Here is a 57,671-nt window from a genome sequence, read left to right as displayed (position 1 = left end):
ACTCATTTTATGATGAGTCAGGGGACTTGGTGATGCTTTATTCTGGAAGATGTGATGAAGAAACTGAAATTAAACTTGTCAGAGAGATAACCGAAGGTTCTAACTCTACTTTTAGTGAACCCCAATCTATTCACTTTTTGCCAGAAAGCCATGCCGAAATGTATCCCTCGCTTATGGGTGGGGATTTTCAAAAATCACTGAAAATTGAAGAGGGAAGAAGCCCCAAAAACATAGTCTTTTCTGCTGATATGGGAGACGGATATGATATTTATCAGATTGAGATTCCAGATGGGATTTCAATTCTTGAATTTTTAAGATCAGAGGAGTTTCCAGAAGCTTCGAAATTGAATCTTAATTCTGATTTCAATGATCACTTTCCGTTCGTATATAAAAATATCCTCCTATTCGCATCAGATCGTAGTGGTGGATTAGGAGGGTATGACCTCTATTACTCTATTTTTCAAAATGGAACTTGGACAGATCCGGTAAATCTAGGCGATCAAATTAATAGTGCTCAGGATGAATATAGGCCTATTCTAGAGTCTTTTGTAGATTACAAAAATGACATGTTAATATTTTCATCAAACAGGCCCGGAGGTAAAGGTGGATTTGACATTTATTATGTTGGCTATAGTTTCCCCTGAACCAGAAGAAAATGAAGTTAAACAATCTGATTTTCAAATGATATTGGGTTTCAGTAGCGCAGGGAAACTCTGTTTCTAAACTGGTCTGGGCGCTGATGATCGGAAGCCTATTTATCTTGCCGGCACTGTATTATTTACTGTATAGTTTTCAGAAGCCTAAATTGGTGGAGTAAATACCCTGATTTTCAGCTCTGCGTATCTCCTACTGTCCAAAAAGGAAGAGCCAAGAATCTAGAGTCAAGAACCAAGAATAGCATTTAGTAGCTGTTAGGGATTTTGCGTAGGCGATAGGTGACAGAATAGATTTATTCTTTCCGTCTTTCCATGAAACAGGGTGTACACATTATGAAAATTTTTTAATTCCTGCTTTTTCCTTTTTTCTAGCTGATCACTGTATTGACTTTTGCCCGAGAGCGGACGAAATCGTCCGAGCTGAAGATTTTTGAAATGCTAAAAATGCCTTATTGACTATTTCAAGGCCGTTTATAGTGGCATAAAAGTAGAGCTAAGTATCAAGAGGCAAGAACCAAGAGTCTAGAGCCAAGAGCCAAGAGTCAAGAACCAAGATTTAAGAAATAAGAACCAAGAGTATTTAAGTTTAGAATGAAGGATTAGGAGGCCCTAATTTTTCAACCCGCCTCGGCGGACAAGTACTATCAACTGATAAAAACATGCTGAAAAATTATTTAAAAATTGCCTGGAGAGTATTAAAGAAAAACAGACTATATACTGGACTGAATATCTTTGGTTTGACTTTGGGTATAAGCGGGTTTTTGATGATTATGCTTTTTATTCAGGATGAATTGAGATACGATAGCTATTTATCAGACTCCGATTCTATCTACAGGGTCAGTACGCATTGGGGTAATTTTAATGCGGCAAGTTATGCCACAGCCCCTCCAGCTTTGGGACCAAGAATGGAATCCGATATTCCGGAAGTTGATGCAGTTACACGGATTTTAAAATGGAATGATTTTACCATTCAGCCTGGCTCAGGAGTCAATAAAGAACAGGTCTTTCGGGAAGAAAAAGTGTATTATGCTGAGCCTAACTTTTTCCAGGTTTTTGATTTGCCTATCCTGGCTGGAAGTAAAGAAAAGGCTCTTTCTGAGCCCAACTTTATTGTAATTACAGAATCTCTTTCGAAAAAGTATTTTGGAGATATTTCACCGCAGGAAGTCCTTGGGAAGGTCTTATTGATCGGAAGTAATGATCCCACACCTAGGGAGATTGCTGCAGTGATCAAGGATATTCCAGCTCAATCCCACATGCATTTTGATATGCTGGTTTATGAGCCGGGGATGTATCAGGAGATTTTTTTAATGGATTCTTGGTCTTGGCCAATTCTCTATACTTATGCCAAAATAGCGGAAGGAAATCAACAGGCAGTTTCCTCCAAGCTCACTCAGATTGTGGAGAATTACGCGATGCCTTCGCTTAATTCTGAAGATGGAAGTACGGATTACAACCTTCAGTTGATGCCTATTCCGGACATTCATCTTAATTCGCATCTGCTCCGTGAATTCGAAGCAAATAGTTACGAAAGCTATGTTTATATTTTTTCATTGGTTGCCATTTTCGTCTTGCTTTTGGCATGTATCAATTTTATGAATCTGGCTACCGCCAAAGCTGGGCTTCGGTCTATGGAAGTTGGAGTAAGAAAAGTGATGGGCTCCAAAAAATCACAGCTCGTTTACCAATTCCTGACAGAAGCATTTATTATAGTTCTCATTTCCATTTTCCTTTCCCTTTTGGTAGTACAGTTATCAAATTCCCTATTCAACCAAATTTCGGGAAAGGACCTTCAGTTTAATCTGATTGGAAATCCGATGGTCTTAGTAGCAATTCCTTCTTTATTAATTGTACTGACCCTTTTATCAGGATTTTATCCAGCTTTCTATTTGAGTTCTTTCAAGCCTTTGCTGATTATGAAAAAGCAATTGTCGGTAGGGAAGAATTCACACACTTTCAGAAATGCCTTGGTTGTTTTTCAGTTTGCGACTTCTTTGACTTTGATCATTTGTACGCTGATGGTGCAGCGGCAGATGAGTTTTATCCAAAACACCAATCCCGGATTTGATAAGGATCAGTTGCTGATTATTCATAATGATGGGGAAATTCAAAATCATCAGCGGGAGGATTTCAAAGGAAGGTTTGCTTCAAGTTCCCAGATACAATCCCTGAGTTTTTCTACTGGAATTCCAATGGCAGGCCAGTTCCAGATGCGATCTTTTAATGTGCAGGATGCGGTAGAAGAGCAGGGAATGAATTGGTATGAAGCAGATGCAGAATATATCGACACCTATCAGATCAACTTACTAGCCGGGAGAAATTTCGCAAGGACAGCAAGAGCAGATTCGGGCAAAGTAGTCATCAATCAGCAGGCAGCTAAGTTCTTTGGGATCTTGGACGATCCTGTGGGGCAGATTTTGACCAAAAACAGAGGTGAAAATGATGAGGCAACTTTGGAAGTGATCGGCATGGTGGAAGATTTCAATTTTGAGTCGTTTCGGAATGAGATCAAGCCATTGGTCATTGAATACATGGACAATTATTTCTTAAGAGATTACATCACCGTTCGTGTTCAGGCTGGTTCGATGGAGTCGGGTTTGGCAGCTTTGGAAGAGGCCTGGAAAGCCTACGAACCTCGAGTTCCGATGAATTATTCCTTTTTGGATCAAGACTTTGCTTGGGTATATCAATCTGAAATGAAGATGGCAGATCTGCTGAAAGTTCTGACCCTACTTTCGATAATTATTGCCTGTCTGGGCTTGTTTGGACTGACAGCATATACCACTCATCTGCGAATGAAAGAAATTGGAATCAGAAAGGTTTTTGGAGCTTCCATGGTGGAGATTTTCATGATGCTTTCTGCTTCTTACCTGAAATTGATCTGTATTTCTATTCTATTCGCTATTCCACTTGCCATTTATTTTATGGATCAATGGCTTGAAGAATTTGCCTATAAAACAGGTTTGAATGTCTGGGTAATGGTTTTGGCTACGATATCCTGTTTGGCTTTAGCCTTGGCTACAATCTTTTTCCAGTCCTATAAAAGTATCCAAGCGGATCCAGTGAAGAGTTTGAAAGATGAATAACGAAGTACGATTGAAGAAGCGCGAAGTATCGAGTACGAAGTATTAAGTATCAAGTACAAAGTATCAAGTATCAAGATACCCTGCAGAAGGTAGGTATATAGTATCTAGTATTTTGAATTTAGGAACAAGTACAAAGTATTAAGTACCAAGTATCAAGTATCTAGAATCAAGAATTTGAAAATAACAGGAGAGTTGGTAGATAAAAAACCTTTCAACCTTTGAACCTTAAAACTTTAAAGCCCATGTGGAAAAACTATTTAAAAATCGCCTGGAGAAATATTCTGAAAGCCAAAGGTTTTTCCTTTATCAATATTGCTGGACTCAGCATTGGTATTTCTGCTTGTATCCTGATTGCTGTTTATATTCTACACGAAACCAGCTATGATAAATTCGTCCCGAATTCCGAAAATATCTATCGTGTAGTAAACAGCATCAATTTAGGTAATGGCACAGAAAGAGGAGTTCATTTTTCTGCCAATTTCGCCAGGACAGTTGATGCTGATTTTGATGAGGTGGAAAAGGCAGGAAGGATCATGGACAATGACCTTTTTTATGGAGCAGGAGCCAATGAAATTCAGATTAATGATCAGGATATGCAGCACCATGAAGAAGGTTTTGCTTATGCCGATCAGGAGGTTTTGAATATTTTCAGTATCCCAATGGTATTCGGGGATGCTAAAACTGCATTGACAGAACCAAAGTCTATTGTCATTTCTGAATCTGTTTCCAAGAAATTCTTTAAAGATCAAAATCCTGTAGGTAGTGTGATTTACCTCAATGGAAATCGGGAAGATCCCAGAAGAATTACTGCTGTGATGAGGGATTTCCCAACTAATTCGCACCTGAACTACAAGTACTTTTTGACCATGAAAGGAGTTGAATTTGGGAAGGGTGAGCAGGATAGATGGGTTCAGTCCAATTACAAAACTTACTTACAGCTTAGACCAGATACCAATGTAGAAGAATTTGACAAAACGCTTTCTTCCACTGTGATAATTCAATATCTCAAACCGGCCATGTTAGCAATGGGATTGACCATGGCGGAAGGATTGGAGGATAAAGCTGAGTTATATCTACAGCCAATGACGGATATCCATTTGTATTCCGCCAATATTGGAAGTGAGTCTGGTTTTAGGAATGATATCAAAATTGTCTGGATTTTCGGGACTGTTGCCTTGTTTATCCTGGTTTTGGCTTCGATTAATTTCGTGAACCTCTCCACTGCCAAATCTGCCAATCGGGCAAAAGAAGTTGGCCTGAGAAAGGTAGTTGGTTCAAGTAGAACCAACTTGATCTTTCAATTTTTAGCGGAATCCGTCCTATTGACATTAATGGCTTTTGTGGTAGGATTAATTCTGGCAGAGTCCATTATGCCTCTTTTCCAAGAGATGACAGGCATAGCACTGACGATACCTTGGTCAAACCCGTTATTCTTGCCAATTCTATTAGTTGCGGCTTTATTGGTTGGTGGTCTTGCAGGGTTTTATCCATCTATTTACTTATCAGCTTTTTCACCCATCCATGTGCTAAAGGGAAGATTAAGACTGGGCAGCAAATCAGGAGGCTTTCAAAGCAGTCTGGTGGTCTTTCAATTTAGTATCTCAATTATTCTGATTATTGGCACACTGGTAATCAATAAGCAGATGTCTCATATCCTCAACTCAAAAGTTGGGTTTGAGAAGGAGCAGGTGATTCAACTTTACGGTACCAATATGTTGGGGGATCAAGATCAAGTTTTCAAGGAGGAATTAACCCGTATATCCGGAATTGAATCAGTTTCAATCAGTGATTATTTGCCCTTGGCTGGGACTAAGCGAAATGGCAATCAATTTACCAAAGAGGGTAGGGATAATATTGATGAAAGTATCTCTGGCCAAGTTTGGCAGATAGATGAAGATTATTTAGAGACGCTTGGAATTGAATTAATAGCGGGAAGAAATTTTGATAAGAATATCGCTTCTGATAAGAAAGCAACCATCGTAAATGAAGAAATGGTCAAGGAACTTGCTTTGGAAGATCCGGTAGGAAAGAAAATATCGAGATACGGTGAAGTCAATGAAATTATTGGAGTAGTCAAAGATTTCCGCTTTGATAATATGAAACAGCGGGTCTTGCCTCTAGCTCTCTTTATGGGCCAAAGCAATACAATCATGTCGGTGAAGGCAAATACAGAAGATATGCAGGGGCTATTGAAATCAATAGAGGAAAAATGGAATGGATTTGCACCAAATCTTGCCTTCCGATATGCCTTTATGGATGATTCCTTTGCACAGATGTATAGCAATGTCCGTAGAGTTCGAATCATCCTGACCAGCTTTTCTGTGTTGGCCATTTTAGTTGCTTGTTTAGGCTTGTTTGCACTGTCTGCCTATATCATTGAGCAGAGAAGCAAGGAAATGAGTATCCGTAAAGTTTTGGGTGCTTCACTCCATGGGATCTTCAGAATGTTGACGCAGAAATTCATCTTGATGACCTTGATTTCCTTGGTTATTGCCGCTCCGATTTCTTATTACTTGATGGAAAACTGGCTGAAAGACTTTGATAGTAAAATTGAAATTGGCTGGCAAACCTTTGTGGTTTCCGGATTAGTAGCGACCACGATGGCTCTATTGACAGTAAGTTATCATGCTTTGAAATCTATAAGAATCAATCCTGCCTCCAATTTGAAAGGGGAATAATCAAGTACAAAGTATTAAGTACAAAGTATTAAGTACCATGTATCAAGGTAGCCTGCAGAAGGTAGGTATATAGTATTTTGAATTTAGAGGCAAGAACCAAGAGTCAAGAGACAAGAGACAAGAATCAAGAATTTAGAACAAAGAGTCAAGAACAAAGAGTCAAGTATCTAGAATCAGTAATTTGAAAACAACAGGTGAGTAGGTAGATAAAAAACCTTTCAACTTTTGAACCTTAAAACTTTAAAATGCATGTGGAAAAACTATTTTAAAATCGCTTATAGAAACCTGCTCAAGAAGAAGGTTTATTCTTTTATCAACATTGTTGGATTGGGGATTGGAATGGCCTGTTGTGTGCTCATTTTTATGTTTGTGCAGGATGAGCTTTCCTATGATCAATTCCATGAAAAAGGGGACAGGATTTTCAGAATTGTTCATGGGTATTTTGGAGAGGATGAGCAGGCCAGTAATGCCAGAGAAGATTACTGGGTTTGGGGCAATGCCCCGGTAGGGCCTGCATTGGAATTGGATTTTCCTGAAGTGGAAAAAGTGGTCCGGTTTTCTGGAAAAGCTGATATATTATTCACAAGAGGTGACCAGACCCAACAGGAGGATGGAATTGTTTTTATGGACTCCACCTTTTTTGATGTGTTTTCTTTTGAATTGCTCGAAGGGGATCCCAAAAAGGCTTTAGTAGCTCCATATAGCGTGGTGTTATCAGAAACTACCGCACGGAAATATTTTGGTGACCAGGAAGCATTAGGGAAAACCCTAAAAGGATCTGATGTAGCAGGAAGAGCCAATGCCGGGGATTATACCGTGACGGGAGTAATGAAAGACCTGCCTTCCAATTCACATCTTCAATTCAATACCCTTCTCTCTCTCAGTACCTTTCATCAATCCAGACCAGGTGTTTTTGATGCCTGGGGTTATGTGGATACGTACACCTATTTCTTGGTCAATGATCAATTTGACCAGCAGGCATTTGAAGCCAAAATCCCTGGATTTTTGGAAAGAAGAGCCAGCGAAGAAAATGGGCCAAATTATACCATTGGGATTGAGCCATTAAGTGATGTATACCTTAGATCGGAAGTGCAGCGCCAACCTGGAGATACTGCATCCTTATCCAATATTTATGTTTTCTCAGTGATAGGTCTATTTATTTTAGGAATAGCCATCATCAATTTTATGAACCTTTCTACAGCACGTTCCATGGAGCGGGCTAAGGAAGTGGGGATTCGAAAATCCATAGGTGCAGATAAACGTAGTTTGATCTTTCAGTTCTTGGGGGAATCTCTGATTATTGTATTACTTGCTGCTATTACGGCGGTGATCTTTGTTTCGATTGCCATGCCTATGATGAATTCACTTACCGGCAAAGAGCTTTATGTGCAACAAATTCTTAACTGGCAGACTATCCCTTTCTTTTTGGGGATAATCATTCTGGTGGGGCTTTTGGCAGGTTCCTATCCTGCCTTGGTATTATCCAGTTTCCGGCCTGTAATGATTCTGAAAGGGATTAACAAATCCGATGCCCGTGGAGTCAATCTCAGAAAAGGTTTGGTGATATTTCAGTTTAGCCTTTCCATAGCACTGATCGCCGGAACCATCATCGTATATTCTCAAATGAGTCACTTGCTGGACAAGGATATGGGCTTCGATAAGGAGCAGATGGTAATAGTGGATTACAATTATGATGAGCAGGTAAACAATGTTTCTTCTGCCTTGGAAAGCGAACTGGAAAATAATCCGAATATAGAATCTGTGGCGTTTTCCAGGTCTGTGCCAGGCAGCCACTTTCCAAATGCAGGGACTACGATTGAAAATCCTGAAGGTGAAATGGTCATGATTGGTCAGGCTATTTTTCAGGTAGGACTGGATTTTATTGATCATTTCGATCTGGAATTAATCGCTGGAAGATCTTACTCCAGAGATTACCCCTCAGACTCCACTTCTGCTTTGGTGATCAATGAAGCTGCTGCCAGACAGTATGGCTATGCAAATCCAGCAGATGCAGTAGGCAAAAAGTTTGATCAATGGGGTAGAGCAGGTGAGGTAATTGGAGTGGTCAAAGACTTTAATTACATCTCTTTACATAATACAGTTGAACCCTTGACTTTGCCTTTTGAAGCGTATGCCAGTCGGTATATGAGCCTAAAGGTAAAGGGAGAAAACTTACCAGAAACACTCACTCAGATCGAGGGAGTTTGGAAGGAATTGGCGCCCCATAGACCATTTATTTATAGTTTTCTGGATGCTGATTTCAATAAGCAGTACGAATCGGATTTCAGGTTCAGACAGATCTTTACCACCTTCTCTATTTTGGCTATTTTGATCGCTTGTTTGGGATTACTTGGCTTGGCGACTTATACCGCAGAGCAGCGAACCAAGGAAATCGGAATTCGAAAAGTACTGGGAGCCAATATTGGCAGCATAGTAGGCTTATTGTCTAAGGACTTTATCAAACTGGTTTTGGTGGCGATCCTGGTTGCTACTCCAGTGGCATGGTTTGCTATGAACAAATGGCTGGAAGGTTTTGCTTATCAGGTGCCAGTTCACTGGTGGGTATTCTTGATCTCAGGGATGTTGGCAGTTGTAGTTGCCTTGGTGACTATTAGTTTCCAGGCAGTAAAAGCGGCTATGTTGAATCCGGTTAAATCTCTAAAATCAGAGTGAGGAAGATGAAATCCCGAGAATTCGGGAGGAAAAGTCTGAAGAGCGAATAAAGTAGCAAGACATAATTTTCAAAATTTTAGAGTCCAGCCTGCTATCTCCTCGGTCTGTGTCTACCTCCTCGGTCTGTGTCTCACAGACCGAAATGAAGAAAGAGATAGGAGATCGTTAAATATAGTGGTCTGTGGGACACAGACCACGGTGGAAGAAGCTCTAGATGACACGATTACTAGCTTTCGACTTTGCTCAGGGCGAGCCTTTACAACTCTATAACCTCAGCACTTTCCAGTCTCAGCACTTTCCAGCCTAAAAACTATAAAGCAATCGACCGAAAGCGAACAAAATCGTCCGAAGATTAGGATTCACCCTGCGCTGAAATGCCCAAAATTGCCTGTATGGAGGCATTTGGGCTGGCATGGATCTGGAATACCCAAAATATCTCAGCACTTTAACTTCCTCTACTATGAGCCATATCGCTATACCTATCCCCAATTTGCCAGGCAAACAGAATATTGATATTCAGGTGATCATCAATAACGAGGTGAAAAAATTGCATTACAAAGTAGAGCTTTTCTATTGGGATGAATGCCAAAATCCTGCAAGCCACCGGGCGGATTGTATTTCTGAAATGCTGAGCCGGCATGACCCCAACTGGACGGTCTATTACATAGGTGCTCCTACAGACAAGTTTGTCCCGATCACATTTGTAGATCGAGAAAGTAAAAAGTGGATGCAGATCAGGTGAGGGGGGAAATATCTAGAGCCAAGAATCAAGAGTCAAGAGCCAAGAAATAAGAATCAAGTAGCTAGTATCAAGTATCAAGAAATAAGAGCAAAGCTTGCCTTCCGACGGTAAGAATTGAAAACCAGAGTCGTGATTACAAGAATTGAAAAAATTGGAGTCAATTTTCAGATTTTTCAATTTATCAATTTTCCAATTGGATAAACATGCTAAAAAACTACATCAAAATAGCCATCCGTAACCTGTCCAAAAACAAACTGCACACAGGTATTAACTTAATTGGCCTCAGCTTAGGAATAGGCGTGAGCATTCTGATTTTCTTCTTTGTCCAGTTTGAACTGAATTTTGATGATTTTCATCACGATAGTGATAGGATATTTAGATTGTCCAGACACCAAGTCGAGGAAGGAGAGGATTTAAGGTCTTATTCAACCCCCATCATAACTGCTCCTACTTTTGAAAATGAATTTCCTCAAATAGAAGCTACCACTAGGTACATTTCCAGTGTAGCACAGGCTTATTTGGACGAGTCCACCACCCAAAGTCAGCGCTTGATGATGGTCAGCCCCGAATTCCTGAATATTTTCAGTTTCAACTTGTTGGAAGGTGATAAGGATCAGGCTTTGGATGACAAATTTGGAATTGTGATCACGGAAGAGGTTGCGGAGAAGTATTTCGGCGATAGCCACCCCATTGGAAAGTCCATTCGCTTAAAGATGGGAGATGGTTTTGAAGCCTACACCGTGACAGGGCTTTTGGAAAATCTGCCTTCAAATTCCAGTCTGGATTTTGAGATCTTGATGAATGACATGAACCTGGATTATACCATAGGGGAGGAAAACCAAAACAGCTGGTTCAATGTCTTTGGTGACACTTATGTGAAAGTAACTGACCCCAGTGCCAAAGCTTCTATTGAGGCAGGAGTGGAGGCTATGATGAAGAAAGTACTGGGGGAAGAATATGAAGAAGGGGAATACTACTTTACCCTACAGCCCATTTCTGAAATCCACATTACAGATGATCCCATTACCGGGATGGCAGAAACCACCCGCCCTACCTTGCTATGGATTTTGGCAGGTATAGCTTTTTTAATTCTCCTGATTGCTTGTATCAATTTCACTACCATGGCTATAGGCAGATCTACAACTAGAGCCAAAGAAGTTGGGGTGAGAAAAACCATGGGTGCAGAATTCGGACAGTTGGTTTTTCAATTTCTGACCGAGGCATTTTTGACTACTTTGATGGCTTTGGTTTTTGGTTTGATCCTGGCAGAGTTACTGGTGCCTACTTTCAATAATCTGTTTGAAAAAGAATTGAGCTTGGTTTACGGACCTTTGCAAATCCTGATTTTAGTGGGGTTGGTACTAGTGATCACCGCCATGGCTGGAGCTTATCCTGCATTTTTCATGTCCAACCTCAGGCCTATCAAAGTGCTGAAGGGAAACCTTTCCATGCATTTTGGGAAGCAGGCTTTGAGAAAAGGTCTGGTAGCATTTCAATTCTTTATTTCCTTCCTGTTGATCGCCTCTACTTTGATTATGGTCAATCAAATGCAGGCCATCAGGAACTACGATCTTGGCTTTGATCAGGAGATGCTTGTCATTGTCAATGTCCCGGAGGTGAATAGCACAAGTTTCGTGAAGTCCATCGCAGCGGGATTCCAGCAGGCAGAGCTATATCGCCAGGCTTTGGTAGGCAGATCCGAAGTGCAATCCGCGGGAATCACCATTTCCACTTATGGAGATGATGCTTTTTGGGATGCAGGATTTCCTACCGAAGAGGAAGAGCAATTTAATTTCCGGGTGAATTTCGTTGGGGGTGATTACATCAAAACCATGGGGCTTGAACTACAAGAAGGCAGAGACTTTAACCCAAATCCGGGTGCAGATAGCAGTGCATTTATCATCAATGAAACCTTTGCCCAAGCGATTAAATGGGAGGATCCTTTGGGAGAAATGATGCCAAATACCCGATTCAAACCCCATCAGATCGTGGGAGTGGTGAAGGACTTTCATCATAACTCGCTTTACAAGGAAATCGAACCGGTATTATTTGCAAAAAGCCCGGAGACCTTCTTTAGCGGGATCAATATGCTTATGATCAACTCTGCGGCCAATCCAAAAGTAATTGCCAAAGGCACTGGAAATGATTTTGAGGCCTTTCGGGCAGTGTTAGAAAACGAGTGGAAAAAGGTCTTTCCGCTGGAAGCTTTCACATTCAGTTTTATGGACCAAACGGTGGAGGAGCAATACAAAGCCGATGAGCGATTGGGTAAAATGGTGTTCCTGGCTGCAGGAATTGCCATTCTGATTGCTGCGATGGGGTTATTTGCCATGGCAGCATTGAGTATTGCCGGTCGTACCAAAGAGATCGGGATCCGGAAAGTTCTGGGTGCTTCCAGTGCCAGTATTTCCTGGATGTTCAATAAGGAATTTTTGTTCATAACCGTAGCAGGTGTTTTGATCGCATTGCCCCTGAGTTTGTATTTGATGCAAAACTGGATCGCGCAATTTGCAGTGAAGGACTGGCCATCGTGGTTGAATTTCGCCTTGCTGGCCTTGGGAGGAGTTGCTTTTACGCTCTTGATCGTTTCTGCACAGGCTTTTAAAGCCACCCGGATGAATCCGGTAAAAACGCTGAAGGATGAGTAGGAGGGAAGTAGCTAGTGAGAAGAACCAAGAGTCAAGAACCAAGAAACAAGAACCTAGAACCAAGAGTCAAGAAACAAGAACTGAGAACCGTGAACCGACAACCGAGAACCGACAACCGAGAACCGAGAACTGAGAACCGAGAACCTAGAACCTAGAACTGAAAACCGACAACCGAGAACCGACAACCGACAACCGAGAACCGAGAATCAAGAAATAAGAACCAAGAGCCAAGAGCCAAGCCTGCCTTTCGTAGGTAGGAATTGAGTGCTGGAATCCTGATTACAAGAATTGAAATAATTGGAGTCAATTTTCAAATTTTCAATCCGTCACGGCGGACAAGTATTTAGAATTTTCAAATTAGATAAACATGCTAAAAAACTACTTTAAAATCGCCTGGAGAAATATCAGTAGAAGTAAAGGATATGCGGCTATCAATATTGGTGGGCTGGGCATAGGTATGGCTGCCTCTATTTTGATCCTGATCTGGGTACAATTTGAATTGTCAGTAGATCGCTTCTACGAGGATTCGGACCGGATCTATGCAGTTTGGAGAAATGACAACAACCAAGGGGAGATTTTCTCTTGGGATTATACTCCGGCTCCGTATGCCCCGACGATGAGGGAGCAGTTTCCGGAAGTGGAGCAAGTGAGCAGGATTACAGAATGGGACCCTCAGCTCCTCAGTGTGGGCGAAAATAGCTTTTATGAAAACACCTCCTTTGTGGATCCGGATTTCTTTAGAATATTTCCCTTTGAGGTATTGGCAGGAAATCCGGTACAGGCTTTGGACCAGCCCAATACCATTATCCTCACTCAATCCACCGCGCAAAAACTCTTTGGCGAGGAAGATGCCATGGGCAAAACGGTATCACTGGCTAAACAACTGGATTTGGAAGTGAGAGCTATAATCCAAGACCTTCCTGAGAATACCGACTTCAAATTCAAGGCTTTTTTCTCTTTCTCCAAGTTGGAGCAAATGGGATGGGTAGATGATTTCTGGGGCAATAATTCCTACAGAACTTTCGTAAAGCTCCATGAAGGCACTGACATCCGGCTTTTCAATGAAAAATTTGCCAGTTTCACATCTAAAAACTCCGATGCAGAATCCATCACTGATTTTCTATTTCCCATGGAAGACCTACACCTCAAATCGAAATTTGAGAACGGGGTTTCTGCAGGTGGCAGAATAGATCTAATCCGTATGTTTGGGATAGTGGCTGTGATCATCTTGCTCATCGCCTGTATCAATTTTATTAACCTGAGTACGGCCCAAAGTGAGAATCGGGCCAAGGAAGTAGGGGTCAGAAAAATATCCGGAGCAGGAAGGGGTATGTTGATTTCACAGTTTTTGGTGGAATCGGTTTTGATCGCATTTTTTTCCTTTATGCTAGCCTTGCTGATCGTTTCTCTGGTATTTCCTTGGTTTAGGGATCTCATGGGCAAAGACTTCACAAACCCTCTGGTTCAACCTTATTTTTGGATGATTTCGGGTGCATATATTCTGCTTACCGGGATTTTGGCGGGTAGTTATCCTGCATTTTTGCTGAGTTCTTTTCGCCCTGCCATCGTGTTTAAATCCAAGATTCAGGCCAGAAGGTATTGGGTTCACCCTAGAGAGGTGCTGGTGGTGTTTCAATTTGCAATCGTAGCTATTTTGATTTCTTCTGCCTGGATTATCCGAGATCAGATGAATTTCGTGCAAGAGCGAGACTTGGGATTGGATAAGGAAAATTTGATTTTCCACCCTGTGACGGAGGCGATGCGAAAGAATAAGCAAGCGCTTCGCAACGAGCTTTTGCAGCTGCCTGAGGTCAAGTCGGTCACTTATACCTTTTCACCCTTGACAGAGATATACAGCAATACCAACGCCATGAACTGGCAGGGCAAAGCTGAGGATTACAGACCGGAAATGTCCCGCATGGGTTCGGATGCAGGTCTCTTAGAGACTGCGGGCATGGAGCTGATTGCGGGTAGGGATATAGATGTGTACCAGTATCCCAGTGATAGTATGGCAGCTGTCCTGAATGAATCTGCGGTGGAGAAAATGGGTTTTTCCGATCCCATAGGACAGGTGATAGAGGATGATGACCTAAAGTTTACCGTGGTGGGAGTGGTGAAGGATTTTATCATGGAATCCCCCTTTGATGAGATCAAGCCCATCGTGGTCATGGGACCAAAGCGAAACCTGAACTTCATTCATCTGAGAGTTCATGAAGGTGTGGATTACCAAAGCACCATGGCAGGTTTGTCAGCAGTTTTCTCTAAGTTCAATCCAGGTGCTCCATTTGAATATGAATTTGTAGATCAGGCCCATGCCAAGAAATTTGTCTCCCAACAGCGTACTGCAAATCTGACCGAGATTTTCTCTGCCTTGGCCATTCTAATTTCCTGCATGGGTTTGTTTGGCTTGGCCACCTTTATTGCGCAGCAGAGAAGTAAGGAAATTTCTGTTCGGAAAGTTTTGGGAGCCTCTGTACTTGGGTTGGTGCGTATGATATCGGCTGATTTTGCAAAGCTGGTGCTTTTGGCAGTGATACTGGGAATCCCGCTGACCTGGTACATCATGGATGCATGGCTGGATTCATTTTCGTACCGAGTTACTATTGATTGGACTGTATTTCTGTTTACGGGTTTGGTAGCGCTGTTGATCGCCTTATTGACAGTGAGTTCCCAAGCCATAAAAGCTGCCCTTGTCAACCCTGCTAAAACATTGAAAAGTGAATGATGGAAGTATTTAGTAGCTAGTAGCAAGAAGTAAGAGCCAAGAGATAAGAATCAAGAGCCAAGAACCAAGAATCAAGAGTCAAGAATCAAGAGCCAAGAATCAAGAGTCAAGAATCAAGAACCAAGAACCAAGAGTCAAGAACCGAGAACCAAGAACCAAGAACCGAGAACCGACAACCGACAACCAAGCCTGCCTTTCCTAGGTAGGAATGGAGTGCCAGAATCCTGATTACAAGAATTGAAATAATTGGAGTCAATTTTCAAATTAGATAAACATGCTAAAAAACTACTTTAAAATCGCCTGGAGAAATCTCCTGAGAAACAAGCTGAGGACGGGGATCCATATTCTAGGCTTGTCCATTGGGATTGCCATCTGTTTTTTGATTTTCAATGTGGTCACGCATTCCTATAGCTTTGATAATTTTCATCCAGAGGGGGACAGAATTTACCGGATAAATACGGTTACAGATTTTGGTGATGGAGGTATTTATCCTAATTCTGGTACTCCTGGCCCTCTAGGCGAGGTGATTCAGGATGAGATTGTGGGTATTGAAAGCAAAGGCAGGCTCTATACCATGTATGAGACGCTAGTAGCATTGCCAAATACAGACAAAGTGTTTGGAAGGTCTAATGAAGTCACTTTTGCCGACCCAGGTTTCTTTAAAATATTTCCTAGGAAATGGTTGGCCGGAAATCCAGAATCGGCTCTACTCCAGCCAGCATCCGTGGTGATCTCCGAAAAAAGTATGCATAAGTACTTCCCCGGATCAGAAGCTTCAGATGTTTTGGGGCAGGAATTGATGTTTGTGGACTCGGATTCCATTTACGCCAAAGTGACCGGTGTAGTAGCTGGATATGAGAAAAATACGGACTTTGTCTTCCAGAACTTTATCTCTTTCAGCACCATAGCTACCGAAGAACAAAAAATCTGGAATGGTCTACATTCCTGGGGATCAGTCAACTCAAGTTCCCAGCTGTTCATCAAACTTTCCCCTGGAGTATCGGCTGAGTCCATAGACGAGGCATTCAAGCCCTTAATCGCCAAAAATCTGGAGTCGGAAGATGATGGGGATTACCAGACCAGTTTTTTTACGGAACCACTGGCCGAAATGCATTTTGGCCAGACTTATACAAATCAGGGTGTTTCCAAAGCCTTTCTGAAAGGATTGGTGTTTATAGGACTGATTATTTTAGTGCTGGCAACTTTGAACTTTGTGAACCTGGAGACAGCCCAGGCCATCAGCCGGTCCAAGGAAGTTGGCATCAGAAAAACCATAGGCGGGACACGGATGCAATTGATTTCCCAGTTTTTGGCAGAGACCTTTTTGATTATTTTGATCAGCTCTTTTATAGCCTTGGGCTTAGTGGAGGGACTGAAAATACTGTTTAAATCCTACCTACCGCAGCATTTCCAAATCGCCTATTTTTCCTTTTTCAATGCCTTGTTTTATTCGGCATTCCCACTCTTGCTGACCTTGATCACTGGGATTTATCCGGCTCTCATCCTTTCTAATTACGATCCTCAGCGTGCATTAAAAGGTGAAATGATGAGAAATGGGAAATTCTCATTGGGGGGATTTCTCAGGAAGAACCTCACTGTGATTCAGCTTTCTTCCTCCATTGCTTTTATCATTTTGGTATTGGTTCTGAACTACCAACTGAAATATGTAAGCAGTCAGCCATTGGGCTTTGAAAAGGAAGCGGTGATGTATGCTAGCATACCATTTATGTCCGATCCGGATAAGATGCTGCAGCTTCAGGATCGCTATAATCAAGAGGCTATGGTGAGGAGTGCCAGTCTAAGCGGTAATTTGGTGTCCTCCGCTAGTCTTTGGACATCGGATGTTAAAATCCCTGTGGATACCACCGAGAAGGAGATGTACGTCCAAGTGATGAATGTGGATTCTGCTTTTGTGCGGGTCAATGGAATTCCACTCTTGGCAGGTACAGATGGTATAGATAAGTCAGATGAAATCTTGGTAAATGAAACATTTGTAAAGGAGGCTGGCTATGAAAATCTGGAAGCTGCCATAGGCGCTAACCTGCGATACAATGAGGAACAGCGTACAATAATTGGAGTTACAGGAGATTTCCACTCCAGAACACTTAGGGAGGAGATCCGTCCCCTGCTTTTCACCTATGACCCCGAATATTTCCAAACAGTGAGCATCAAGCTAAATTCTGATCAAAATCTGGCTGTCGCCAAAGAGCGCTTAGAAGAGGTTTATTTGAGTGTTTATCCTTATGAAACCGTCTCATTCAACTTCCTGGATGAACAAATCGAACGTTTCTATCAAGAGGATGTGAAGATTAAAAATGTATTGGGTTTCGCATGTGGCTTGGCCATTTTGATTTCCTGCATGGGCTTATTCGGTTTGTCTAGCTTCACCATTGCCCAGCGCACGAAGGAAATCAGCATAAGAAAAGTCCTAGGTGCTACCTTGCATCAAATCCTGTTCTTGATCTCCAAAGAATACATGGTTTTGGTGGGGATTTCCTTTTTAATGGCGATTTACCCGGCGTATTTCTTCCTAAGTGACTGGTTGAATGGCTTTCATACCAGAGTGGAAATGCCCTATTTTATATTCCTAGGAGCGGGTATAGGCGTCTTGTTGATTTGCCTGCTGATTGTGGGGATACATTCCTTTGTAGCATCTCAAAGCAATCCCGCCAAGGTACTGAAGTCTGAGTGATTTGGGGGAAGTCGGGAAGTTTTGTGTACCGAGATCGCGTTCCAGGGTCATTTCGACGACGACGAAGGAGGAGGAGAAATCTCTTTGGAAGTCAGAAGGCTAAAGTGTGAAATCTAAAACCTGAACCTCATAGTCTCGGCCAGAATTAGACACCGTCGCAGATGGAAGAGTTGAAAGTTTAAAATGTAAAGTTTAAAGTTGCCGTTTTCGGTACTTTGACCTTCGGTATTCAATATGTCGGAGGTTAGGAAGTCGGGAAGTCGGGTGTCGTCATTGCGCCTGTTGGCCGAAGGAAGAAGGCGAGGTTCGAGCCGCGGCAGTCTCAGACTCAGTGGGGGGGGGAGCTCAAAGCTGAAAGCTGAAAGTAGATCCATATACTGGATATTGAGACCCTGAAGGGGTCAAATCATTAATAGCCCCGCCACGGCGGGCAGGCCAGGGTAAGGAGGCACGACGCAACCCTGGGTGAAAAATCGCAATTTATCGCCAGCGCTGGCCCGGGATCGTCTGTCGGAGACAAATAGGTTTTGCCAGCAAGATGGAAACCAAAACCGGATTGGAAATCCTATGGTTTGGAACAGCTCCTAATCGGGCGTTCAAACCGATCCACAAATCATGATCAGCGAAACCAATAGTGGTCTGTGAGACACAGACCACGGAGCGGAGGCAGGCTGAAGGCCTGCCTTGTTGTAGCCCAGAGTAAGGAGGTACGAAGCAACCCTGGGTAACCAATCGCAATTTAACACCAGCGCTGGCCCGGGATCGTCTGTCGGAGACGGCATTGCCACGCCAGCAAGAATACCAAGAATCCGCATTGGAAATGCTACTACGATATTGGTTCGAGATTACAAATCTCGAACAGCGAGAGAAACGAAAACCGGATTGGGAATCCTATGGTTTGGAACAGCTCCTAATCGGGCGTTCAAACCGATCCACAAATCACGATCAGCGAAACCAATAGTGGTCTGTGCGGACACAGACCACGGTGAGGAAGCAGGCTGAAGGCCTGCCTTGTTGTAGCCCAGGGTAAGGAGGTAACGACGCAACCCTGGGTAACCAATCGCAATTTAACACCAGCGCTGGCCCGGGATCGTCTGTCGGAGACGGCATTGCCACGCCAGCAAGAATACCAAGAATCCGCATTGGAAATGCTACGATATTGGTTCGAGATTACAAATTTCGAACAGCGAGAGAGACTATGGTCTACCCACTTTGGTCTACCTACTTTGGACTATGGTCTATCCACCATGGTCTAAAAACTACTTACTTTGCAAGCAGCTTGAAGAAACCCTACCTACAGCATTTTCTGTTATAATCCCCGTCTAGATGAACCTACAAATCCAAGTCAAAACCTTTGCAAAACTGACCAACCTGGAACTCTACGCTATCATCAAACTGAGAAATGAGGTGTTTGTGGTGGAGCAAAACTGTGTGTACCAAGATGCTGATGGAAAGGATTTACAGGCTTTTCATGTCATGATCAGCAGGGACGGCCAACTACTGGCATATGCTAGGGTATTGCCCCCGGGGATCTCCTACCCTGAAGTTTCCATTGGTCGGGTGCTGAGCAGTCAGGCAGTGCGGGCCACTGGTCTAGGCCTTACATTAATGACTGAAACCCTGAAGTTTATTCAATCTGAATTCGGAAACTGCAGCATCAGGATTTCAGCACAGACCTATTTGGACCGCTATTATAGATCTTTCGGTTTTGAGCCTGAAGGGAATACTTACCTGGAAGACGGAATCGAGCACATAGAAATGACCAGAGATTCAACGAAGAATGAGAAGGACGGCTAAAAACCTGAACTATTCACAGGTTCTCCCAAGACTGGTCAGAAAGGTAAAAAGGGAATAAAAAATTTTAGAAAAAATCCCTTAATGATGTTCTATAAAAAATTATGAGAAAAGTTGCTTAATCACCCTGACATAAAGGTAGATGAGCGATCTGAGAAAAAAAATACCCTGTACTGAAATAGCCCCAAAAAGTTAGACACTATTTGAAGGCAATTTTATGAAAGGTAAAAAGAAGTATTCTGTCCTCTTTAGGAAAGAGGCAGTTGATCAAGTGATCCACGATAAGCGATCAGTATTTAAAGTAGGTCAGGATTTAGGAGTTGATAAATCTCTTATTCGTAAATGGGTTCTCTTGTATCAAAAACACGGAATTATGGGCCTTATGCCTATTTCAAATAGAGAATATCCTCCTGCATTCAAGGTCAAGGCTATTGAGACCATGCGAAAGAAGTCGTTATCTTTATTGGAGACCTGTATTCAGTTTAATATTCGAAGTCCTGGTTCCTTGGTCAAATGGATAGCTCTTTATGATGAAAAAGGCTCTGAAGGTTTAGCAAGGAAACAAAGTGAACCAAAATTTCCCATGGCCAAAAGAATCAAAAAGCCCAAAACCAAGGAAGAAGAGCTCCTGAAGGAATTAGCTTCCCTGAGAGCTGAAAATGCATATTTAAAAAAGCTCCATGCCTTAATTCAAGCCGACAAAGAGAAAGAAGAAAAGCGGAAGTCATCCAGGAATTAAGGCAGTCTCATGCATTATCAGATCTGTTAGTGCATGCTGGGATGGCCAGAAGTACCTTTTATTATCACATAAAACAATCCAGAAAGCCGGATAAATATCTGGAAGCCAAAAAGGCTATTTCCAGGATCTATAAGGAACATAAAGGGCGAATGGGCTACAGGCGCATCAAATTTCAACTTAGAAACGAAGGCATGATTCTCAACCATAAAACAGTTTTGAGATTGATGCAGGAATTGGGAATCCAGAGTTTGATTCGGACAAAAAAATACAAATCCTATAAGGGGGAAATGGGTAAAGTCGCTCCAAATCTTTTAGAACGCAACTTTAAAGCTTCTATGCCAAATGAAAAATGGGCTACCGATATTACGGAGTTTAAAGTCACTGACAAGAAACTCTACTTGTCTCCGATCATTGATATGTTCAATGGAGAGATCATCAGTTATACCATGTCAGAAAATGCCAAATTAAAGCCTGTAATTGATATGTTAGAGCAAGTGGAACGCCCTATTGCGAAGGAAAAACCGGTAATTATGCAATCAGACCAAGGATGGCACTACCAAATGAAATTGTATCAGGATACATTACACAAAAAGAACATTGTCCCAAGTATGTCCCGAAAAGGAAATTGCTTGGACAATGCGATAATAGAAAATTTCTTTGGAACCCTTAAATGTGAATTGTTCTATCTAAAAAAGTACAATTCAATCAATGAGCTGAAAAAAGAAATCAAAGAATACATCCATTATTATAATCACAAAAGAATCCGATTAAACCTGAATGGAATGAGTCCAGTGAGTTATCGAATCCATTCACTAAATTCAACATAACAAGAAAAAAATGTCCAAAAATCTGGGGCTAGTCTAGTACAGGGTATTTTTTTGGTTTTGGGGCACTTAATTATCCACAAAATTGTATTATACCGCCATGTAATGGTAATTTTTGTTTAAAGGGCTTGCTGGGAGCTTTTTGAAAAAGTTGAAAACTAGAGCTTAAAATCGCAGATAAGTTCTTTCTTTTTTTGCAGCTGAGTCAGATATTCCAGTTCTTACAAAGCTAAATCTTTAGACCTTCATCATAAATGAACTTAGCAGCAAAATGGTCACGCAATATTGGAGCTGGGCTAGGAAGTTTTCAGGGAGCTGTTTTTATTTTTCTCATTCTTTTTTATACTCTTTTTCCATGGAGGTTTCAGGTAAATGATGATGTGATTATGATGTGGCTCGTTTCAGGAGCCTATACTGGAAATCTTGAAAACTACATAGTATTTATTCATCCCATTCTATCCTTGATGTTAACCTGGTTCTATGGGTTTATTGAAACTGTGCCATGGTACTCCATCGGTACTTTTTCAGCATTGTATTATGGGTTTTTTCTTTTGGAATGGCAGCTTAGAAATCAGGGTTTTGGTTTAACTCGGAAATATTTATTGAGGACCTTGTTACTGGCAACTCTGATTCACCTAGCAGCTTTTCCGCAGTTCACGCTAGTTAGTGGGTTTTTGTCCCTGGCATCTTTGACCTTTATTTTTAATCCAAATTGGTCAGGAGAACCAAATTCTAATATTTTGGGATGGATTGGTGCATGCCTGGCTATGGCTATTCGGCTAGAAGCCTTTACTTTGGTTTTGGCTGGTTTTTCTCTTTTCCATCTGTCCTCCAGAAGAATAGACCGAAGTGTATTTTTCAAAATGGGTTTGGTAGTTTTTATATTGCTGGGCTTTTATTTTTCCAAACTTATCTATGAGAAGAATTCAGACTTCACTGATTATTTAACCTTCAATAAAGCTCGACATGAGGTAATTGATCATCCGGTTTTTTACGAACTAAGTGTAGAGGATGCTTTAATAGGTGATGATAAATGGTACTATTTTTCTCAGTGGTTTTTTCAAGAAAGCGAAATTACGATTGAAGATCTGAATGGTAAGAAGGTTCAGCTAGATCAGGCCTACTGGTCCTGGGATAGTTTTCGTAAATCAATCTTGAGGTATTTCTCGGTCCAAAAGCATGAGTTGTTTAAAGGATTCCTGAGCTTTGCTTACCTTTTTTTGGTTTTGAAGTATTCTGGACATCGCAGAAAGCTTTTTCTGCCTTTACTGGTATGGGGCCTCTTTTTTCTATTTACAAACCATATCTTTCATTTTAGAGGGCGAGTGGTTTTTATTTTTTCCCTAATACTCTTGGTACCCATCTGGAACCTAGGTTTAAAAGCTATTCCAAAAAAAATGTGCTACGCCCTGTCCACTGTCATTTGTTTGTTCACTTTAATTCATGTAGGCAATGTGCTTTTGGAAGCATCTAGGAGAAAACAAATTCTTAAGGAATTTCACGAACTGGAAAAATCTGTGTTTCCCAATGAAATGTTTTTCACGGAGGGCTTTCCTTTGGAGTATTTTTCAAAAGATTACGACATCGTCCAGCCCACGCCTTTTCTAATAAATGGTTGGGTTTCAAGAAGTCCATTCCAGCAAAATGCTATGGAAAGGTTAGGGTTTTCGAGTTATAGAAATGCTGAAAATTTCGCGATACTGCAAGTAAAAGAAGATAGAAGCTATAGCTTTTCAGCCTACTTGGAGCACTTGGGCCACCACCTAGAGCCTACAGATTCAATCAGCACCGAGCACTTGATCCTCATCAAGTATCAATCCACATCTGCCTCAGAATCCTTACCCTAATTGAGGTATCATAATATTAGAAGAAGCATTATGAATAAGGGTATTATTTTTTATTTTTGATTGAGTAATTTTTTTACTCATCCGCTAGTTTCTGATCGGGAGTGAGAGGGCGAAGCTTTTTTTTAATTAAGAATTAAGAATTAAGAATTAAGAATTAAGAATTAAGAATTAAGAATTAAGAATTAAGAATTAAGAATTAAGAATTTTTTGATTTAGAGGACATGGCAAATATAATTTTAAGCAAAAGCCTACATTTCGCACAGGCTACAATTTCTGCTTATTTGGCTTTAAGGGCCAAAGGGCACTATAAACTGGCTGATCAGTTTGTTGGAGCAGGCACTTCCATAGGAGCCAATGTGGAAGAAGCCCAAGCTGCGCATTCTAAATTGGACTTCATTGCCAAGCTAACTATAGCTCATAAGGAAGCCCGGGAAGCAAAGTATTGGCTTAGGGTTTTGGATAGAGAAGAATTACTTGGCGATTTCCAAGAAATGCCAAGACTGAAAAGAGAAATTGAAGAAATAATTTCACTTCTCCACTCAATCATTAAAAGATCTAGAGAGAATTTAAAGTAACAATAATTTTAATGTTCATTTCTTTCAGTTTTAGAACTCCAAAACATAGGAATAGATGCTCATTTTAAATTCATCCATTTTTAATTTTTAATTCTAAAAATTGCTCGACTCCCTAGTCACGTCCAAAACCCGCATTAAACTTCTGCTGAAGTTCTTTGCTCATGCCAATTCAGGTTACCTGCGCTCTCTGGCCAAGGAATTTGATGAATCTACCAATTCTGTACGGGTGGAACTCAACCGCCTCACCGATGCAGGGCTTCTGTTGGCTGAGAATGAGGGGAAAACCAAGGTCTATAAGGCCAATTCAAAGCACCCTTTCTACGAAGAAATCAAAGCCATGGTCTCCAAGTTTCTAGGCCTAGATGATCTCATGGAAAGAATTGTCAAAAGGATGGGTGAGGTGCAAATGGCCTATATAATAGGGGATTACGCCAAGGGTATAGACTCAGGTACCATAGAAATGGTACTTATAGGCAAGGACCTGGACAGAGAATACCTGGAGTTTATCAAAGAAAAAACCTACGAAAAAGTCCAAAGAAAAGTCAATGTTTCTATCTTAGAAAATGATCCCGGAGATATTCAGGGGATTTTGGTATTTGGAAAGTAGTACCCACTGACACCTTATAATGAACAACATTTATTTAAAACCTAAGTATAAAATTCTAGGCAGATTCCTCTCGGAATGTTACAGGTTTTTGAGCATTGGACATGGGATATGGGAGCCTATCAGCGATTTCAAACAATATTACAATTATAACCGCCGACTAATCCCCCCTTATCAGTCGGCATAGCCTTGGATTACCCATCAGGCTTATCTTAAGCTCAAATCTTTAATTCAGCCCCAAATGAAGGTATTGGAGTTTGGGTCCGGAGGTAGCACGCTATTCCTAGCCGATAAGGTCAAATCAATCTACAGCATAGAACATGACAAGGCATGGTTTGAAATGATTCATTCCCAAATCAGCAGTTTCCCGGGAGTTACGCATCTTTTAGTAGAGCCAGAAAAGAAAGCAGGTAGTTCAGCTTACAGAAGTATTCATGGCTAAAAAACCAAGGGGCTTGACTTTGAAAAGTATGCACATGCCGCAGACCATCTGCCAGATGAAAGCATAGACCTTTTGATCATTGACGGTAAAGTAAGGCCACAATGCCTCACTCAAAGTATAAGCAAATTGAAAAGGGGAGGGATATTGGTCTTTGACAATTCCTCTAGAAAATCCTACCAGCCTGTCATGAACCAGAAACTTCAAGGCTGGAAGAGAGAATCCTATAAGGGAGTGACGGTTTATGATGCTTTTTTCACCTTTACCAGCATCTTTTACAAGCCTTTAGACTAGAGTCCCTTGTATTACAGGCATTCAGCTTTTTCGATTTTCGTTGATAATCGTTTTAGTTTATTACTTTTGGGCAAGAGTTATTTGAGTTGAAGAAGCTAGCTAAACAAAGCATTTCGGCTGTAATGCCGGTCTATAATGCACAAGAACCTTGGTGCGTGCGGTAAATTCCCTGCTGCAGCAGCCTGAGATTAATCAAATCATTTTGGTAGATGATGGAAGCCAGGACAATAGTCTGGAGCTTTGCGAGAGATTTGCCAATGAATATCCGCAGATACAGGTTTTACGCCATGAAGCTGGCAAAAATAGGGGAGCACCGGCATCTAGGAACCTGGGGCTACAGCATGTCAGCAATCAATGGGTGCAATTTATGGATGCAGATGATGAACTGCTGCCTGGAAAAATTTCCGATCAGGTCAAACTCATCACGGATGATATTGGACTGATTGTTGGCAAATTTAAATTTCCCCGAAACGGTACCTGGCAGGAAAGTCTGATCATTCATGATATCTGGGCAGGCTTAATAACTACCCGACTTGGTAACACCATTGCCAACTTATGGAACGTACAATGGGTGAAGAAAGCCGGTGCCTGGAACCCTGATTTGTTAAACGTTCAAGAATATCATCTCATGTTTGAGCTTTTGAAAATAAACCCAAACGTTGCATTTTCAGGCCAAGCACTTACTTTAGTTCACCCCCAGAAAAATTCCATTTCAAATTCTGGGAAAAACCTAAACCCAAAGCGGGATACCTATTTTAAGTTTAGAAAAGCTATCAGAAATCACCTGAAGGAAAAAGGCATTTATACCCTAAAACGTCAGCATTATTATAACATTACCACGGGTGATATGCTCCGCTATCATAGCCCCGAATTCCCTGTACAACATAATAAACTGTATTACATTTTCTATAGAGGGCTGAAAAACCTCGCAAAACTAAAAAGAAGCTGACCAGGCGCTTGCCCTTCTACTACTAGAGGCCCCTGCTTGCCCCTGCTGATATAGGATCACAAACCTAAGGAAATCCAATCCTATTCATAGGCAACCATTTGGCCTACAAGAAATTGAACCTACAATTAAAAATTTCTACCCAATTATTCAGCTGAGAGCTTCTAACTTTCAAAAGGAATTTTGATTCAGCAACTTTAACTTGAGACCTCCCTACCAAGGAAAGTATCATTGTTTTCTGCCGGTAAACTGAATTAATTGAGCTATAGTCATTCAGTTACTTTGCAGGAGGATGCAGATTTTCGAATAGATCAAACATGGACGGTGGTGGTAGATGGGAAAAACAAAGAGTTGCCCGATCATGATATCACAGCAGCCGGGATAATAATAGCTCATGGAAAAAGATCCCCCTCTGGCTATTTGGTTATTTGTATTAATCCTGATTGTTTTCAGTTAGCGCTGTTTTAAGTCATCCAACATCTACCACTCGCTCCCATAACTCCTGGTACCACCCGATAGCAACCGGAACGGGATGGGAAAACCTATAACTTATAACCTTTACCACTCAGCCCATTCTCCCCTTTAGGGGGCAGGGGTAAGACAATCCCTAAGCGAAAACCAATAACAGACAACAGGTAACAGCCAAACTACAACTACCTTGCTCTCCATCATCTCCCCAGTCTTCCGCGCAGAAAATATCCTGGACCAACTTGTGTCCAGGATCAAGCAAGCTCTTCCCTATCAGAAAGTTGAAATCATTTTGGTGGATGATTACAGCCCTGATAATTCATGGGAAAAAATCGAAGAACTCGCTGCAAAACATCCAGAAATCCGTGGGATAAAGCTCTCCAGAAATTTCGGTCAGCACTATGCCATCACCGCAGGCCTGGATGCCGCAAAAGGGGAGTGGATAATAGTAATGGACTGTGACCTGCAAGACAGACCCGAAGAAATCTCAAAGCTCTTGGCCAAAGCCCAAGAAGGATTTGATGTGGTTCTTGCCAGAAGAGTAGACCGTCAGGACAGATTTTTCAAGAGACTTTCTTCCAAAGTGTTTTACAGAAGCTTAGCCTGGCTGACCGGAACTGATCAGGATGAGAGCATAGCAAACTTTGGGATTTACCATCGAAGAGTCATCAATGAAATTACAGGCATGCGGGAGCGTATTCGCTATTTCCCTACCATGGTCAAATGGGTGGGCTTTAGGCAAACCAGTATTGAGGTGGTCCATGCCGGTAGAGCGGAGGGTAGTAGTAATTATAATTTTAGAAAACTCTTCAATCTGGCGCTGGACATTATGCTGGCTTATTCAGATAAACCCATCCGGCTAACTGTAAAGCTTGGCTTTGGGGTAGCACTCACCGGCTTCCTTTTTGCTCTTTACACATTGTTTAAATATCTCAAGGGAGATATCATAGTAGCCGGCTATGCCAGCCTGATCATTTCTATATGGGTGCTCACTGGCTTCCTGCTAATAACCTTGGGAATGATTGGCTTATACATAGGCAAGACTTTCGAAGGGGTAAAACAGCGCCCGATTTATATTGTGGAAAAGGAAATTTAAGTAGGTATCAACTTAACAAAGAGGAGTTGCCTAGAAAACTTAAATCCAGTATATAGCCAAAAGCAATATAGAATTAGGCTTACTTTAATCCATAAGCCCTCTTCTGGCTGGGCGAACAAGGCTGTTTGAGACTGAGGAGGTTCTGGATAATCAGAAAAAATTAAACCTTTTGCATAAGAACTCATCTTTGATCTATCTTCCCTTTGATTCCCAACTTTTTGGATATTCTGTGGCCAAATGTACAATTGACCATGACTGGGACGAAAGGAAATTCATGGAGTTGGCCAGAGAATTTCAATTGGTTTACATTTTCTCTAGTGATCTCCTGGAAATACAACACCCTAGCATTAGATGGATAGAAAATAAAGTTACCTACTCTAAAGAGCTGATTTCTACGCAGGATGTTTCTACAATATTTGAATATAGAGGGGGAATGAATAAGCAGCTTCAGGCCCTTGCACTGCAAAGTGGCGTATACTCTAGGTTCAAAGTTGATGCGAGGTTATACTCGGATGAATTTCAAAATCTTTACATGAATTGGATTGACAAGGCCTTAAAAAATGACATGGTTTTAACTAATCATGAATACACTGCTCTGCTCACGCTCTCTAGGGGAAAGATGGAGGCTAGTATTGGGTTATTAGCTGTGGAGGAGTCAGCACGCGGAAGGGGGCTTGGCAAAATCCTGATTAAGGCAGCTGAATCTAGAGCCTATTCTTTTGGAGCAAAGCGTCTTAGAGTTACTACGCAAAAGCAAAATGAAGTGGCCTGCCACCTGTATTCTTCTTTGGGGTATGAACTCACAGATCAGATGAATATTTATCATTTTTGGAAGTCGTAGCATTCCTTTTTACTTAATATGCATTTCCGCTTTCTAACCAGTAGCAACCCACAACAGACAACCCACAACAGACAACCGACAACAGACAACCGACAACAGACAACCCATGCAATCCTATAAAGATTTAGAAGTATATAGAAAGGCGTTTAAATTATTTGTGGAGACGCATACATTCTCCTTGGAACTTCCAAAATATGAGCTTTATGAATTGGGGAGTCAATTGAGAAGATCTGCTGACTCAATCATCTCAAATATTGTGGAAGGATACGGAAGGAGGGTTTATAAAGCCGATTTCATTAAGTTTTTGGTTTATTCCCATGCCAGTAATTTGGAGACCATAAACCATTTAGAAAAAATCCAGATGCTTTATCCAGGATTAGAAAATAAAGCAAAGTCACTTGCAAGGGAGTACGATATACTGGGAGCCCAAATTTTTAAATTCATAGAATTTGTAAAAAGAGACTGGAGAACTTAACAACCGACAACCCCCAACCCCCAACCCCCAACCCCCAACAGACAACCCACAACCGACAACAGACAACAGACAACCGACAACTTGCAAACCCCCTTCAACAAACCCTACCAGACAGGTAAGGAGTTGACCTACATACAGGATGCCATACAGCGTGGTAAAATCTCGGGCAATGGTCACTATACGCAACTATGCCAGGAGTTTTTTGAGCGCAGTTTTGGATTTGAAAAATGCCTGCTCACCACTTCCTGCACGGATGCCCTGGAGATGGCAGCTATACTGCTGGACATTCAGCCGGGAGATGAGGTCATTATGCCGGCTTTTACCTTTGTCTCCACCGCCAATGCCTTTGTCCTTCGTGGGGCCAAAATCGTTTTTGTTGATAGCCGGACTGATCATCCCAATATGGATGAAACCTTGATAGAAAACCTGATCACCCCGCACACCAAAGCGATAGTAGCTGTGCATTATGCCGGTAAAGCCTGTGAGATGGACCTGATCATGGATATAGCCTATAGGTATGGACTCTTTGTAGTGGAAGATGCCGCACAGGCGATTACTAGTTATTACAAAGGAAAAGCACTTGGGAGCATAGGACACCTGGGATGCATGAGTTTCCATGAAACCAAAAATATCCAATGTGGGGAAGGAGGGATGCTGATCATAAACGACCCCCAATTTACTAAGCGAGCAGAAATCATTTGGGAAAAGGGTACCAATAGAGCTGCTTTCTTCCGGGGCGAAATAGATCAATACAATTGGGTGGACATAGGGAGTTCCTTCCTCCCATCCGAACTCAATGCAGCATACCTTTGGGCCCAAATAGAGCATATAGACCTTATTCAGGAGAGAAGAAAAATCATCTGGCAGGATTACTACCAGTTTTTTGTCCGCTCAGGACGGGCAGCTGCGGCCTTACAAACAGAATATTTAGGGAAATTCACTGAAGTTTTAGACCAACTCCAACTCTGGGAGTCTTATGGTTTTCCTACTCAGGAGGATTCACCCAATGCCCATTCCTTTTACTTGCTATTTCAAAATCTGAACACCCGCGCTCGCTTTATATCCCAGATGCTTGAAAAAGGGATACTCTGTGTTTTCCATTACCAAAATCTTCAGGATTCACCCTATTATCAGAGTATCTCTGAGGATCAAAGGATACTGCCAAACGCAGTACACTATTCAGCATGCCTGGTCAGACTGCCTTTGTTTTATGAATTAGGGTACTAATCTTACCGGTAGAAACAGCAACCACGCTTATTTCGAAAAAGCGTTTCACACTTAATTGAGTAACGTATTTAGTAGTCATCTCGACGACCAGAGAAAGGACTAGGTCATTTCGAAGGAGCTACTTAATCGGTATAGTAGTCATCTCGACGACCGGAGGGAGGAGAGATCTCCCTCTTAACCCTAGCAGAAACCCCAATAGAGATTTCTCCTCCTCCTCCTTCGTCGTCGTCGAAATGACCCGAAAACGCGCCCTCGATGCAGCGGTCATTTCGAAGGAGCTACTTAATCGGTAAGGGAAGCAAAACCCTTGATGCGACTGAGAAATCTCAATTGTAATCTCCGCACCGTGGCCTGTGTCTGCACAGACCACTATTGGTTTCGCTGATCGTGATTTGTTGATCGGTTTGTACACCCGATTAGGAGCTGTTCCAGACTGTAGGACTCCAATCCGGTTTTCGTTTCCATCTTGCTGGCATAACCTTCGCGTTTCCAAATGAAAATCCAGGGCCAGCGCTTGTGATCTGACCTGATTTTTTTTCACCGGGTTAAAACCCGGCGCTACAAATCTCTCACCCCGCTGGGGTTTTTCCACCACCCAACTGCCACTTCGTGGTCACCCAGTAACGGACACCGGATATCGGACATCCAACTTCCTGACTCTACTTTCAGCTTTCAGCTTTCAAAAGAGATTTCTCCTCCTCCTTCGTCGTCGTCGAAATGACCCGAAAACGCGCCCTCGATGCAGCGGTCATTTCGAAGGAGCTACTTAATCGGTATAGTAGGCTATTACTGTTTTGCGACTGAGAAATCTCAATTGTAATCTCCGCACCGTGGTCTGTGTCCGCAAAGACCACTATTGGTTTCGCTGATCGTGATTTGTTGTTCGGTTTGAACGCCCGATTAGGAGCTGTTCCAAACCGTAGGACTCCAATCCGGTTTTCGTTTCCATCTTGCTGGCAAACCATTTTCGTCTTCGAATCGCGACCCTGGGCCAGCGCTTGTGATCTGACCTGATTTTTTTTCACCGGGTTAAAACCCGGCGCTACAAATCTCTCACCCCGCTGGGGTTTTTCCACCACCCAACTGCCACTTCGTGGTCACCCAGTAACGGACACCGGATATCGGACATCCAACTTCCTGACTCTACTTTCAGCTTTCAGCTTTGAGCTTTCAAACTTCCAATGAGATTTCTCCTCCTCCTTCGTCGTCGTCGAAATGACCCGAAAACGCGACCTCGGTACACCCCTCCCCAACTTCCTTCCCCCAACTTTAACCTCCTCTTCATTTATTCCATTATTTTGCACATTATTGAACTACGAAAAGAAAAACCATTAATTTTTACGAAACATCTTGAGGCAAATTTTCCTAATCTCATTCCTGGCTATCCTAGTATTTCTCCAGATCAACGGAGAGAAAATCCCCGTAAATGAAGGAGCCTATGGAGATGGGGTCTTTTATAGAGATGTAGGCAGATTCTTTTTGGACGATATAGAAGAATCTGGATACAACCTGGTGCAACTCACCCGAATATTACCCTTTGCGCTGCTCAACCTCTCCTTCTCCACCTTTCACATCGTCAAAGACAATGAAGGCCTGCAGAATGGCATGATTATCTGGCAGGTGATTTACCTGGCCCTGGCCCTTTATTGGTATTTCCGGATTGCCAAAAAACTCAGACTCAAAACAGCAATCTCCACCATTGGTTTTATCCTTATGTTTTTCAACTATGCCTGGTTGAAATCGGTCTGGTATCATCCATTCAGCCCCGATCTATTTGCTTTCGCCCTGGGTATGGGGCAGGTCAATTACTTCCTGCGCTATGAGAAATTCAAGTTGGGAATGGTATCCATATTAGGTGCCTTTGTTTCCCCTTTGCTCTTGCTTTCCGGACTGCTTATGCTCTTTCTTCCCGGAGAAAAACTACCGGAATACGAAACTGAAAGGCCCAAATCCCTGATCCCGGCCCTGCTGTCCTTATTCGTTCCTCTATTTATTGCGGGCATAGGCTGGGGAGTATGGGGCTGGGGAGAGCAGACCTGGACTGCGCAACTCTCACATGCCATAGCCCTGCTGGCTATCCCCTTTTTGTTTGTTTATGGAGCCAAGCAAAACCCTATCCACTGGAACCTGGCCTGGAGCCAACTCAAAAAAAGAACTAAAACAGACCGCTTGAGCAAGGGGATTATGGGTCTGGCAGGAATAGTGCTTATACTGGTTATGCTTTCTGGGAAAAATGAAAGCCTGGGGCTCATACGCTTTTTGCAGGAGATGGGCACTGGCAACTTCCGTTTTCCCTTGGATTTCATCCTGGTCAACACAGTTCATTGGGGGCTGCCTGCACTGCTGACCCTGGTGTTCCTGCACAGGTTTTATCAGGAAATGGGCAAACTGGGATGGGCAGTGGTAATCATACTTATAGTGGGATTGGTTTTCTCAGTGTTTTTTAAAATCACAGCTTTGGCACCCTGGATTCCCTTATGGCTGGTGGTGCTTACCAAATCATTCAGGCGTTACCGCTGGGGCAAAAAGGATCTGCTGATGCTGTCCGGAATCAGTCTTATTACTTCCTTGGCCTGGCTACCCCAAAATACGGAGGAACTGCTAGCCTTTTTAGAGCGTAATGACTCCAGTCTGCTGAACTCCTGGGCCTTGCAGAAATGGGCGCTTCATATTCCTGAGTACACCGCTTTGTGGGCTTACTTACTGGTATTTCTGCTTTCGGCCATGATGGGTTATTTCTTTTACCTGCGAAGGAAGAGGTACATGCGCCAAATGCATGGCTGAGAAACGTGTTTAGTTGTCATCTCGACGAGGTACGAGGAGAGATCTCAATTGTAATCTCCGCACCGTGGTCTGTGTCCGCACAGACCACTATTGGTTTCGCTGATCGTGATTTGTTGATCGGTTTGAACGCCCGATTAGGAGCTGTTCCAAACCGTAGGTCTCCAATCCGGTTTTCGTTTCCATCTTGCTGGCATAACCTTCGCGTTTCCAAATGAAAATCCAGGGCCAGCGCTTGTGATCTGACCTGCTTTTTTTTCACCGGGTTAAAACCCGGCGCTACAAATCTCTCACCCCGCTGGGGTTTTTCCACCACCCAACTGCCACTTCGTGGTCACCCAGTAACGGACACCGGATATCGGACATCCAACTTCCTGACTCTACTTTCAGCTTTCAGCTTTGAGCTTTCAAACTTCAACAGAGATTTCTCCTCCTTCGTCGTCGTCGAAATGACCCGAAAACACGCCCTCGTTATAGTGGTCATTTCGAAGGAGCTCCTTATTCGGTAAGGGAAGCAGAACCCTTGATGCGACTGAGAAATCTCCCCCTTAACCCTAGCAGAAACCCCAATGGAGATTTCTAATTGAAATGCCTCACTTATTTGCTAACTTTAAAGTTCTGTATATTCTAATAATCTAATTATCAATAAGGTAAATGCTTTTCTTGGCTTTAGTGCTCTAGCCTCAGTATTGCTAATTCTTTTGGCAAGCAAGAGGGGGCTGGATGTGTCTGATGAAGGCCTATACCTTTTTCTTGCCCACCCATTTCAGGATAATCAGGCTGGTATCTTCAATTATGATTTGTTCTTTAAAGCTTGGTACCAATTAACAGGACTGCATTTTGGTATTGTAGGTCTAAGGATTTTAAGAATTGTTCTGTATGGCTTTGCAACGGTTTCTCTAACCCTGTTTTATATGCAGATCAGGAGATTCAAACCTGATTTTCTGAACGCAGGTTTGCTGTGCTTTTTAGCGATCCTCCTTGGTTATGCATTTTTGCCGGCAAGCCTATCTTATAATCACCTTTCTGTGGTCATTACCTCCTTTTGGCTGATGGCACTTTCCTATCAGTCACAATCTTTTTTCAGATACTTAATTTTGGGCATTCTAATCGGATTGTTGGTATATGTCAAATTCCCAACTGCCTTTATTCTATGGGTCATTACGCTTACGTATTTTATCTTTTTGAAGAGGTTGAATTTGATTGCATTTATTGGGATTATTCTTCCTATAGGTATTTTGGAAGTAAGTTTATACTTGGTTTTTGGAGAAAATGCTACATCACGACTTGCTGGAGCGAGTGAATGGCTTAGTACCAGAGGGGAGTATGGCTTGCTATTATTGCTTAAATACACTGGGGTAGGACTATTCTGGTCATTATTAGGTGTAGTAACTGGCTGGCTGGCGCAAAGCTATTTTTCAAAAGTAAGTCATAGGTTATTATTCCTGATGACTGCCATCATTCTGTTGGGATACCTCACGTGGATTGCAGAGGATTGGCATCACCTATTTGTATTGGCACTTGCGATATTTATTGGAAAAACCTTGGCCAAGAAACAGGATGATGGATCAAATCCCGCAAACATCTTTTGGATAGTATTGTTGTTCGCTCTTCCTTTTTTCCTTCATCTTGGATCTAATGTTTATTGGTTAAGGATGGGGGTTCACTATATGGTTTTTTGGGTCTTAGCTTTGATCTTACTGGATGCAAAATTGGAGAGTATTACTAATTATATACCGATTTCTGTTTTTAGTGTATCTACGGTTATAATGATTTTTAATGGACTTTGGTGGCACCCTTTTGGTCAAGCTCCCTTATGGACTTACACGGAGCCTTGGGAATACCTTCCAAGTAAATTTATTCTTTTGAGGAAAGGGCAAGTGGATATTCTACAAGGCTTTCAAAAACAAATACCAGACGGCCAGGAAGAAATCCCCGCAGCCTATTTGATTGGTGGAGTTCCTTATTTGCTCGGAAAAACCCAGCCTAAAAGTCCCGCTATCTGGAATAAATCCCAACTGGAATATTTCTTTCCCGAAGGAATTAAGCAGGGGGTTATTCTTTACTTTCCAACTGACTCCTTACCACGTAACTTTACTGCAAAGACCATTCAATTTGGTTGGTTTGAGTAGGACAATCATTTGAGATTTCTCCCAGCAAAACTATTTCCGACCAGTATAAAACTGCCTCGATGTTTTCTGGTCATCTCGACGAGGTACGAGGAGAGATCTCAATCGTAATCTCCGTACCGTGGTCTGTGTCCGCACAGACCACTATTGGTTTCGCTGATCGTGATTTGTGGATCGGTTTGAACGCCCGATTAGGAGCAGTTCCAAACCGTAGGACTCCAATCCGGTTTTCGTTTCCATCTTGCTGGCAAACCATTTTCGTCTTCGAATCGCGACCCTGGGCCAGCGCTTGTGATCTGACCTGATTTTTTTTCACCGGGTTAAAACCCGGCGCTACAAATCTCTCACCCCGCTGGGGTTTTTCCACCACCCAACTGCCACTTCGTGGTCCCCCAGTAACGGACACCGGATATCGGACATCCAACTTCCTGACTCTACTTTCAGCTTTCAGCTTTGAGCTTTGAGCTTTCAAACTTCAACAGAGATTTCTCCTCCTTCGTCGTCGTCGAAATGACCCTATAACGCGACCTCGATGCAGCGGTCATTTCGAAGGACCTCCTTAATCGGTATGGGAAGCAATACCCTTGATGCGACTGAGAAATCTCAATTGTAATCTCCGCACCGTGGTCTGTGTCCGCACAGACCACTATTGGTTTCGCTGATCGTGATTTGTTGATCGGTTTGAACGCCCGATTAGGAGCTGTTCCAAACCGTAGGACTCCAATCCGGTTTTCGTTTCCATCTTGCTGGCATAACCTTCGCGTTTCCAAATGAAAATCCAGGGCCAGCGCTTGTGATCTGACCTGATTTTTTTTCACCGGGTTAAAACCCGGCGCTACAAATCTCTCACCCCGCTGGGGTTTTTCCACCACCCAACTGCCACTTTGTGGTCACCCAGTAACGGACACCGGATATCGGACATCCAACTTCCTGACTCTACTTTCAGCTTTGAGCCTTCAAAGAGATTTCTCCTCCTCCTTCGTCGTCGTCAAAATGACCCGAAAACGCGACCTCGATGCAGCGGTCATTTCGAAGGAGCTCCTTAATCGGTATGGGAAGCAGAACCCTTGATGCGACTGAGAAATCTCAACCCAAAACAGAATTTCCTCCCTTTCACTTGTATATCTCCGTGCACTGAGTAATTTTATTACTCGGTCGCTAGCTCCCTCGTGGGAGTGAAGAAGCGAAGCTATGGGTAATCCCACCTTCTATCACATTATGATAATGACAGGTAGGTAAAGGCTGAGGGGCTTCACGGATATTTAACAGCTACCCTTTGATATCCAGTGACTTGTGTTTTTTCATTTTCGTGTAATAACTTCAGCGGAAGTTAATTTACGTTTCAGATTATAATTAGCACAGCAGAAAAATCAGTGTATTACCGGTTGAAAATGTAGTTATGGGAGCAAAAAAGAAACATGTAGATACGGTCAGTGAACCCAGTAGCCAGGTATATCATGCTGCGGCCAAACCTGAGGTATCCAGGATTTTGGAAATGGCCAGAAAACTTTCTAATAAAGAGATACTTCAATTCACGAAAAAACTTGAGTTGATGCTGGTAAAGGAATCGCAGACAAGCAGTACAAAATTCCCTCAGTTCCTGCTTTCTGGCCCGGAAATGGATGACGCTCATTTCAAAAGTTTCCAATTGAATAGAGCCGTTTTTAATCAATGGAGAAAGAAATAATTATCCTGGATACAGGAATCTTGATAGAATATTTCCGGAAAAAGATTAAAGAGAAATCAATTCTATATCAACTTTCATTAGGCAACTATGATTTCAAACTGGCTTCAATCACTCAATACGAAGTGCTATTAGGGTCAACGGAAACCTAAATTAACTTTTGGCAAGAGTTATTTAGTATGATTAAAGTTCTTCCATTTGATGAACCATCCGCAATTACGGCTTCAAAAATATACCAACAACTTAAAGGTATGATTAAGCTCATTGATATAGCCGACATACTAATTTCCTCTGTTGCAATGACTGGTCAGATCCCATTGGCTACGCTCAATAACAAGCATTTTAAAAGAATCAGCGAATTAGAACTTCTAAAATTGCCGCAGGCCAACAAATAAAACAAACACTTGTCCACCCTGGCAGAATCAATAACTACCTCCTGAAGGCTGCTGGTATTCCTCAATTCATTTCCGTTTTATATTCCTAAGTGCTCTTTAACTCTTACGAATACCTAATTTTCCTCCCGGTAGTATTTCTACTCTACTGGTATGTTATTAGCAAAAACCTAAAAGCCAGAAACCTATTTCTACTTACCGCCAGCTGCCAACCCATATCCGCCAACTGACAACCGCTACCTTGATCCCCGTCACCAAACCCTTCTTACCTCCTCGTCATGAATATGACAGCTACCTAGATGGTATTTGGGAGCGAAACTGGCTGATTAATAATGATATTTAATAGATGAATTTTTTTGAATTTGTTCTCAAACTCAATGGAAAGTTTCATTGGATAAGAAACATTTCTCAGTCTTTTGTGAAAAGGGCTGTTCTGAATCCAGAAAAAAGAAGGAAGCTTAATACATTATATCATAAGTTTTCCTTTTATGAAAAGTCAATTTTCCATGCGCTTTTTTCAAAAATTTTTCGTGATGGGAATCACTATTCTATAGATGGGTTTTGGCTTGTGAAGTTTGCTGGAAAGGAACTTAAAATGCCGCTTCAATCGGAAAGCTTTGCACTAGATTGGGAAACAGCTATATCAATAGTGGCCCATGATTATGAAATCAAAGCCTATTATGAAGAAGCGATAATGTCAACTAACCCTCCAAAAACATTTCTGGATATAGGATCTAATTTCGGGACACATTCCCTGTTATTCTTGAAATGTGGAATTCGAGCAGTTTCTATCGAACCAAATCCTGAGTGTAAAGCCTTTTTTAAGAGAATGTGTCGATATAATAATGTAGAAGGAGAATGGTATGCAATAGCTATGGGTGAAGAAAAGTGTGAAACACAAATTGTTTTCCCGGAAGGAGAAACTTGGTTGGGTTCCTTGAAAATTACTGAGTTTGGAAACAGAGGGAAGGTAAAATCCTATCCAGTATCAGTCAATAGACTAGATGACTTTCTGGAAATGAATAATATAGAACCTGATTTGATCAAGATTGATACGGAAGGTTTTGAAGAAGGAGTTTTGAGAGGAGGAGAAAACTTTCCTAAGCAAAAATATCCAGAGGTAATATTTGAAGCGAATTCAAATAGTGAAAGGGAAAATTTAAAAAAGCAATTTCAAGGATTAGGGTATCATGTGCTTGATTTAAAGTCAAAGTCAGTTGTAGAGTTAAATGCATTGAATTTTCAAAAGGAAACTAATTTCTTGGCAAGAAAAGGTAGGGATGAATAAAACCATCATACAGCCTTCTCAAGGCTGGAAAGTAGTAGATTTTCAAGAACTATGGAGATACAAAGACCTGCTCTATTTCTTGACAGTCCGGGGAATCAAAGCTCGCTATGCCCAATCCATTCTAGGAGTAGGCTGGGCGATAATCCAACCCCTTTTTACAACCTTGGTATTTACAGTGGTATTCGGAGGACTGGCTAAAGTGGATTCGGATGGGATGCCTTATATTCTTTTTTCCTACTTGGCTTTATGGCCTTGGAATTACTTCTCTGGTACCCTCAATGAATCAGCGAATAGTCTGGTTGCTAATGCAGGGATGATTACCAAAGTATATTTTCCCCGCTTGATACTGCCGCTAGCAGCCATCTTTTCCAAGCTCTTGGATTTTATCATTTCCTTTGCAGTGCTCTTATTCTTGCTGATTTATTTTCAGGTACTTCCAGGATGGCAAGTGGTTTTTCTTCCACTACTTTTAATCCAACTCCTGGCCTGCTCCCTTGGAATAGGAATGATTCTATCAGCTATGGCCGTTCAATATCGGGATGTGAAATATGCCCTTGGCTTTATCGTCCAACTCCTGCTTTATGGTGCTCCGGTTGTCTATAGTACGACCGCAGTTCCTGAGCAATATCAATTTCTCTACTCCTTAAATCCTATGGTAGGAGTAATTGAAGGAATCCGTGCCATGTTCCTCAGCCGTCCCATGCCTTGGGAATGGATATGGCCTGGGGCGATATTAGCCGCTTTTCTGTTTGTTTTTGGCTTGTTTTACTTTCGAAAAATGGAGCGTGTTTTTGCCGATGTGGCATAACTCCCCTTTAGGGAGGCAGGGGGATGCGGATGTTGCTTGACCTCTCCCCCCAGCCCCCTCTCCTAAAGAGAGAGGGGGAGTTGATCCTGCTAAAAATGAATATTCGAGTAAGCGAATTAGATTTTATACGTAATCAAAAGTCCCATTTAGGAGATTTAGGGGTACGGATGTTGCTTATCTACCTACCCCGGCCCCTCCTAAAGGAGGGGAGAACGTTTCAGATTATGATTCATGGTATTTACATAAAAACCGAAAATTTAAATAAGGAAGATTCTAAAGTGGGGTAATGTCTAGGAAATTCAATCATAAGGCTTCTCCAGAGATATTTAGAAGAGCTAGAGAGCTGAGAGAGCAAATGACTCCAGCTGAGCGGGTTCTTTGGGAAAAATTAAGAGCAAATCGACTCAATGGCTTACACTTTAGAAGACAGCACCCCATTTCAAAATTTATTGTTGATTTTTATTGCCATAAATTTCAACTAGTCATAGAATTGGATGGAGAAATTCATCAAGAAAAAGATCAGCAACAAAGGGATAAAGGGAGAGAAGAAGACCTTCAGAATTTGGGTTTACATATCCTTAGGTTCTCAAATCAAGATATTCTACACGAAACACAACTGGTACTAACAACTATCTTAAATGAAATTGAAAGGATTAAACGGCTTTAGAAAAATAGCCGGATGTCTGATTTGAGTAATCGATATTTTATCACTACAAAATGGAATTCCCCTTTAGGGGGCAGGGGAAAGGTTGGTCCATCAAAACCCATCTTATTCTTAATTTGAATGCAAAGCATTAACCATCTTCATAAAATACCACAATGCCAATTTTGAATTCTAAGTATTATTTATCCACAAATCGAACCTCCCCTTTAGGGGGTAGGGGGCAGAAAAGGGGCAGGGGGTAAAGCAATGTCAGACACCATCATCAAAGTAGATAACCTCTCCAAGCGCTACCGAATCGGTCTGCAAGAAAAGAAGGCTGACACCTTTGCTCAGCAGATTTGGAATAGTTTTAAGGCTCCTGTAGAGAACTTCAAGCGGATCAAAAGCCTTGGAAAATTCCAAGATGAGAGTGAGTCTGTCCACTGGGCTCTGAAGGATGTCAGTTTTGAAGTAAAGCAAGGAGAAGTATTGGGGGTAATAGGAAAAAATGGTGCTGGGAAATCAACCTTGCTTAAAATCCTATCCAAAATTACTGAACCCACCTCAGGTAGGATAGAAATGATTGGCCGGGTAGCAGCCTTGCTGGAAGTGGGTACGGGCTTCCATCCCGAGCTTACAGGCAGGGAAAATATCTATATGAACGGGACTATCTTGGGAATGACCAAGAAAGAAATCGATGGTAAACTGGACGAAATCATTGATTTTTCAGGAGTAGAAAAATACATCGATACTCCCGTTAAGTTCTATTCTTCGGGAATGCGGGTAAGATTGGGATTTTCAGTTGCAGCCCATTTAGAGCCTGAAATTTTGATTATTGATGAAGTATTGGCAGTTGGGGATTATGAATTTCAGCAGAAATGCCTAGGAAAGATGGAAGATGTAAGTCAGAAGGAGGGAAGAACTGTACTTTTTGTTAGCCACAATATGGACGCAGTAAGAAATCTTTGTAATCGCTCTGTTTTATTAAATGAGGGAAAAGTCAGGATTGTTAGTGAAACATCAGAAACGCTCAACTTTTATTTAGCTGGAGAACACAGTAATAATTATCTAAATATCCAAGAGGCTGGGGTAGTAGGAAAGGGGAATAAAAATATAAGGCTGGAAGAAATTATCATATCTTCTAATAAAAATCATTTAGAAGAATTAGAGACTGGAAAACTCTTATCGATTAAATTAAGGTATAAAGTCAAAAATAATTTCAATTTATCGAAAGCTAGGATTGACTTGAGAATAGACAATCAGTATAATCAAAGGATTCTTTGGATGAGTTCCGAATCCAAGAGTACTTTTGATTTTAGTAAAAGTGAAATTCTTTTTGAATTTCCTAAAAACCCATTATTGCCGGGGACTTATAATTTAACTGTTTTTATTCACGATGGCGTTGATGTTGCTGACTGGTTTTCAAATGTTTTGACTTTTTCAGTAGATAATTCAGGTGAGCTATTCAACACCTTAAAAATCCCAAATGGGCAAACAAATATTTATCTTCCATTCGAAGTATTATGATTCATTGGTTAACAAGATTGAGAGACAAAATATTCGGGGTTGAGAAATTGGAATACCGCATTGTAAAAAGCACGAGGGAATATTCAGACTTTAAGTTTAAAGAACTTAAAGCGATGGAGATTCTGAAACCCTACTTTCCAAGTAGTTTTGTATTTGAGACAGGCTACACGCTTTCCTTTCAAGAAATTCAACATATCGCAAATGATATTGTAATTCATAGACCTGCAACTATTTTAGAGGTTGGATCAGGATTATCCACCATTATTTTGAGCAATCTGATTTCCGAACTGGGATACAATCCTGAATTTATCAGTATTGACCAAGACTCATCATGGCAAAAACATCTTGAAGAGCAATGTGAAAATGTTGATTTTTATAATTTTGAAATTGGGTCAAACTCTGAATTTGCTAAGGATGGTGGGAAATGGTTTGAATTACCCAAAAGTTCATTGTTAAGAGAGAAAAAGTATGATTTAGTAATCATTGATGGCCCGAAGGGTTATGAATCTCAATTTGCGAGATTTGGGATCGTGTACTTTCTTAAAGAGCGAGTAAATGAAACTTCCATCGTATTTTTGGACGATACTGATAGAGAGGACGAAAATTATATTTTAGAACAAATGAAAGAGTTACTTCCTTTAAAATCTTCCCAATTTTTTAACAAATACTCTAGACTTTCTAATAAACAGGCTATTGTAACTTCTCCCTCATAATGGAATCGCCTCTCGTCTCCATTCTTATCCCCAACTACAATAAAGCCCCATATCTTAGGGAAACCTTAGATTCGGTATTAAATCAAACATACACACATTGGGAATGTATTATTGTGGATGATCACAGTACGGATGGTTCTTGGGAGATTCTAGAGGAATATGTTGCAAAAGATTCAAGGTTCCAACTGTATAAGAGACCTAATAACCGCGAAGCCGGTGGCAACCCTGCCAGGAATTTTGCTTTTGAAAAGTCCAATGGAAAGTATATCCAATGGTTGGATTCAGACGATTTGATCCACCCTCAAAAGATTGAGAAGCAAGTCGCACAATTATCCACCTCGACTCAGGAAATGGTTTCAGTTGCCAATTGGACCAGTTTTATCGGAGAAGGCATGATTGAAACTATCGATCCCTATGAACACTGCAAAACTTATAGCCCCAATCGATGGATGGATTATCCCGATAATGGTCTCCAATTACTTTTGAAATTATGGGAAGAAATTTCTTTTGTGCCAAATCATGCATATTTGATTTCTTCTTCCATTCACTTGAAAGCAGGCTTATGGGATGAAAATCTTATCCGAAATCAGGACGGGGAATTGATGGCAAGAGTACTGTTGGAAAGTGATGGTATTTGCTACTTAGACGATTTGTTAACTTACTACAGAAAACCTGATAGGAGGCATCAAAGTAGAAAGGAAACTTTTGAAAGTTATCAATCCTATCTTGATTCATTGAAAAGCTATGAATCTCATATCCTCGAAAAGCAAAGTGATTTAAGGGTAAAAAGGGCTTTGGTAGCCAATTATGAGCGGTATATCCTTATGGTAATCTTCCAATTTCCTGATTTGGCCAAAGAAGCTTTCAAAAAAATAAAAAGACTGCAACCCCTTTGGAAGATAGATGCCAAAAGTCCAAAAATCTTAATTTCCTGTTACCTATTTGGAATGGATGCGACTCTTTTTTTAAGGAACAAACTCTTAGGGATGTCCTATTGAATTGTCGTAAGTTGGAGATTCCTAAAGTTTCTATGCTGAATCAATGATCCCAAATACTATCCATTATTGCTGGTTTGGTAAGGAACCCATGACAGATTTGGAACTCAGTTGTATCCAATCCTGGCGGGAAGTGTTGCCTGATTATAAAATCAAATGCTGGAATGAGGATAATTTTGATTATGCTGCCTATGATTTTTCATCCAAAGCCTATCAGTTTGGGAAATTTGCCTTTGTATCTGATGTGTGCAGATTGCATGCCCTGTTTACTGAAGGAGGAATCTACCTCGATACGGACATGTTGGTATTGAAAGATTTCGGTTGCTTATTGAACCTGGATTTTTTTTTGGGGGAAGAAAAGGAAGGACTTATTAGTGCAGGAATCATTGGTTCGATCAGAAGCAATCCCCTGCTATCTGAATTGCTTGAGAGTTATCGTCAGCTGGAATTTGATTATGATTCACCTTTGGATATCCCCACTTTCCTAACGACCTATTTGGACAGGGACAAGGCAAAAGTTTATACAAAGGAATATTTTTACCCATTGCCATTTGCTGAGAGAGAAAAGGATTTTAGGCCATTTGTACAGGCTGAAACCTATGCAGTTCATCTTTGGAATCACAGCTGGAAAAATGAGTGGCACTTTCTCCACGATAAAAATTTTAGCATGGCATGGACCCAATATGTCAGCCATCTGTTTAAAGGACCGCTTACTTGCAAAAAGATATATTTCCCTGTTCAGTTTTGTAAGTATTATGCTGCCCACCTTTTTCCAGGACTTTATGGAAAAGTCAAATCTCAGCAAAATCACTGAATGTTTATGAATAGGATAATAGGACCGCTGGAAAATATCCTTGAAGAAATCCATGATACAGGAGAGGAGTTGGTGGTTTTATCCAATTACTTCACTTCCAAAAATGATCCTGTTCGGGGAATCAGGCAAAAAAATGACAACTTCAGCTATCTGGAGGCCTGGTATAAGAGCATCCATGAATTGGGTTTGCGCGGTATAGTATTTTACGATCAACTTTCATCAGAATTCTTAGAAACTTACAGTTCTGATAGGATTTCATTTGTCCATTGTACTCTTGGAGAATATTCACTGAATGATGAGCGGTTTTTTATATTCAATGAGTTTATCACCCAACTAAGTCCCGAAACCTATGTTGTTACCACAGATATCAATGATGTGGTATTTAATAAAAACCCCTTACTGCTATTGCGAGAGAATGCCGAATTGGTTTTCGTCGGCAGGGGAGATAAGAGAGTTTGGAAAAACGGTACATGGACACTAAAAGCGCTAAAGGCTTTTGATAAAAAGTATCCGGGAAAAATTCCTCCAAGTATGCTGTATTTCCCAGTTTTGAATCCAGGAACTGTGGGCGGAAAGTCCGGTAAATTAGCGGAAGTATTTAAGAAAATGTGTACCATATTTGAAGGTTTAGGAGATGACGGAAACTATGACATGCAGACTTTCAATTACATTATGATGAGGGATTATGTTCCTTTCAGTCTGGTGATGGATAAATTTGTGCCCTTTACATTGGCTTATTGGTACTTTTACATTTCCTACCGGATTCACAGAAAATTAGAGGGAAAATATAGAAAAGAGAAATATGACCTAAGAAATATGGAAGAATCCATTGTAAAAAATAAGCTGATTCATGCTGGATATCCTTTTGTCAGTATGTTTAATTGGTTTGAAAAGAAGGGAATATCAAATGCTTATCTAATTCATAAATGAAAAAAATTAAGTCATTTTATCACTATCATTTAGCCAGACCTTTTTATTCTTTAATCAGGCCACTTCAACCAATTTTGAATCTAAAGAAAAGAACTTTTTTTGATAAGTTTAAGGTTAATACCAAAGATGGAATGGAGTTTTGGTTGTACAATAATGCTTTTTATTGGGAGACAGAGATGTTTTGGGATGGATTCGAGAATTTCAATTATGAAGGAAGGACCAGAGCATTGTGGTGTGAATTGTCAAAAAAATCACAAGTGATTTTGGATATAGGCGCAAATTCGGGTTGGTTTTCAGTTATGGCTAAAGCTTACAATCCAAGTGCTATAGTGCATGCATTTGAGCCTCAACCCAATATTTTTAAGGTTTTGAAAAAGAATGCCGAAATCAACTCTTTTGATATTTATTGTCATCAACTAGCTCTTTCCAATCTAAAAGGTGAATTGCCATTTTATAATACTGGAGATTTGACATTTGATAGTTTTAATACAACTCATGGAAGTTTAAACAAGGATTGGAGACCTGAAAAACAAAAATCCATTTTGGTCCAAGTTGATAAATTGGATGATGTCATTCTGTCTTTGGGAATACCAAAGGTGGATCTGATTAAAATAGATGTTGAAACGTATGAGGGGGAAGTATTGGAAGGCTATCAACGATTTCTGAAAGAGCATAAACCATTGATTATATTAGAAATTCAGGATATTATGATTGGAGAGAAGGTTGAGTTTTTAATTGATGGATTGGATTATGATTTTTATTTCATTCAGGAAAGTACTGGATTAATTAAAGTAGCGAACTTGGGTGAGAATAACGACAATCAGAATAGAAATTATCTACTAGTACCTAAATCATTTGAAATTAATAAAGACCACCTTGCATAATGAGTAATATGAAAAAATCACATTGGTTAGCCATAAAATATTTTGTTTACCAATTGAAATTTACCCTTGACAAAAAAAAACCTATTTTACCAGCCCTTAAATACTTTTTTTATTACATCAGGGTCAATACTAATTCCCCGGTATCATCATTTGAAAAAGGACTTCCTTGGATATCATACGGTAGTTTAAAATTTTTAGAAAAAAGAATAAATAAGGAGATGAAGGTATTTGAATATGGTTCAGGAGGGTCAACAATATATTTTTCTAGAAAAGTTAAACAAGTTATTTCGATTGAACACAATCAGGAATGGTACAGCTCCTTGAAAATTAAATTAAAAGAATTAGGGATAAATAATGTTAAACTAGATTTAATTTCCCCTGAAAAAATAAATAGTTTAGCTTCTAAAGCTATTAAAAGTCAGAGCTCACCTATTTGGGAAAATTATGATTTCACTAAATATGTTAATTCAATAAATAGTTATGAGAATAGCTATTTTGATTTAATTGTGATTGATGGGAGAGTGAGGATAGAATGTCTAAAAAATAGTTTAAATAAACTCAAATCAGGCGGATATCTTCTTTTTGATAATTCAGAAAGAGAAAGATATCAAAATGAATTAGGAAAACTTAAAACCTGGGTAAGTTACAAAAATTACGGACCTGTAGTTCAAGAATATTCTTTTTCCGAAACTACAATATTCAGAAAACGATAATAACATATTTTTTTTATATGAAATATCGGAATAAATAGTCTAAAAATGAAAAAGGAATTCGAACATTTATTATTTACGAGGGTCAATGTTGGATATAGAGAAAAAATTTGGTTACCGTATGAAGATCCAGAAAAATGGTTAAAGTACAGGCTTGATGTTTTTTTTAAAACTTGTTTTCCTTCAGTAATTGCACAAACTAACAAAGAATTCAAATGGTATTTATATTTTGTTTCTCAAACGCCAAAAATGATAATGGATATGGTTTATGAAAAATTTAAACCTTTCAATTTTATAAACATATTAATCAAGGAAGAAACGGTAAAGAATTTTTATAATTACCATAAAAATGATTTGAACAATATTGTTGATAAGGAGTACGAATATTTAATTACATCAAATATAGATACAGATGATATGCTTCATATCAATTATATTGCAACCGTTCAGCAGTTTTTTAATAGACAAGAATATCTACCAATTAATTTTAATAATGGAATTTTTTTTGATTTAAAATCAAATGTTATGTGTTCATCTGAACATAAATCGAATGTTTTTATTTCCCTCATTGAAAAAAGAAAAGAATTGGGGTTTTTAGGTGCGATTTCACGAAATCATACTGATTTTTATAGAATTTCCGAGAAACTAGAAGTGAATAATGATATTCCAATGTGGTGTGTTACGATGCATGATTTTAATGTCAGTACAAAATTTTATGGTAAGCTAAAATTCTTTGTAAAATGTAATCTGGAGCTAAAATTTAACTATAATAATTACAATAAGGCATCGCTAGTTGATGAAATTCAATTATTGTTTCTTTATAGTTATAAACGTTTTAAGGAAAATAAATCAGAATTCAGGAGATTTTTATTTAGAAATTTAAAATAAACGTGTGCAAAAAATTCTAATTATCCCTTCTTGGTACCCAGCATTAAAAAAGCCTTTAAATGGGTCATTTTTCAGGGAACAAGCTGAATTATTAAATTTTTCCAAGGTGGGGGAAATAGCTGTTTTATATGGGGAAGAACAGTCTATTTCTTTTTTGAAATTGATTTGGATTTATTTTTTGAGTTTGGTAAAAACCAACTGGCCAATCAGCAAAGGGTTGGTTATCCAAAGTCCGGATGCTTATGGCTTTATCATTCCCAAAAACAGAAGGGTTCCCGAAAAGTATAGGGTTAAACTGGCAATCAGGTTATTCCAAAAAGCTTTCTTATCCTTGAAAGTTACCGGGTTTGTTCCGGACCTGATACATGCCCAAAGTGGGATGGATGCGGGAATTTATGCACATGAGCTTTCTAAAGAACATACAATTCCATTCGTTATCATTGAGCATCAGGTTTTTGTGTTCCACTATTATTCTAGATATAGGGCAAAGTTGATTCTTGAAGCATTTGCATTGGCAAAAAAAACAGCGGCTGTTAGCTACGATGAGCGAAGGCAGGTGATGATGAATCAGCCTGCATGCAATCCCGAGGTGATTTGGAATCTGGTGGACGAAGATATGTACAGCATCAACCTTGCAAGAAGGAATAAAACCTTTACTGTGATTACCATTCTCAATTCCTTGCCGATCAAAGGGGCGGTAGAATTTCTAGAGGCGATGGCTATCGTTATACGGCGTGATTCAAGTATTCGATTTATCATGGTGGGGAAAGGGGCTGATGAAAATTCGATCCATTCTGCCGAAAACCTATTTGTTCGTAAAAGTCGGGAATTGGGGATTTATGACCATGGAGAGTTTTTGCCTTTAGTACCCAGGGAGAGGATTTCCGATGTGCTTAGTCAAGCCCATGTATTTGTTTCGCCCAGTATTCAAGAACCTCATGGGATAGCTGTAAGGGAAGCAATGATGTGTGGCTTGCCCTTAGTCAGCACTTCCAACGGTGGTGTTGAGGATAGTATCAATGCCCAAACCGGATTGTTAGTTCCAGTAAGAGACGCAGAGGCAATGGCTGATGCTATTTTGCAGCTTAAATTTAATTATACTGAGTATAATCCAAATGCAATCCGTGAATTAGCAATTGAGCAATGCGGAAAGAAGGCATTTACGAAAAAAATGATCAATTTTTATCGATTTAGCTAAATTGTTTGAGGTCTCGGTAATAATACCCGTTTTCAACGTAGCTCATTTTATTGAAGAGGCGGTACAATCGGCTTTGGTACAGTCTGAAGTTGGCGAAATAATCCTTATTGAGGATGGATCGAAAGACAATTCATTGGAAGTATGCAAAAAGCTTAGCTTAGAATTTGAAAAAGTTCGTTTGGTGACTCATCCTCAAGGGAGAAATTTAGGAGTTTGCCATAGTCGAAACCTTGGAATAAGAAGTGCTCAATACGATTTTATTGCGTTTTTGGATGCAGACGATTGGTATCTACCAAACAGATTTTCAAAGGATAGCGCCATGTTTAAAAATCCTGATGTTATGGCTGTTTATTCACTTTCAGCCATTCGATTTCCAGAGGGTAGGGAAGAGTTATTTGGCTGCAATGACAACTTGATTGAAATGCTTGGTACGAATGATTTGAGAGAGGTGTATTGCCATATCATGCGTAATGATGTCATTTTGGGACATACCAATGCCAATACATTTAGAAAGGAAGTATTTGAGAAAGCAGGGGTCTTTGATACTAGGTTAAGGCTCCACGAGGATACAGAGTTATGGAATAGAGTTTCGAGAAAGGTTCTATTTCACGCCGGGGAATTGGATCAACCGGTTTCTATTGCTAGGAGACATGAAAGCAATACAATCTCGCTACGCTCTAGGGAATCTCAATTGCGATTTCTATGGGTTTGGGTTGATAATATTGGCATTAAGAATCTTTATCCCTGCGAAAAGGAAAATTTTGCCTATTTATATTCAAGGGCAATATCAAATCCTATCAAATCTGATTTTTTCAGAAAAGTGATATTTCATATTTCTTTTAGATTTTTCGGAATCTTTAAAGACAGGTTTATCAGACATTTTTATCAATCTAGTAAGATTAGCTATTCGGAATGATCAGCGTGATAATTCCTCATTATAAGGATAATGACAGGTTGATTTTACTGTTGGAACAATTAAACCAACAAATTCTCAAAAGAGATTATTGGGAAGTAATTGTAGTTAATAATGACCCGTATTTCCCCTTGGTTCTACCTGAAAAACTTTCCCTTGTCTATATTTTGAAGATTTTGGAAGAGTCCAACCCCGGTTCCTATGCAGCTCGAAACAAGGGAATTACGGCAGCCCAAGGAAATATCATTGCCTTTACTGATGCTGATTGTCTTCCTGATACGGATTGGTTGAAAAACGCTTGGGATCTGTTTTCTCAGGATTTCAAAAAGGAGATTGGGATTTTGACAGGACCTGTCCCTTTGTTTTTTAAAGATCCAAATCATTTATCACCTGCCGAAATCTATGAAAAATATACGGGCGGTTTTACTACGGAGCTTTATGCTAAAGAGGGAAAAGCTATAACAGCGAATTGGTTTTCCTATAAATCAGTGATTGAAGAGTTTGGAGGATTTAATTCTGAATTAAAATCTAATGGTGATTCCGAATTATCAGGTAGAATATCTCGAAAGTATGAGGTTGCATATATTCCAGACCTCATCGTATATCATCCTGCTAGGTTTCATGTTTCAGAATTAGTCAATAAATACCAACGATTATTAGGTGGTACCTATACAAGAAGGTTTAAGGATGATTCCATCGGCTTTCGGAGACATTTAATCCAATTTCTTTGGGCCCGGTATCGATTTGCATTGAAGCGGCTCTTTACTCTTTTCCCGAAAGAATCTATTCCCATTCTTAAAGTCTGTCATGCTATTAATATGGGAGCCATTCAGGAATATTTTAGTTTGATCAGAGGAGGGGAGACAAAAAGATAGATGCAAGATACAAGAACCAAGAGTCAAGACCCGCTGGTTTCCATTATTATCCCGGTTTATAATAAAGCTCCATTTGTTCGAGAGACTTTGGAATCGGCATTACAGCAGACTTATCCCAATATAGAGTTAGTCTTGGTGGATGATGGTTCTACAGATGGTTCTTTTGAAATTCTTAAAGAATATTTTGCAAAGTACCCGGATAAAACCAAATTGATTGACCAGGATAATCAAGGGGTTTCAGCTGCAACCAATGTTGGCATAGCTGCTGCAAAAGGGGAGTATATTCAGTTTTTGGATGCGGATGATCTATTATCTCCTAATAAAATAGCCAATCAGATCAAATTATTGCAAGGCCAATCAGAATCCATATTGGCTTCATGTGAATGGAGGCTGTTTCAAGATGATTTGAAAAAATCTTACTCCATTCCCTATGGAGTTTTTCAGGATTTTAAATCAGGCTCAGATTTACTTTTAAGATTTTGGAATAAACAGGAAATGCATCAGCCAGCAGTCTATTTGACCCCTCGCTCACTTATCGAAAAGGCCGGGCCTTGGGATGAGACTTTGACCATCAATCAGGATGGTGAGTTTTTTACCAGAGTGCTCTTGCATGCGGAGCAGGTGCTCTATGAACCGGAGGGGAAAGTCTATTACCGAAGCCCCGGAGTAAACAATGTTAGTCAGCAAAAGTCTGAAAAAGCCATAAAGTCTTTATTGGATTCTTATATGTGCTATGAGCGGGAAGTATTGAAATTCGAAGATTCGAAACGGGTACGAATCGCTTTGAAAAAGGTCTATCAGAAGTTTATTTATGATGTTTTTCCCCAGTATCCTGACTTGATCTCCAAGGCAGAAAGCCTGATGCAAAATCTAGGTGTGGATCAGCCCACCTATATCGGTGGCCCCAAATTCCAAATGCTTTCTAAATACCTGGGCTTTAAAAATGCCCTTAGACTTAAACGCCTTTTTTAACAATTAACATTTAACTTTTAACATCCATTTGTTCAGCGTAATCATCCCACTCTTCAACAAAGCTCCCTATATCCAACGGGCTATTGATTCGGTGCTCAATCAAAGCCTTCAGGATTTCGAGATCATTGTGGTCAATGACGGAAGTACGGATGGGGGGGAGGAGCTAGTAAAGGATAATTATGGAGATCAAGTCATTCTTTTCAATCAAACCAATCAAGGAGTTTCAGCCGCAAGAAATAGAGGAATAGCCCAATCCAAATTTGATTTCATAGCATTTTTGGATGCGGATGATTATTGGCATCCGGAATATTTGTTTTGGATGAATCATGTACTTGAAGAATTTCCAAATGCTGGATTATTGGGCAGTTCCTATGCTAATGAGCAATTGCCGGATAAAATTCTGGAACCTACTATTTTGGAGATTACAGACTATTTCAAAACTGCTGTAGAGAACACCTTATTTACTTCCTCTTCTACGATCATCCACAGGGATTTCTTTACAGATAAGGTGGGGTTTAAATCTAATTTGACAAAGGGAGAAGACATAGACCTTTGGCTACGTGCATTTGATTGGACTAAAAAAGCCTATTATGTCCAAGCCCCATTAATGCATTATGACCTCGAGGCTTCGGGAAGTGTAGAAGTAATCCCCAATCTTGATTGTACTATTTTTACAGAAATGTTCAAAATAGAGTATGAAATACCCTCCGATAATCCCTGCTGGCTGGTTTTCCGCGATAAGTATCTGACGCTTAATCTTTTTCAATACTTTGATTCAGAAGCTAATTTTTTCAAAGGTCAAAACTTACTTAAGGAAAGAACCAATTCTTACCCTCTAAGCCAGATTCCCTACTTACTACCTTTCTTCTTTTTCAAGTTTGCTTTAAGAGATCCCAGTTTAAAAAAACTGATCAGAAACTATTTGAAATTCTGTTTTAGGTATATCTACACCCAATGAAAGTTGTCAGAATAGTATCTGAACTGGATTTTGGTGGAGTAGAAAAAGTATTGGCCAATTCCCTGCCCGTTCTTCATAACCAAGAAGGTATTGAGCTAAAGCTTATCGTATTAGGTAAAGGAGGCAAAGTGGCTGATGAATTAGCTGTCCAAGGTATCCCAATTCAGACTTTAGGTTTTAATCCCAGAATCCCCAATTTCAAACTCCTAAAGAAACTACAAAGAATTTTATCCGAATTTCGACCTGATGTAGTTCATTGCCAAGGGGGAGAGGCCAATTTTCATGGCATTTGGGCAGCTAAAATAGCTAATGTTCCTTTGATTATCGGAGAGGAAATTGGTATTCCCAATCATCATTCGTTTTGGAAATATATTTTTAAGTGGATTTATCGTAAAGCCGATAGAGTAATTGCTATCTCAGAGGCAGTAAAAAGGAATATTGTAGAGTTAGGAGAGGTGGAAGAAAGGAAAGTGAAGGTAGTGTATAATCCGGTTAGTTTGGATGGGAGAAAGAGAGATTTCTCCTTCCGTTCCTCCAGTCGAAATGACGGGGGGGAATTTGTTTTTGTGTGTACTTGTAGGTTGGTGCCGATTAAGAATTTGGGGAGATTGATTGAGGCCTTTGGTGGATTGGTCAAGGCGAATCCTGATAGAGAACTGCAATTGAGGATTATAGGGGAGGGGCCGGAGCGGGAGAGTTTGGAATTAAGAATTAAGAATGAGGAATTGAGCGCTTACATTGAAATTTTAGGGTTTCAGGAGGATGTTTGGTCGTTTCTAATGGCAGCGGATACTTTTGTTATCCCGTCATTGCGGGAAGGGTCTTCGGTTTCTTTGGCGGAAGCCATGACCGCTGGCTTACCTAGTATTGTGACCCAGGTAGGAGGAGCCGCAGAGATTTTAGGAAACTCCCAATCTGGTAACCTAATCGATCCGCTAAGTATTGATAGTATTCAATCAGCTATGCAGCAAATGATTGATTTTTCTAGAGAAGAGCGTGAAGACATGGGAGAAAGAGCAAAAAAGGAATCTGAGCGCTTTTCAGTGGAAAATTATATTCAATCTTTGATGCAGCTATATTCTAATTCTGAATTCTGAATTCATAATTATGAAAATCCGAGTCCTACACTGCATCGAAACCATCGCCTTTGGAGGAGTTGAGCAAACCTTGCTAACTTTAATTCGAGGCTTGGATAAAGAAAGATTTGAACATAGAATAATATGTACCTGGAAAGGTGGACCTGTTGCTGAAGCTTTAGAAAGAGAAGGGGTAGAGATAACAGCTGTTGGTGCTTTCAGGCATCCATTTGAATGGCTAAAGCATAGACAGGTGGGCAAGTTAATTAAGAGCTTTAAACCACATATATTGCATGGTGCAGTCTTTGAAGGAATGAGTATGGCGGCATTTGGTTCTTTATTCTGGGATGTTCCGGTCACTGTATTTGAGGAAACTTCGGATCCTCAAAACCGATCTATAAAAGCTAATTTGTTGCTTCGACTGTTTTCTAGTCAAGCTGATGTAATCCAAGCAATTTCCACAAATGTAGGAACATACTTAAAGGAACAAACAGGGATACAGCCAGTCAAAATCAGGGTAATAACAAATGGAGTCCAGGTTCCAAATAATCCCAGAGAAAATGAATTAAGAGCCCTAAAAAAGAAGTATTCCTTAGACGATGATCAACTGATTATAGGGTTGGTAGGGCGGCTATTTGATGACCATAAGCGGGTTTCTGATTTAATACAGGCAGTTAAGATTCTCGGTAATAAAGATTTAAAAGTACTAATAGTAGGGGATGGGAAGGATAAAAATTCGCTCCAAAATCTTGCCAAGAATTCTGGACTTTGGGATCAAATTATTTTTACAGGCTTTCAATCAGAGACCAATTTGTTTTATAAATTGATGGATATTTTAGTAATCCCATCTGCAAGAGAAGGATTTGGTTTGGTTGCAGCAGAAGCAATGTTACATGGACTTCCAATTATAGCTTCAAATGTAGGCGGTTTAAAAGATGTGGTTTTGAATGGGCAAACCGGCTTTCTAATACCACCCCGTTCTCCCAAATCTATTGCAGAGAAGATTCAGCTTCTGATCGACCAACCTGACCTCCGTAGAAGAATGGGAGAATTAGGGAAAGAGCATGCCCTTAAGCATTTTACTGCCGAGCGATACTGCCAAGAGGTAGAGAAACTGTATCTGGAATTGCTGTCTAATAAAAAAATTGAAATTTAGAATAATGCCCCCCTTTCAACCTCTTGCGCTGATCTTAGTCCAAGAATCAGCTTTTATAAAATTGACTTTGGAAATTGCTTGATATAATCGTCATACTTCTGGTCATCCTCGCTCTTGTCAACTCTAATGCAAGTATGGCGAAGCGCTTTGGGCTGCCTAAAAAGTATGAGCTGCATCTCCATTATCTACTGGCTTATCATATTTTCTTCAGCTTTTTCTTTACCTGGTATATTATTAATTACGGTGGGGACTCTCAGGGCTATTGGAAACTTGGTATGGAACAAGTATTGATTAAAGGAGAGGTTACTTGGTTCTCGTACTTTGGGGAAGGGACTACATTTATTTTGTGGTTATGCTACATCCCAAGTCAGTTAATGGGCTTATCCTATTTGACAGGGAATATTCTGTTTGGGGCATTGGGCTTTATAGGGATACGCTATATCTATGTGATGACAGCAGCGTTATTTCCTACAAATTATGAGGTCTTTGGTATCCCACTATTTCCTACCGTTTTTTACTTTCTGAATCTACATTTCTGGACTGCAGGGGTGGGGAAGGATGCAATCTGCTTTTGGGGGATAGCTTGGTTTCTATTTGCCATTCAAGAATATAAAGGGAGATGGTGGCAGGCCGTTATTGCTTTATTCTTTATTTACCTTTCCAGGCCGCATATGGGGCAAGCCATAGTTTCTGGGGCTGGCTTGGCCATTTTAATGGGTTCGGAAGTAAAACTGGGCTATAAGATAGCCCTGAGTAGCCTGGCTGCTGTGGGAGCTGTTTTATTGCTTCCCAGCACCCTTGAAACCTTAAGAATAGAAGAGCTGAGCTTAGAGTCATTAGAAACCATGTCTGGTGTTCGAAGTGCTGGATTGAACACGAGAAATGTAGGGTCTGGTTTTGCCCTACAGAGCTACCCCTGGCCCTTGAAATTATTTACCTATATGTTCCGGCCACTTTTCTTTGATGCGCATAATTTTGTGTCTTTTTTCAGTTCTTTTGAAAATTTGCTTTACCTATATCTGAGTTTCTTTATCTATAGAAACTGGACTCCTGAAGCGATACGGGATATGCCACTGTTTATCAAGGCAGGGATGATTACCTTTATTCCGGTAACCCTGGCGTTTATGAATGCGCTTAGTAACACCGGGATTATCATGCGCATGAAGAATATGACCATGATCTACTTTTTGCTGTTTTGCTTCTTTCTGATCGCCTATAATAAGAAGCTGCGCATACAGCAAGTGAAGGAAAAGGTAAGGTATTATAAGCAGAGAGAAGCGATTAAGGCCAGGAAGAGCAAGCGTGCTGCGGGGTAGTTTTTTTCTGGTGGTCAGTTTTCAGTAGAAAGTCTCAGTCGCAGTGGACAGTTGCAGTTTTTAAGGTTCTGTGTTTCATTAGAGGGGGAGATTTCTCCTCGCATTACCAATTCAAACCAGTATAACACTCTCTTGTTGTCTTCTGGTCATCTCGACGAGGCACAGCCTGTCCCGAATCATCGGGAAGGAGAGATCTCCCTCTTAACCCTAGCAGAATCCCGCACCGTGGTCTGTGTCCGCACAGACCACTATTGGTTTCGCTGATCGTGATTTGTTGATCGGTTTGAACGCCTGATTAGGAGCTGTTCCAAACCGTAGGACTCCAATCCGGTTTTCGTTTCCATCTTGCTGGCACAACCTTCGCGTTTCCAAATGAAAATCCAGGGCCAGCGCTTGTGATCTGACCTGATTTTTTTTCACCGGGTTAAAACCCGGCGCTACAAATCTGTCACCCCGCTGGGGTTTTTCCACCACCCAAACACCGGACACCCGACCTCCCAACCTCCCAACCTCCAAAATATTGGATACCGAAGGTCAAAGTACCGAAATCAGTAACTTTAAACTTTTCATTTTAAACTATTCCATCTGTGATTGAGTCTAATTCTGGCCAAGCGTATGAGGTTCAGGTTTTAGATTTCACACTTTAGCCTTCTGACTTCCAAAGAGATTTCTCCTCCTCCTTCGTCGTTGTCGAAATGACCCAGTAACGCGATCTCGCTGCGGCGGTCATCTCGAAGGAGCTCCGGAATCGGTTAGGGAAGCTAAGTCTGATTATGCGACTGAGAGATCTCAATCAACTTCCCGACACGCAAACATCGGTCACCCGACACCCGACCTCCAAAATATTGAACTCCGAATGTCAAAGTACCGAAAACGGTAACTTTAAACTTTTCATTTTAAACTCTCAACTCTTCCATCTTGCTGGCACAACCTTCGCGTTTCCAAATGAAAATCCAGGGCCAGCGCTTGTGATCTGACCTGATTTTTTTTCACCGGGTTAAAACCCGGTGCTACAAATCTGTCACCCCGCTGGGGTTTTTCCACCACTCAACTGCCGGACACCCGACCTCCCAACCTCCCAACCTCCAAAATATTGGATACCGAAGGTCAAAGTACCGAAATCAGTAACTTTAAACTTTCCATTTTAAACTTTCAACTCTTCCATCTTGCTGGCAAAACCTATTCGTCTCCGCCAGGCGATCTCGGGTGGTCACAGGTGTACGTCCTATTTCCTGTCCTGTGTTAGGTGCCGATATCGCTTCCCACGAAGTTATTAAAATGAAGTCGTTACTAGGACTGGGGTGCCATGGAGTATATGCGGTTTTTGGGATGCAGTCTGAGCCGTGAAGAAAATTGGCTAGCTCCCGAGTGGGCGAGGGAGATCCGCCAATTTTTAGGCTTGGACAAGTACCAAAAATCAAATCGGTGAACAATCTTTATTTTTTTCATAATTATTGACCGATTTGAAGCATAGACTCTGGCAAAGACTTTTGGATACTTTTGGTCTCAAAAGTATCAAGAGAAAGCACCTTTCGCACAAGCCATTATGGTAAATAGTGGAGTTGTCGATTGAATAAAAATAGCTGTCCAATATTGGTGCTAGTTAATCTTGCTGGCAAAACCTATTCGTCTCCGACATGCGATCCCGGGCCAGCGCTGGCGATAAATTGCGATTTTCCACCCAGGGTTGCGTCGTGCCTCCTTACCCTGGGCTATTAATGATTTGACCCCTTCAGGGTCTCAATTTCTAGTGTAAGGATCTACTTTCAGGAAGTAGCACTCTTGTTGCGACTGAGAAATCTCTCGTAGTTTAGTGCAGAAATGCCAAAAGAGATTTCTCCTTGCATTACCAATTCAAACCAGTATAACACTCCCTCGTTGTCTTCTGGTCATCTCGACGAGGTACGAGGAGAGATCTCAATTGTAATCCTAGCAGAGTCACCAATGGAGAT

Annotated in this window: 43 protein-coding genes (1 of these 43 only partly in view); all 43 read left to right on the top strand. The window is 40.8% G+C overall.

Annotated elements, in window-relative coordinates:
* Nucleotides 1-644: the 3' portion of a hypothetical protein gene (locus PBT90_RS11285; RefSeq protein ID WP_264810677.1), read on the top strand. 355 nt of this gene lie to the left of the window's left edge; only the last 644 of its 999 coding nucleotides appear in the window; the start codon falls outside the window, past its left edge; its stop codon occupies nucleotides 642-644.
* Nucleotides 645-1,315: 671 nt separating this feature from the next.
* Complete coding sequence (locus PBT90_RS11280; RefSeq protein WP_264810676.1) at nucleotides 1,316-3,742, top strand: ABC transporter permease; 2,427 nt, start codon at nucleotides 1,316-1,318, stop codon at nucleotides 3,740-3,742.
* Nucleotides 3,743-3,984: 242 nt separating this feature from the next.
* Nucleotides 3,985-6,420 carry an ABC transporter permease gene (locus tag PBT90_RS11275; protein ID WP_264810675.1) on the top strand — a complete coding sequence of 812 codons (2,436 nt, stop codon included), beginning with the start codon at nucleotides 3,985-3,987 and terminating at the stop codon, nucleotides 6,418-6,420.
* A gap of 249 nt (nucleotides 6,421-6,669) precedes the next feature.
* The gene (locus PBT90_RS11270; RefSeq protein WP_264810674.1) at nucleotides 6,670-9,093 is read left to right on the top strand and encodes an ABC transporter permease; all 2,424 of its coding nucleotides are present in this window, start codon (nucleotides 6,670-6,672) and stop codon (nucleotides 9,091-9,093) included.
* A gap of 460 nt (nucleotides 9,094-9,553) precedes the next feature.
* Nucleotides 9,554-9,835: a hypothetical protein gene (locus PBT90_RS11265; RefSeq protein ID WP_264810673.1), complete on the top strand. Its 282-nt coding sequence runs from the start codon at nucleotides 9,554-9,556 to the stop codon at nucleotides 9,833-9,835.
* Between the two features lie 203 nt (nucleotides 9,836-10,038).
* The gene (locus PBT90_RS11260; protein WP_264810672.1) at nucleotides 10,039-12,483 is read left to right on the top strand and encodes an ABC transporter permease; all 2,445 of its coding nucleotides are present in this window, start codon (nucleotides 10,039-10,041) and stop codon (nucleotides 12,481-12,483) included.
* A gap of 367 nt (nucleotides 12,484-12,850) precedes the next feature.
* Nucleotides 12,851-15,208, top strand: coding sequence for an ABC transporter permease (locus tag PBT90_RS11255; RefSeq protein ID WP_264810671.1), 2,358 nt, complete (start codon nucleotides 12,851-12,853; stop codon nucleotides 15,206-15,208).
* 274 nt (nucleotides 15,209-15,482) lie between these two features.
* Nucleotides 15,483-17,900 (top strand): ABC transporter permease, encoded by a 2,418-nt coding sequence (locus PBT90_RS11250; RefSeq protein WP_264810670.1) that lies wholly within the window; start codon nucleotides 15,483-15,485, stop codon nucleotides 17,898-17,900.
* Nucleotides 17,901-19,226: 1,326 nt separating this feature from the next.
* A complete protein-coding gene (locus tag PBT90_RS11245; RefSeq protein WP_264810669.1) occupies nucleotides 19,227-19,697 on the top strand; it encodes a GNAT family N-acetyltransferase in 471 nt (156 codons plus the stop codon).
* A gap of 214 nt (nucleotides 19,698-19,911) precedes the next feature.
* Nucleotides 19,912-20,433, top strand: a complete 522-nt coding sequence (locus PBT90_RS11240; RefSeq protein WP_264807667.1) for a transposase — start codon at nucleotides 19,912-19,914, stop codon at nucleotides 20,431-20,433.
* Nucleotides 20,358-21,260, top strand: coding sequence for an IS3 family transposase (locus PBT90_RS11235; RefSeq protein WP_264811456.1), 903 nt, complete (start codon nucleotides 20,358-20,360; stop codon nucleotides 21,258-21,260). The genes PBT90_RS11240 and PBT90_RS11235 overlap by 76 nt, the downstream gene beginning before the upstream one ends.
* Nucleotides 21,261-21,511: 251 nt before the next feature.
* Nucleotides 21,512-23,104: a hypothetical protein gene (locus tag PBT90_RS11230; protein WP_264810668.1), complete on the top strand. Its 1,593-nt coding sequence runs from the start codon at nucleotides 21,512-21,514 to the stop codon at nucleotides 23,102-23,104.
* 221 nt (nucleotides 23,105-23,325) lie between these two features.
* Nucleotides 23,326-23,679 (top strand): four helix bundle protein, encoded by a 354-nt coding sequence (locus tag PBT90_RS11225; RefSeq protein ID WP_264810667.1) that lies wholly within the window; start codon nucleotides 23,326-23,328, stop codon nucleotides 23,677-23,679.
* A 100-nt stretch (nucleotides 23,680-23,779) separates the two neighbouring features.
* Nucleotides 23,780-24,286, top strand: a complete 507-nt coding sequence (locus PBT90_RS11220) for a winged helix-turn-helix domain-containing protein (protein WP_264810666.1) — start codon at nucleotides 23,780-23,782, stop codon at nucleotides 24,284-24,286.
* A gap of 238 nt (nucleotides 24,287-24,524) precedes the next feature.
* Nucleotides 24,525-24,725 carry a hypothetical protein gene (locus PBT90_RS11215; protein WP_264810665.1) on the top strand — a complete coding sequence of 67 codons (201 nt, stop codon included), beginning with the start codon at nucleotides 24,525-24,527 and terminating at the stop codon, nucleotides 24,723-24,725.
* Between the two features lie 442 nt (nucleotides 24,726-25,167).
* Nucleotides 25,168-25,965, top strand: a complete 798-nt coding sequence (locus PBT90_RS11210; RefSeq protein WP_264810664.1) for a glycosyltransferase family 2 protein — start codon at nucleotides 25,168-25,170, stop codon at nucleotides 25,963-25,965.
* 655 nt (nucleotides 25,966-26,620) lie between these two features.
* The gene (locus PBT90_RS11205; protein ID WP_264810663.1) at nucleotides 26,621-27,526 is read left to right on the top strand and encodes a glycosyltransferase family 2 protein; all 906 of its coding nucleotides are present in this window, start codon (nucleotides 26,621-26,623) and stop codon (nucleotides 27,524-27,526) included.
* Nucleotides 27,527-27,695: 169 nt separating this feature from the next.
* Entirely contained in the window at nucleotides 27,696-28,367 is a 672-nt protein-coding gene (locus PBT90_RS11200) for a GNAT family N-acetyltransferase (RefSeq protein ID WP_264810662.1), read from the top strand.
* A gap of 106 nt (nucleotides 28,368-28,473) precedes the next feature.
* Nucleotides 28,474-28,842, top strand: a complete 369-nt coding sequence (locus PBT90_RS11195; protein WP_264810661.1) for a four helix bundle protein — start codon at nucleotides 28,474-28,476, stop codon at nucleotides 28,840-28,842.
* An 81-nt stretch (nucleotides 28,843-28,923) separates the two neighbouring features.
* A complete protein-coding gene (gene rffA / locus PBT90_RS11190) occupies nucleotides 28,924-30,069 on the top strand; it encodes a dTDP-4-amino-4,6-dideoxygalactose transaminase (RefSeq protein WP_264810660.1) in 1,146 nt (381 codons plus the stop codon).
* A 1,350-nt stretch (nucleotides 30,070-31,419) separates the two neighbouring features.
* A complete protein-coding gene (locus PBT90_RS11185) occupies nucleotides 31,420-32,853 on the top strand; it encodes a hypothetical protein (RefSeq protein WP_264810659.1) in 1,434 nt (477 codons plus the stop codon).
* A 911-nt stretch (nucleotides 32,854-33,764) separates the two neighbouring features.
* A complete protein-coding gene (locus PBT90_RS11180) occupies nucleotides 33,765-34,982 on the top strand; it encodes a hypothetical protein (protein ID WP_270129324.1) in 1,218 nt (405 codons plus the stop codon).
* A gap of 1,396 nt (nucleotides 34,983-36,378) precedes the next feature.
* The gene (locus PBT90_RS11175; RefSeq protein WP_270129322.1) at nucleotides 36,379-36,666 is read left to right on the top strand and encodes a hypothetical protein; all 288 of its coding nucleotides are present in this window, start codon (nucleotides 36,379-36,381) and stop codon (nucleotides 36,664-36,666) included.
* A gap of 149 nt (nucleotides 36,667-36,815) precedes the next feature.
* Nucleotides 36,816-37,058 carry a type II toxin-antitoxin system VapC family toxin gene (locus PBT90_RS11170; protein WP_270133156.1) on the top strand — a complete coding sequence of 81 codons (243 nt, stop codon included), beginning with the start codon at nucleotides 36,816-36,818 and terminating at the stop codon, nucleotides 37,056-37,058.
* A gap of 343 nt (nucleotides 37,059-37,401) precedes the next feature.
* Nucleotides 37,402-38,343, top strand: coding sequence for an FkbM family methyltransferase (locus PBT90_RS11165; RefSeq protein WP_270129320.1), 942 nt, complete (start codon nucleotides 37,402-37,404; stop codon nucleotides 38,341-38,343).
* Complete coding sequence (locus PBT90_RS11160; protein WP_270129318.1) at nucleotides 38,336-39,151, top strand: ABC transporter permease; 816 nt, start codon at nucleotides 38,336-38,338, stop codon at nucleotides 39,149-39,151. Before PBT90_RS11165 ends, PBT90_RS11160 begins: the two co-directional genes overlap by 8 nt.
* Before the next feature lie 286 nt (nucleotides 39,152-39,437).
* Nucleotides 39,438-39,818, top strand: a complete 381-nt coding sequence (locus tag PBT90_RS11155) for an endonuclease domain-containing protein (protein ID WP_270129316.1) — start codon at nucleotides 39,438-39,440, stop codon at nucleotides 39,816-39,818.
* 243 nt (nucleotides 39,819-40,061) lie between these two features.
* Nucleotides 40,062-41,321: an ABC transporter ATP-binding protein gene (locus tag PBT90_RS11150; protein ID WP_270129315.1), complete on the top strand. Its 1,260-nt coding sequence runs from the start codon at nucleotides 40,062-40,064 to the stop codon at nucleotides 41,319-41,321.
* A complete protein-coding gene (locus PBT90_RS11145) occupies nucleotides 41,318-42,034 on the top strand; it encodes an O-methyltransferase (protein ID WP_270129314.1) in 717 nt (238 codons plus the stop codon). The genes PBT90_RS11150 and PBT90_RS11145 overlap by 4 nt, the downstream gene beginning before the upstream one ends.
* On the top strand, nucleotides 42,034-43,032 hold the full coding sequence (locus tag PBT90_RS11140; RefSeq protein WP_270129313.1) for a glycosyltransferase family 2 protein: 999 nt from the start codon (nucleotides 42,034-42,036) through the stop codon (nucleotides 43,030-43,032). The genes PBT90_RS11145 and PBT90_RS11140 overlap by 1 nt, the downstream gene beginning before the upstream one ends.
* A 43-nt stretch (nucleotides 43,033-43,075) precedes the next feature.
* Nucleotides 43,076-43,843, top strand: a complete 768-nt coding sequence (locus PBT90_RS11135) for a glycosyltransferase (RefSeq protein ID WP_270129312.1) — start codon at nucleotides 43,076-43,078, stop codon at nucleotides 43,841-43,843.
* Between the two features lie 6 nt (nucleotides 43,844-43,849).
* Complete coding sequence (locus tag PBT90_RS11130) at nucleotides 43,850-44,773, top strand: hypothetical protein (RefSeq protein ID WP_270129311.1); 924 nt, start codon at nucleotides 43,850-43,852, stop codon at nucleotides 44,771-44,773.
* The gene (locus tag PBT90_RS11125; protein WP_270129310.1) at nucleotides 44,770-45,657 is read left to right on the top strand and encodes an FkbM family methyltransferase; all 888 of its coding nucleotides are present in this window, start codon (nucleotides 44,770-44,772) and stop codon (nucleotides 45,655-45,657) included. Before PBT90_RS11130 ends, PBT90_RS11125 begins: the two co-directional genes overlap by 4 nt.
* A gap of 8 nt (nucleotides 45,658-45,665) precedes the next feature.
* Nucleotides 45,666-46,370, top strand: coding sequence for an O-methyltransferase (locus tag PBT90_RS11120; RefSeq protein WP_270129309.1), 705 nt, complete (start codon nucleotides 45,666-45,668; stop codon nucleotides 46,368-46,370).
* A 45-nt stretch (nucleotides 46,371-46,415) separates the two neighbouring features.
* The gene (locus tag PBT90_RS11115; RefSeq protein WP_270129308.1) at nucleotides 46,416-47,255 is read left to right on the top strand and encodes a glycosyltransferase; all 840 of its coding nucleotides are present in this window, start codon (nucleotides 46,416-46,418) and stop codon (nucleotides 47,253-47,255) included.
* Nucleotides 47,256-47,259: 4 nt separating this feature from the next.
* Nucleotides 47,260-48,453 carry a glycosyltransferase gene (locus PBT90_RS11110; RefSeq protein ID WP_270129307.1) on the top strand — a complete coding sequence of 398 codons (1,194 nt, stop codon included), beginning with the start codon at nucleotides 47,260-47,262 and terminating at the stop codon, nucleotides 48,451-48,453.
* A 1-nt stretch (nucleotide 48,454) separates the two neighbouring features.
* A complete protein-coding gene (locus PBT90_RS11105; protein WP_270129306.1) occupies nucleotides 48,455-49,369 on the top strand; it encodes a glycosyltransferase family 2 protein in 915 nt (304 codons plus the stop codon).
* Nucleotides 49,366-50,241 (top strand): glycosyltransferase, encoded by an 876-nt coding sequence (locus PBT90_RS11100; protein WP_270129305.1) that lies wholly within the window; start codon nucleotides 49,366-49,368, stop codon nucleotides 50,239-50,241. Before PBT90_RS11105 ends, PBT90_RS11100 begins: the two co-directional genes overlap by 4 nt.
* A complete protein-coding gene (locus tag PBT90_RS11095) occupies nucleotides 50,242-51,213 on the top strand; it encodes a glycosyltransferase family 2 protein (protein WP_270129304.1) in 972 nt (323 codons plus the stop codon).
* Between the two features lie 28 nt (nucleotides 51,214-51,241).
* Entirely contained in the window at nucleotides 51,242-52,171 is a 930-nt protein-coding gene (locus tag PBT90_RS11090) for a glycosyltransferase family 2 protein (RefSeq protein WP_270129303.1), read from the top strand.
* Complete coding sequence (locus PBT90_RS11085) at nucleotides 52,168-53,268, top strand: glycosyltransferase family 4 protein (RefSeq protein WP_270129302.1); 1,101 nt, start codon at nucleotides 52,168-52,170, stop codon at nucleotides 53,266-53,268. The genes PBT90_RS11090 and PBT90_RS11085 overlap by 4 nt, the downstream gene beginning before the upstream one ends.
* Before the next feature lie 10 nt (nucleotides 53,269-53,278).
* The gene (locus PBT90_RS11080) at nucleotides 53,279-54,403 is read left to right on the top strand and encodes a glycosyltransferase (RefSeq protein ID WP_270129301.1); all 1,125 of its coding nucleotides are present in this window, start codon (nucleotides 53,279-53,281) and stop codon (nucleotides 54,401-54,403) included.
* A gap of 134 nt (nucleotides 54,404-54,537) precedes the next feature.
* On the top strand, nucleotides 54,538-55,719 hold the full coding sequence (locus tag PBT90_RS11075; protein ID WP_270129300.1) for a hypothetical protein: 1,182 nt from the start codon (nucleotides 54,538-54,540) through the stop codon (nucleotides 55,717-55,719).
* Nucleotides 55,720-57,671: the final 1,952 nt, after the last annotated feature.

It is taken from the genome of Algoriphagus sp. TR-M9 (genome assembly GCF_027594545.1).
GTDB classification, from domain to species: domain Bacteria; phylum Bacteroidota; class Bacteroidia; order Cytophagales; family Cyclobacteriaceae; genus Algoriphagus; species Algoriphagus halophytocola.
The sequence above is the reverse complement of the archived record's forward strand: the minus strand, read 5'-3'. Positions and strand labels throughout refer to the sequence as shown.

Excerpts from the sequence above, each read along its gene's own strand:
- PBT90_RS11095 (WP_270129304.1), top strand. The coding sequence starts at position 50,242 with ATGCAAGATACAAGAACCAAGAGTCAAGACCCGCTGGTTTCCATTATT.
- PBT90_RS11240 (WP_264807667.1), top strand. The coding sequence starts at position 19,912 with ATGAAAGGTAAAAAGAAGTATTCTGTCCTCTTTAGGAAAGAGGCAGTT.
- PBT90_RS11155 (WP_270129316.1), top strand. The coding sequence starts at position 39,438 with ATGTCTAGGAAATTCAATCATAAGGCTTCTCCAGAGATATTTAGAAGA.
- PBT90_RS11275 (WP_264810675.1), top strand. The coding sequence starts at position 3,985 with ATGTGGAAAAACTATTTAAAAATCGCCTGGAGAAATATTCTGAAAGCC.
- PBT90_RS11075 (WP_270129300.1), top strand. The coding sequence starts at position 54,538 with ATGGCGAAGCGCTTTGGGCTGCCTAAAAAGTATGAGCTGCATCTCCAT.
- PBT90_RS11160 (WP_270129318.1), top strand. The coding sequence starts at position 38,336 with ATGAATAAAACCATCATACAGCCTTCTCAAGGCTGGAAAGTAGTAGAT.
- PBT90_RS11140 (WP_270129313.1), top strand. The coding sequence starts at position 42,034 with ATGGAATCGCCTCTCGTCTCCATTCTTATCCCCAACTACAATAAAGCC.
- PBT90_RS11145 (WP_270129314.1), top strand. The coding sequence starts at position 41,318 with ATGATTCATTGGTTAACAAGATTGAGAGACAAAATATTCGGGGTTGAG.
- PBT90_RS11230 (WP_264810668.1), top strand. The coding sequence starts at position 21,512 with ATGAACTTAGCAGCAAAATGGTCACGCAATATTGGAGCTGGGCTAGGA.
- PBT90_RS11115 (WP_270129308.1), top strand. The coding sequence starts at position 46,416 with ATGAAAAAGGAATTCGAACATTTATTATTTACGAGGGTCAATGTTGGA.
- PBT90_RS11245 (WP_264810669.1), top strand. The coding sequence starts at position 19,227 with ATGAACCTACAAATCCAAGTCAAAACCTTTGCAAAACTGACCAACCTG.
- PBT90_RS11175 (WP_270129322.1), top strand. The coding sequence starts at position 36,379 with ATGGGAGCAAAAAAGAAACATGTAGATACGGTCAGTGAACCCAGTAGC.
- PBT90_RS11150 (WP_270129315.1), top strand. The coding sequence starts at position 40,062 with ATGTCAGACACCATCATCAAAGTAGATAACCTCTCCAAGCGCTACCGA.
- PBT90_RS11195 (WP_264810661.1), top strand. The coding sequence starts at position 28,474 with ATGCAATCCTATAAAGATTTAGAAGTATATAGAAAGGCGTTTAAATTA.
- PBT90_RS11100 (WP_270129305.1), top strand. The coding sequence starts at position 49,366 with ATGATCAGCGTGATAATTCCTCATTATAAGGATAATGACAGGTTGATT.
- PBT90_RS11225 (WP_264810667.1), top strand. The coding sequence starts at position 23,326 with ATGGCAAATATAATTTTAAGCAAAAGCCTACATTTCGCACAGGCTACA.
- PBT90_RS11165 (WP_270129320.1), top strand. The coding sequence starts at position 37,402 with ATGAATTTTTTTGAATTTGTTCTCAAACTCAATGGAAAGTTTCATTGG.
- PBT90_RS11085 (WP_270129302.1), top strand. The coding sequence starts at position 52,168 with ATGAAAGTTGTCAGAATAGTATCTGAACTGGATTTTGGTGGAGTAGAA.
- PBT90_RS11215 (WP_264810665.1), top strand. The coding sequence starts at position 24,525 with ATGAAGGTATTGGAGTTTGGGTCCGGAGGTAGCACGCTATTCCTAGCC.
- PBT90_RS11260 (WP_264810672.1), top strand. The coding sequence starts at position 10,039 with ATGCTAAAAAACTACATCAAAATAGCCATCCGTAACCTGTCCAAAAAC.
- PBT90_RS11250 (WP_264810670.1), top strand. The coding sequence starts at position 15,483 with ATGCTAAAAAACTACTTTAAAATCGCCTGGAGAAATCTCCTGAGAAAC.
- PBT90_RS11120 (WP_270129309.1), top strand. The coding sequence starts at position 45,666 with ATGAAAAAATCACATTGGTTAGCCATAAAATATTTTGTTTACCAATTG.
- PBT90_RS11080 (WP_270129301.1), top strand. The coding sequence starts at position 53,279 with ATGAAAATCCGAGTCCTACACTGCATCGAAACCATCGCCTTTGGAGGA.
- PBT90_RS11265 (WP_264810673.1), top strand. The coding sequence starts at position 9,554 with ATGAGCCATATCGCTATACCTATCCCCAATTTGCCAGGCAAACAGAAT.
- PBT90_RS11270 (WP_264810674.1), top strand. The coding sequence starts at position 6,670 with ATGTGGAAAAACTATTTTAAAATCGCTTATAGAAACCTGCTCAAGAAG.
- PBT90_RS11255 (WP_264810671.1), top strand. The coding sequence starts at position 12,851 with ATGCTAAAAAACTACTTTAAAATCGCCTGGAGAAATATCAGTAGAAGT.
- PBT90_RS11280 (WP_264810676.1), top strand. The coding sequence starts at position 1,316 with ATGCTGAAAAATTATTTAAAAATTGCCTGGAGAGTATTAAAGAAAAAC.
- PBT90_RS11135 (WP_270129312.1), top strand. The coding sequence starts at position 43,076 with ATGATCCCAAATACTATCCATTATTGCTGGTTTGGTAAGGAACCCATG.
- PBT90_RS11180 (WP_270129324.1), top strand. The coding sequence starts at position 33,765 with ATGCAGATCAGGAGATTCAAACCTGATTTTCTGAACGCAGGTTTGCTG.
- PBT90_RS11130 (WP_270129311.1), top strand. The coding sequence starts at position 43,850 with ATGAATAGGATAATAGGACCGCTGGAAAATATCCTTGAAGAAATCCAT.
- PBT90_RS11125 (WP_270129310.1), top strand. The coding sequence starts at position 44,770 with ATGAAAAAAATTAAGTCATTTTATCACTATCATTTAGCCAGACCTTTT.